The 57,671-nt window shown below is 37.4% G+C and carries 65 protein-coding genes, 1 rRNA gene and 1 pseudogene (1 of these 67 running past the window's edge); 15 read left to right on the top strand and 52 right to left on the bottom strand.

Annotated elements, in window-relative coordinates; all coding sequences use genetic code 11:
- The 20 genes from J7W16_RS17205 to J7W16_RS17110 all read right to left on the bottom strand — a co-directional run.
- Window positions 1-509, bottom strand: the 5' portion of a protein-coding gene (locus J7W16_RS17205) for an MFS transporter (protein WP_210598717.1). The gene continues 691 nt to the left of window position 1, outside the view; only the first 509 of its 1,200 coding nucleotides appear in the window; its start codon is at window positions 507-509; the stop codon falls past the left edge of the window.
- A 39-nt stretch (window positions 510-548) separates the two neighbouring features.
- Window positions 549-1,658, bottom strand: coding sequence for a prenyltransferase/squalene oxidase repeat-containing protein (locus J7W16_RS17200; RefSeq protein ID WP_210598716.1), 1,110 nt, complete (start codon window positions 1,656-1,658; stop codon window positions 549-551).
- A 28-nt stretch (window positions 1,659-1,686) separates the two neighbouring features.
- Complete coding sequence (locus J7W16_RS17195) at window positions 1,687-2,562, bottom strand: carbohydrate ABC transporter permease (RefSeq protein ID WP_210598715.1); 876 nt, start codon at window positions 2,560-2,562, stop codon at window positions 1,687-1,689.
- Between the two features lie 33 nt (window positions 2,563-2,595).
- On the bottom strand, window positions 2,596-3,558 hold the full coding sequence (locus tag J7W16_RS17190; RefSeq protein WP_210598714.1) for an ABC transporter permease: 963 nt from the start codon (window positions 3,556-3,558) through the stop codon (window positions 2,596-2,598).
- A gap of 323 nt (window positions 3,559-3,881) precedes the next feature.
- Window positions 3,882-5,435 carry an extracellular solute-binding protein gene (locus J7W16_RS17185; RefSeq protein ID WP_210598713.1) on the bottom strand — a complete coding sequence of 518 codons (1,554 nt, stop codon included), beginning with the start codon at window positions 5,433-5,435 and terminating at the stop codon, window positions 3,882-3,884.
- 314 nt (window positions 5,436-5,749) lie between these two features.
- Window positions 5,750-8,041: a helix-turn-helix domain-containing protein gene (locus tag J7W16_RS17180; protein WP_210598712.1), complete on the bottom strand. Its 2,292-nt coding sequence runs from the start codon at window positions 8,039-8,041 to the stop codon at window positions 5,750-5,752.
- A 199-nt stretch (window positions 8,042-8,240) separates the two neighbouring features.
- A complete protein-coding gene (locus tag J7W16_RS17175) occupies window positions 8,241-9,065 on the bottom strand; it encodes a sugar phosphate isomerase/epimerase family protein (RefSeq protein WP_210598711.1) in 825 nt (274 codons plus the stop codon).
- An 11-nt stretch (window positions 9,066-9,076) separates the two neighbouring features.
- A complete protein-coding gene (gene uxaC / locus J7W16_RS17170) occupies window positions 9,077-10,477 on the bottom strand; it encodes a glucuronate isomerase (RefSeq protein WP_210598710.1) in 1,401 nt (466 codons plus the stop codon).
- A gap of 102 nt (window positions 10,478-10,579) precedes the next feature.
- On the bottom strand, window positions 10,580-11,410 hold the full coding sequence (gene kduI, locus J7W16_RS17165) for a 5-dehydro-4-deoxy-D-glucuronate isomerase (RefSeq protein ID WP_210598709.1): 831 nt from the start codon (window positions 11,408-11,410) through the stop codon (window positions 10,580-10,582).
- 29 nt (window positions 11,411-11,439) lie between these two features.
- The gene (gene kduD, locus J7W16_RS17160) at window positions 11,440-12,198 is read right to left on the bottom strand and encodes a 2-dehydro-3-deoxy-D-gluconate 5-dehydrogenase KduD (protein ID WP_210598708.1); all 759 of its coding nucleotides are present in this window, start codon (window positions 12,196-12,198) and stop codon (window positions 11,440-11,442) included.
- A gap of 119 nt (window positions 12,199-12,317) precedes the next feature.
- Complete coding sequence (locus J7W16_RS17155; RefSeq protein WP_210598707.1) at window positions 12,318-13,079, bottom strand: DeoR/GlpR family DNA-binding transcription regulator; 762 nt, start codon at window positions 13,077-13,079, stop codon at window positions 12,318-12,320.
- Window positions 13,080-13,221: 142 nt separating this feature from the next.
- On the bottom strand, window positions 13,222-13,593 hold the full coding sequence (locus tag J7W16_RS17150) for a sensory rhodopsin transducer (protein ID WP_210598706.1): 372 nt from the start codon (window positions 13,591-13,593) through the stop codon (window positions 13,222-13,224).
- A 14-nt stretch (window positions 13,594-13,607) separates the two neighbouring features.
- The gene (locus tag J7W16_RS17145) at window positions 13,608-14,834 is read right to left on the bottom strand and encodes a response regulator transcription factor (RefSeq protein WP_210598705.1); all 1,227 of its coding nucleotides are present in this window, start codon (window positions 14,832-14,834) and stop codon (window positions 13,608-13,610) included.
- A 31-nt stretch (window positions 14,835-14,865) separates the two neighbouring features.
- Window positions 14,866-16,590 (bottom strand): sensor histidine kinase, encoded by a 1,725-nt coding sequence (locus J7W16_RS17140; protein WP_210598704.1) that lies wholly within the window; start codon window positions 16,588-16,590, stop codon window positions 14,866-14,868.
- A gap of 74 nt (window positions 16,591-16,664) precedes the next feature.
- Entirely contained in the window at window positions 16,665-17,303 is a 639-nt protein-coding gene (locus J7W16_RS17135; protein WP_210598703.1) for a YesL family protein, read from the bottom strand.
- A gap of 189 nt (window positions 17,304-17,492) precedes the next feature.
- A complete protein-coding gene (locus tag J7W16_RS17130; RefSeq protein WP_210598702.1) occupies window positions 17,493-18,521 on the bottom strand; it encodes a glycoside hydrolase family 88/105 protein in 1,029 nt (342 codons plus the stop codon).
- Between the two features lie 265 nt (window positions 18,522-18,786).
- Window positions 18,787-19,629: a carbohydrate ABC transporter permease gene (locus J7W16_RS17125; RefSeq protein ID WP_210598701.1), complete on the bottom strand. Its 843-nt coding sequence runs from the start codon at window positions 19,627-19,629 to the stop codon at window positions 18,787-18,789.
- A gap of 1 nt (window position 19,630) precedes the next feature.
- Window positions 19,631-20,596, bottom strand: a complete 966-nt coding sequence (locus J7W16_RS17120; RefSeq protein WP_210598700.1) for a carbohydrate ABC transporter permease — start codon at window positions 20,594-20,596, stop codon at window positions 19,631-19,633.
- Window positions 20,597-20,883: 287 nt separating this feature from the next.
- On the bottom strand, window positions 20,884-22,215 hold the full coding sequence (locus J7W16_RS17115; protein ID WP_246880085.1) for an ABC transporter substrate-binding protein: 1,332 nt from the start codon (window positions 22,213-22,215) through the stop codon (window positions 20,884-20,886).
- 248 nt (window positions 22,216-22,463) lie between these two features.
- Window positions 22,464-23,249 carry an SDR family oxidoreductase gene (locus tag J7W16_RS17110; protein ID WP_210598699.1) on the bottom strand — a complete coding sequence of 262 codons (786 nt, stop codon included), beginning with the start codon at window positions 23,247-23,249 and terminating at the stop codon, window positions 22,464-22,466.
- Between the two features lie 242 nt (window positions 23,250-23,491).
- Here J7W16_RS17110 and J7W16_RS17105 point away from each other — a divergent pair, with 242 nt between their 5' ends.
- From J7W16_RS17105 to J7W16_RS17095, 3 genes are all read left to right on the top strand, one after another.
- The gene (locus tag J7W16_RS17105) at window positions 23,492-23,638 is read left to right on the top strand and encodes a lmo0937 family membrane protein (protein ID WP_210598698.1); all 147 of its coding nucleotides are present in this window, start codon (window positions 23,492-23,494) and stop codon (window positions 23,636-23,638) included.
- Window positions 23,639-23,840: 202 nt separating this feature from the next.
- Entirely contained in the window at window positions 23,841-24,038 is a 198-nt protein-coding gene (locus tag J7W16_RS17100; protein WP_210598697.1) for a hypothetical protein, read from the top strand.
- Between the two features lie 114 nt (window positions 24,039-24,152).
- Window positions 24,153-24,698, top strand: a complete 546-nt coding sequence (locus tag J7W16_RS17095; protein ID WP_210598696.1) for a DUF3231 family protein — start codon at window positions 24,153-24,155, stop codon at window positions 24,696-24,698.
- Here the strand turns inward: J7W16_RS17095 and J7W16_RS17090 are convergent, their stop codons facing one another.
- From J7W16_RS17090 to J7W16_RS17080, 3 genes are all read right to left on the bottom strand, one after another.
- Window positions 24,699-25,337 carry an SGNH/GDSL hydrolase family protein gene (locus J7W16_RS17090; protein ID WP_210598695.1) on the bottom strand — a complete coding sequence of 213 codons (639 nt, stop codon included), beginning with the start codon at window positions 25,335-25,337 and terminating at the stop codon, window positions 24,699-24,701. It lies immediately after the preceding gene.
- Between the two features lie 174 nt (window positions 25,338-25,511).
- Complete coding sequence (locus tag J7W16_RS17085) at window positions 25,512-25,928, bottom strand: universal stress protein (protein ID WP_210598694.1); 417 nt, start codon at window positions 25,926-25,928, stop codon at window positions 25,512-25,514.
- Between the two features lie 17 nt (window positions 25,929-25,945).
- Window positions 25,946-26,362, bottom strand: a complete 417-nt coding sequence (locus J7W16_RS17080; RefSeq protein WP_210598693.1) for a universal stress protein — start codon at window positions 26,360-26,362, stop codon at window positions 25,946-25,948.
- Between the two features lie 330 nt (window positions 26,363-26,692).
- Here J7W16_RS17080 and J7W16_RS17075 point away from each other — a divergent pair, with 330 nt between their 5' ends.
- Window positions 26,693-27,967 (top strand): MFS transporter, encoded by a 1,275-nt coding sequence (locus J7W16_RS17075; RefSeq protein ID WP_210598692.1) that lies wholly within the window; start codon window positions 26,693-26,695, stop codon window positions 27,965-27,967.
- 47 nt (window positions 27,968-28,014) lie between these two features.
- Here J7W16_RS17075 and J7W16_RS17070 read toward each other — a convergent pair whose 3' ends face one another.
- Together J7W16_RS17070 and J7W16_RS17065 are read right to left on the bottom strand one after the other, a co-directional pair.
- Window positions 28,015-28,917, bottom strand: coding sequence for an AEC family transporter (locus J7W16_RS17070; RefSeq protein ID WP_210598691.1), 903 nt, complete (start codon window positions 28,915-28,917; stop codon window positions 28,015-28,017).
- A gap of 444 nt (window positions 28,918-29,361) precedes the next feature.
- Window positions 29,362-30,105: a YqcI/YcgG family protein gene (locus tag J7W16_RS17065; protein ID WP_210598690.1), complete on the bottom strand. Its 744-nt coding sequence runs from the start codon at window positions 30,103-30,105 to the stop codon at window positions 29,362-29,364.
- Window positions 30,106-30,329: 224 nt separating this feature from the next.
- Here J7W16_RS17065 and J7W16_RS17060 point away from each other — a divergent pair, with 224 nt between their 5' ends.
- The gene (locus J7W16_RS17060; RefSeq protein WP_210598689.1) at window positions 30,330-30,419 is read left to right on the top strand and encodes a YjcZ family sporulation protein; all 90 of its coding nucleotides are present in this window, start codon (window positions 30,330-30,332) and stop codon (window positions 30,417-30,419) included.
- Window positions 30,420-30,516: 97 nt separating this feature from the next.
- Window positions 30,517-30,603 carry a YjcZ family sporulation protein gene (locus tag J7W16_RS17055; RefSeq protein WP_210598828.1) on the top strand — a complete coding sequence of 29 codons (87 nt, stop codon included), beginning with the start codon at window positions 30,517-30,519 and terminating at the stop codon, window positions 30,601-30,603.
- A gap of 51 nt (window positions 30,604-30,654) precedes the next feature.
- Here the strand turns inward: J7W16_RS17055 and J7W16_RS17050 are convergent, their stop codons facing one another.
- From J7W16_RS17050 to J7W16_RS17040, 3 genes are all read right to left on the bottom strand, one after another.
- A complete protein-coding gene (locus J7W16_RS17050) occupies window positions 30,655-30,849 on the bottom strand; it encodes a hypothetical protein (protein WP_210598688.1) in 195 nt (64 codons plus the stop codon).
- Between the two features lie 119 nt (window positions 30,850-30,968).
- A complete protein-coding gene (gene ald / locus J7W16_RS17045) occupies window positions 30,969-32,090 on the bottom strand; it encodes an alanine dehydrogenase (RefSeq protein WP_210598687.1) in 1,122 nt (373 codons plus the stop codon).
- A 115-nt stretch (window positions 32,091-32,205) separates the two neighbouring features.
- Entirely contained in the window at window positions 32,206-32,625 is a 420-nt protein-coding gene (locus tag J7W16_RS17040; protein ID WP_210598686.1) for a hypothetical protein, read from the bottom strand.
- Window positions 32,626-32,739: 114 nt separating this feature from the next.
- On the opposite strand from J7W16_RS17040, the gene J7W16_RS17035 reads away from it, so the two are divergent.
- Entirely contained in the window at window positions 32,740-33,174 is a 435-nt protein-coding gene (locus J7W16_RS17035) for a DUF2621 domain-containing protein (protein ID WP_210598685.1), read from the top strand.
- 55 nt (window positions 33,175-33,229) lie between these two features.
- Here J7W16_RS17035 and J7W16_RS17030 read toward each other — a convergent pair whose 3' ends face one another.
- Window positions 33,230-33,736: a CcdC family protein gene (locus tag J7W16_RS17030; protein WP_210598684.1), complete on the bottom strand. Its 507-nt coding sequence runs from the start codon at window positions 33,734-33,736 to the stop codon at window positions 33,230-33,232.
- Window positions 33,737-33,920: 184 nt separating this feature from the next.
- On the opposite strand from J7W16_RS17030, the gene J7W16_RS17025 reads away from it, so the two are divergent.
- Window positions 33,921-34,082 (top strand): aspartyl-phosphate phosphatase Spo0E family protein, encoded by a 162-nt coding sequence (locus J7W16_RS17025; RefSeq protein WP_210598683.1) that lies wholly within the window; start codon window positions 33,921-33,923, stop codon window positions 34,080-34,082.
- Here the strand turns inward: J7W16_RS17025 and J7W16_RS17020 are convergent, their stop codons facing one another.
- The 9 genes from J7W16_RS17020 to J7W16_RS16980 all read right to left on the bottom strand — a co-directional run bounded on the left by J7W16_RS17020 (window position 34,083) and on the right by J7W16_RS16980 (window position 43,109).
- Window positions 34,083-35,867, bottom strand: a complete 1,785-nt coding sequence (locus J7W16_RS17020) for an ABC transporter ATP-binding protein (protein WP_210598682.1) — start codon at window positions 35,865-35,867, stop codon at window positions 34,083-34,085.
- Complete coding sequence (locus J7W16_RS17015; protein ID WP_210598681.1) at window positions 35,857-37,620, bottom strand: ABC transporter transmembrane domain-containing protein; 1,764 nt, start codon at window positions 37,618-37,620, stop codon at window positions 35,857-35,859. Before J7W16_RS17015 ends, J7W16_RS17020 begins: the two co-directional genes overlap by 11 nt.
- A 12-nt stretch (window positions 37,621-37,632) precedes the next feature.
- Window positions 37,633-38,682: a tRNA 2-selenouridine(34) synthase MnmH gene (gene mnmH, locus J7W16_RS17010; protein WP_210598680.1), complete on the bottom strand. Its 1,050-nt coding sequence runs from the start codon at window positions 38,680-38,682 to the stop codon at window positions 37,633-37,635.
- A 160-nt stretch (window positions 38,683-38,842) separates the two neighbouring features.
- Window positions 38,843-39,058: a YneF family protein gene (locus tag J7W16_RS17005; protein ID WP_210598679.1), complete on the bottom strand. Its 216-nt coding sequence runs from the start codon at window positions 39,056-39,058 to the stop codon at window positions 38,843-38,845.
- Between the two features lie 138 nt (window positions 39,059-39,196).
- Window positions 39,197-39,643: a sporulation inhibitor of replication protein SirA gene (gene sirA / locus J7W16_RS17000; protein WP_210598678.1), complete on the bottom strand. Its 447-nt coding sequence runs from the start codon at window positions 39,641-39,643 to the stop codon at window positions 39,197-39,199.
- Window positions 39,644-39,841: 198 nt separating this feature from the next.
- A complete protein-coding gene (tkt, locus tag J7W16_RS16995) occupies window positions 39,842-41,839 on the bottom strand; it encodes a transketolase (protein WP_210598827.1) in 1,998 nt (665 codons plus the stop codon).
- Between the two features lie 132 nt (window positions 41,840-41,971).
- Window positions 41,972-42,211 carry a DUF896 domain-containing protein gene (locus J7W16_RS16990; RefSeq protein ID WP_210598677.1) on the bottom strand — a complete coding sequence of 80 codons (240 nt, stop codon included), beginning with the start codon at window positions 42,209-42,211 and terminating at the stop codon, window positions 41,972-41,974.
- Between the two features lie 67 nt (window positions 42,212-42,278).
- Window positions 42,279-42,926 carry a YneB family resolvase-like protein gene (locus J7W16_RS16985; RefSeq protein ID WP_210598676.1) on the bottom strand — a complete coding sequence of 216 codons (648 nt, stop codon included), beginning with the start codon at window positions 42,924-42,926 and terminating at the stop codon, window positions 42,279-42,281.
- Complete coding sequence (locus J7W16_RS16980) at window positions 42,927-43,109, bottom strand: hypothetical protein (protein ID WP_210598675.1); 183 nt, start codon at window positions 43,107-43,109, stop codon at window positions 42,927-42,929.
- Between the two features lie 151 nt (window positions 43,110-43,260).
- Between J7W16_RS16980 and lexA the strand changes: the two genes are divergently transcribed.
- Together lexA and J7W16_RS16970 are read left to right on the top strand one after the other, a co-directional pair.
- Window positions 43,261-43,884, top strand: coding sequence for a transcriptional repressor LexA (lexA, locus tag J7W16_RS16975; protein ID WP_210598674.1), 624 nt, complete (start codon window positions 43,261-43,263; stop codon window positions 43,882-43,884).
- Between the two features lie 168 nt (window positions 43,885-44,052).
- Window positions 44,053-44,199: a YjcZ family sporulation protein gene (locus J7W16_RS16970; protein WP_210598673.1), complete on the top strand. Its 147-nt coding sequence runs from the start codon at window positions 44,053-44,055 to the stop codon at window positions 44,197-44,199.
- Between the two features lie 57 nt (window positions 44,200-44,256).
- Here J7W16_RS16970 and J7W16_RS16965 read toward each other — a convergent pair whose 3' ends face one another.
- Window positions 44,257-44,448, bottom strand: coding sequence for a hypothetical protein (locus tag J7W16_RS16965; RefSeq protein WP_210598672.1), 192 nt, complete (start codon window positions 44,446-44,448; stop codon window positions 44,257-44,259).
- Window positions 44,449-44,613: 165 nt separating this feature from the next.
- Between J7W16_RS16965 and J7W16_RS16960 the strand changes: the two genes are divergently transcribed.
- On the top strand, window positions 44,614-44,820 hold the full coding sequence (locus J7W16_RS16960) for an alpha/beta-type small acid-soluble spore protein (protein ID WP_210598671.1): 207 nt from the start codon (window positions 44,614-44,616) through the stop codon (window positions 44,818-44,820).
- A 93-nt stretch (window positions 44,821-44,913) separates the two neighbouring features.
- Window positions 44,914-45,195 (top strand): hypothetical protein, encoded by a 282-nt coding sequence (locus J7W16_RS16955; protein WP_210598670.1) that lies wholly within the window; start codon window positions 44,914-44,916, stop codon window positions 45,193-45,195.
- Between the two features lie 15 nt (window positions 45,196-45,210).
- Here J7W16_RS16955 and J7W16_RS16950 read toward each other — a convergent pair whose 3' ends face one another.
- The 5 genes from J7W16_RS16950 to J7W16_RS16930 form a co-directional block, all read right to left on the bottom strand.
- Window positions 45,211-45,645 (bottom strand): hypothetical protein, encoded by a 435-nt coding sequence (locus J7W16_RS16950; protein WP_210598669.1) that lies wholly within the window; start codon window positions 45,643-45,645, stop codon window positions 45,211-45,213.
- Window positions 45,646-45,922: 277 nt separating this feature from the next.
- Window positions 45,923-46,387 carry a hypothetical protein gene (locus J7W16_RS16945; protein WP_210598668.1) on the bottom strand — a complete coding sequence of 155 codons (465 nt, stop codon included), beginning with the start codon at window positions 46,385-46,387 and terminating at the stop codon, window positions 45,923-45,925.
- Window positions 46,388-46,389: 2 nt separating this feature from the next.
- Window positions 46,390-46,911 (bottom strand): hypothetical protein, encoded by a 522-nt coding sequence (locus tag J7W16_RS16940; protein ID WP_210598667.1) that lies wholly within the window; start codon window positions 46,909-46,911, stop codon window positions 46,390-46,392.
- Window positions 46,912-47,010: 99 nt separating this feature from the next.
- Window positions 47,011-47,454, bottom strand: a complete 444-nt coding sequence (locus tag J7W16_RS16935) for an ArpU family phage packaging/lysis transcriptional regulator (protein WP_210598666.1) — start codon at window positions 47,452-47,454, stop codon at window positions 47,011-47,013.
- 59 nt (window positions 47,455-47,513) lie between these two features.
- Window positions 47,514-47,738 carry a hypothetical protein gene (locus J7W16_RS16930; RefSeq protein ID WP_210598665.1) on the bottom strand — a complete coding sequence of 75 codons (225 nt, stop codon included), beginning with the start codon at window positions 47,736-47,738 and terminating at the stop codon, window positions 47,514-47,516.
- Between J7W16_RS16930 and J7W16_RS16925 the strand changes: the two genes are divergently transcribed.
- Complete coding sequence (locus J7W16_RS16925) at window positions 47,728-48,093, top strand: hypothetical protein (protein ID WP_210598664.1); 366 nt, start codon at window positions 47,728-47,730, stop codon at window positions 48,091-48,093. The genes J7W16_RS16930 and J7W16_RS16925 overlap by 11 nt on opposite strands.
- Window positions 48,026-48,259 (top strand): annotated as a pseudogene (locus J7W16_RS16920) (tyrosine-type recombinase/integrase); the annotation flags it as partial. The gene J7W16_RS16925 and the pseudogene J7W16_RS16920, both read left to right, overlap by 68 nt.
- Before the next feature lie 69 nt (window positions 48,260-48,328).
- Here J7W16_RS16920 and glnA read toward each other — a convergent pair.
- The 6 genes from glnA to J7W16_RS16890 form a co-directional block, all read right to left on the bottom strand.
- Window positions 48,329-49,678 carry a type I glutamate--ammonia ligase gene (gene glnA, locus J7W16_RS16915; RefSeq protein ID WP_210598662.1) on the bottom strand — a complete coding sequence of 450 codons (1,350 nt, stop codon included), beginning with the start codon at window positions 49,676-49,678 and terminating at the stop codon, window positions 48,329-48,331.
- Window positions 49,679-49,829: 151 nt separating this feature from the next.
- Window positions 49,830-51,080, bottom strand: a complete 1,251-nt coding sequence (locus tag J7W16_RS16910; RefSeq protein WP_210598661.1) for a methionine gamma-lyase family protein — start codon at window positions 51,078-51,080, stop codon at window positions 49,830-49,832.
- Window positions 51,080-52,354, bottom strand: coding sequence for a GTPase HflX (hflX, locus tag J7W16_RS16905; protein WP_210598660.1), 1,275 nt, complete (start codon window positions 52,352-52,354; stop codon window positions 51,080-51,082). The genes J7W16_RS16910 and hflX overlap by 1 nt, the downstream gene beginning before the upstream one ends.
- 90 nt (window positions 52,355-52,444) lie before the next feature.
- Window positions 52,445-53,398, bottom strand: coding sequence for a stage V sporulation protein K (spoVK, locus tag J7W16_RS16900; RefSeq protein ID WP_210598659.1), 954 nt, complete (start codon window positions 53,396-53,398; stop codon window positions 52,445-52,447).
- Window positions 53,399-53,666: 268 nt separating this feature from the next.
- On the bottom strand, window positions 53,667-54,029 hold the full coding sequence (locus J7W16_RS16895) for a hypothetical protein (RefSeq protein WP_246880082.1): 363 nt from the start codon (window positions 54,027-54,029) through the stop codon (window positions 53,667-53,669).
- Entirely contained in the window at window positions 54,029-54,847 is an 819-nt protein-coding gene (locus J7W16_RS16890; RefSeq protein WP_210598658.1) for a histidinol-phosphatase, read from the bottom strand. The genes J7W16_RS16895 and J7W16_RS16890 overlap by 1 nt, the downstream gene beginning before the upstream one ends.
- 150 nt (window positions 54,848-54,997) lie before the next feature.
- On the opposite strand from J7W16_RS16890, the gene J7W16_RS16885 reads away from it, so the two are divergent.
- Window positions 54,998-55,510, top strand: a complete 513-nt coding sequence (locus J7W16_RS16885) for an acyl-CoA thioesterase (RefSeq protein ID WP_210598657.1) — start codon at window positions 54,998-55,000, stop codon at window positions 55,508-55,510.
- 96 nt (window positions 55,511-55,606) lie between these two features.
- Here the strand turns inward: J7W16_RS16885 and J7W16_RS16880 are convergent, their stop codons facing one another.
- Together J7W16_RS16880 and rrf are read right to left on the bottom strand one after the other, a co-directional pair.
- The gene (locus tag J7W16_RS16880; RefSeq protein ID WP_246880081.1) at window positions 55,607-56,938 is read right to left on the bottom strand and encodes an MATE family efflux transporter; all 1,332 of its coding nucleotides are present in this window, start codon (window positions 56,936-56,938) and stop codon (window positions 55,607-55,609) included.
- A gap of 607 nt (window positions 56,939-57,545) precedes the next feature.
- A 5S ribosomal RNA gene (rrf, locus tag J7W16_RS16875) occupies window positions 57,546-57,661 on the bottom strand.
- Window positions 57,662-57,671: the final 10 nt, after the last annotated feature.

Below are 57,671 nucleotides of genomic sequence, written 5' to 3'. Positions count from 1 at the left end.
AGTCCCGAGTTCAGACTAATAACAATACCTGCAACTGCAGGCCCAACTAAATTTGCTAATCCCATTAGTATTTGATTCCATCCCAAGTACCGATGACGGTTCGTATTACTTGAGACCTCATGTGCTAATGTGAAATAACTTAGCCAGTATGCAGCTTGTGCAACTCCAATGAGTAATGCAAACCAGACGAAATAGTGAATCATCTGTTCTTGCATAATGATAATACATAAATAAAAACAGGCTGTTAAAAAAATTCCATAACGATAAATAATCAAGTGACCTTTTCGCTTAGTGATTCTCCCAATTAAGATTGAGGACAGTCCCTGAGCTAAAATTGCAATTAGGTTATACAACCCATTGATATATAAGCTCTCTGTTAAACGCCATAAATAGAGATTAATAAAAAGGGAAGATAGTGAATTTCCAAGTTGGAAAATAAAATGGTTAACAAGAGTAGTAACAGCCTGATCTGACAGGCTTTTCTTTTGCTGTCTATTTAGTAGTTTCATGTTCTAAGACACTTCTCTCTACCCTAATTAGTAAAGGGTTTAAAAATAAGAAAAAAATTCACTCGAACCCTTGATTGGTTCAGCCTTCATTCCAGCCAATCGATAACATTGCAACCTGATCAATGTTGCCTGAGTACTGGCATTCATATCCCCTTCATATAATCCCTTCCCTAAACAAACAGCCTCTGGCATATTCGGATAATAGTCGCCTTTTTTCACTTGAGCAACATTAGGAGCTTGCGGCGAGTGATTCATTTCTCTTGAAAACCCACCATCATCCCGTTTGAGCTTTCTAATATTATCCGAAGTAATTTCTATAATTTCCGCAAGGTCGCTAGCTGAGATGTCGATTTTCATATATGCAAGCAGATCCACAGGATTCCTAATGTAGCACATATCAACAGCCTTTTCTGTTCGAAGACATCTCAAAATGCTTTGATAGATTTTATCAGCGTTTGGTATCGGAATTTGATATCTGTTATAAAATGTATACAGTTTAAACGTTCCAGAAATTCGAACATATAAACTCCCCCCACCCCATAAGCCTGTTTCTTGATCTTGAATTGAGCTTAAGTAGTTGATTGCCGCATCCAAAAATGGTGGTTGTTTATCATCTGGTAGTTCACTAATATACACACATGAAGTTGCGATCAGATCACAGCCTCTCCAACTATTGCGTAGATCGATGCTCTTCCATTTTTCCAAATAAGTCTCTGGTGTCTTGACATAGTCGGGTGCACTTTTTGCTGCAAGTGGAAGTAGAAATAATGGTTTGTCACCAAGTAGTTTTAGAGAGTTAGCCGAGTAGTGTATAGCCCGATGCACCATCACTTCATCTTGTGCCATCAAGGGATTTTCATCATAGAAATAGCCACTTGCTTCAACTTGTTTCTTTTGAAAGAAGCGAATCATCTGTTGTTTCATTGCCTTAGGTATTTTCTCAATTAGTTGATTTCGTGAAAGGATATTCAATCCTTGTGCAGTCGATTCAATATCAGGGGAAAAACGATGATCATTAATTGAGCTTCTAGCATAATAAAAGCCACCTGTTGATTCATCGTATTGTCCTGCCAACCAATGCATAAGACCAGAGAATGGTTGATCCATTTTTTCAAGAATGGTTTGAAAGCTCTTTTCATGAAACCCCATCTTTTCACCACTTTCAGCTTGTAGATTATTAACCTTTTATCGACCCAATTAATGCCCCTTTAGCAAAATACTTTTGCAGGAAAGGATATACGAGAAGAATGGGTAGCGTTGCCACAACGATAACTGCCATCTTAACGGTAATTTCTGGGGGTGGTACACTAGTAAACTCAGCCCCGTCATAATTTAAACCACTTGCAAGAACAACTATCTGTCTTAACAATACTTGGACAGGCCACTTAGAAGAATCACTTAAATATAAGATTGCATGCATATATGTGTTCCAATATGTCACAGCATAAAACAATGAAATCGTTGCGATAGCCGGCATCGAGCATGGAATAACGATACGAAATAGAATCCCGAAATCACTACACCCATCAATTTTCGCTGACTCTTCTAATCCTTGTGGCAAGTTTTGAAAGAAACTCTTTAGAATGATCATATTAAATGCGTTAATGGCAACTGGAATGACAAGAGCAGCTAACGAATTTAATAATCCAGTTTGTTGGACAACTAGAAATGTCGGGATCATTCCGCCGTTGAACAACATCGTAAAGACGATAAAGAACATAATAAACCTTCTACCAACTAAATCCTTTCGAGATAGTCCGTATGCTGTTAACGTCGACAAAAACATACTGAAGAGCGTACCACCAACTGTGACAGCAATTGAAATTAACATTGCTTTCACGATCGTATCAGTCGAAAAAATATACTTATATGCATCCAAACTCCAAACAGTCGGGATTAAAACAAATGATTTTTGAGCTAGCTCTGCACTTGTTGTAAATGATGACGCGACAACATGGATAAATGGTAAAACACAAAGTAGGGCAATGATCGTTAGTATTGTAATGTTTGTAATGTTGAATAAACGACCGCCAAAAGACTTATCCCCAACCATAATCATTCCTCCTAAATCTATTAAAGTGACAAATTAATAAATTCCTTCTTCTCCTGCTTTTTTTGCTAGCCAATTCGCACAGATCACTAAAATCAATCCAACAATTCCTTTGAAAAACCCAACAGCTGTACTGTAGCTGAACTGTCCTTGCTTCAAACCTGCTGTATAGACATACGTATCAAAAATTTCTCCTACTTCACGGTTGGATGCGTTTAAAAGTAAATAGACATGTTCAAATCCAAGCTCTAACACATCTCCAATTTTCAGAATAAGCAAAACTACAATTACACTGCGGATCGTCGGTAAGGTGATATGCCAGGCTTGACGTAACCGATTGGCACCATCCATTTTTGCAGCTTCATATAGCTGAGGGTCTACTGCTGCAATCGCGGCTAGAAAGATAATCGTTCCCCATCCAGCTTCTCTCCACATCACTTGGAGAATATACATCGGTCTAAATGTGTCAGGATTCATTAAAAAGTTGATTTTCTCAAAACCCATTGCTTCTAATAATGAGTTAATAATCCCACCATCTAGAGTCAGCATGACAAAGCTGATAGAAACGATAACGACCCATGACATAAAATGCGGAATATAAATTAACATCTGGACACTTCTCTTGAATGCTACATTTCTAACTTCGTTTAACATTAACGCGATAATAATTGGGACTGGAAAAAACACAATGATTTGCAAGGCAAATAGCACGAGCGTATTTCTAAAAATCATCCAAAAGTCAGGACTTGTAAACAATCTCTCGAAATGCTTCAAACCTACCCATTCACTACCTGAGATTCCTAGATACGGTTTATATTCCTGAAAAGCAATAATTAGGCCATACATAGGAATGTATTTGTATATGAAAAAATACAAAATTCCTGGTGCAATCATTAGATAAATCCACTTATTCTTTTTAATTTTTTTAATTAGTTCTGTCCGTTTATTATGATGTGGTAATTGCGGATTGGCTCTTTCTAAGGCAATGTTATTCTCCATTGTTAGTTTCCTTTCTTTTGAAGTGACATGTCACAATCAACTTGTAAGCGTTTTCTAATTTAGATACTATTCTTTAGTTTTAATTACAGCCATAATCATTTCCTCATAAGAGTCAATAAATCTAGCCATTTCCTAAGAAGTCATCTAAAACTAAGCTTATGATTACTATCTACAATTGTCGTTAAATAGATAGTGTAGATACGTATGACCATTTATCCATTCAACAATTAAAGGAATCGATGTTAGAGTCGATTAATTATCATTTCGGGGTGCCACAAAAAGGTTACAAATAGTCTTTAGCAACACCCCGATTCTTTTCTCTTTTACTGGTCTTTGTAAGACGCATTGTATTCTTCGATAATGGCATCTCCGCCCTGAGACTTCCAATCTTCAACTACTTTTTCAAATCCTGCTTTGTCTGTCTGTCCAAGGATGTAGCGTACTGTTGCATCATCAATCATTTGCTTTAGACGATCTCCATCTCGGATGAATGTATCTGAATCCAACGTTACTGTCGGGTTATGAATCAAGTAATCATTGTTTTCCAGAATTAACGTATCTGCTTTCTTTCTTACTTCATAATCAGTGTAAATCTCATATCTTCCGTTCGTCGCTGGCTCACCAACCTCAAGTGTTGTATATGGTCTGACTTCTCGATCGATTTTTTGTTGATCATCAGTCAGTGGTGATGCTTTTCCGTCAACAACCTCATAATGCTCGCCTTCAATTCCCCAGTACATAATATTAGCAATTTCCGGTGTCATAAGTTGATCATAAAAACCTAGAATGTTAAGCAGTTTCTCCTCTGAATCAACTGAGGATTTAGGGAACATTACAATTTCGCTAAATCCAGGTATTGCCCAGATAGCAAATTCCCCATTTGGTCCTGTAACATGATTATGAACATCAAATTCAACATCTGGATTTTGTGCAAGTGCTTCGTTGTTTAATTTCGTAACATCTTCCATCGAACCAACATACGTTCCAGCTGTTCCATTCGTTAATAAAGCGACCTGATCCTCTTTACTTGTCACAGGGAAATCTTGATTTATATACCCATTTGAATGCATTTCTCGATAGAAATCTAATGTCTCCATAAATTCAGGGAACATAAATTCTGGAAGCAGCTCGCCATCCTTTTCTCCCCACTCATGAGGAGTGCCAAACCATGAGGCAACTGTTTTGAAACCACCGTAGACTAAATCACTCCGATCAGCTAAACCAATCGTGTCATCACGACCCGTTCCATTTGGATCATCTTCTGTGAAGGCTCTAACCATTTCCATATAATCCTCAGTCGTTTCTGGTGCTGCAAGTCCAAGTTTATCTGCCCAATCTTTTCGATAGATAACACCTTGGCGAGAGAGTGGTCTGCCTTGATACACTCCATAAATCTTGCCATCGACCGAACCGTTATTTAATATATCCTTATTTAATTTACTTAAATTTTCAAATTGATCAAGATATGGTCCGATCTCCCAAAATTGGTCACTACGGATCGCATCTTTAAATTGATTTAACTGGCCAAAGCCGACACGTACCGCCTCTGGGAAAGAACCTGTAGCAAACGCAGTATTCAATCTCTCTTCATAGTTACTATCTGGGACCCATTGAATATCTAGTGTGTAGCCAGTTTTCTCTTCCATTAATTCTTCAATTTTCTTATCAGGCGTTTCTGCTGTGTGAAGATTTGTCATGATTGAAAAGGCAATTGGTTCAATTGTTTGGTTTTCTTCAACAGATTCCGAATCGACTCCGTCAACAGCTGTTGTTTCCTTCTCTCCTGTCGAAGCCTCTTCATTACCACATGCACTAAGTAAAACGAAGGTTAATCCGATCCCACCTAGATAACTAACTAGTTTCTTTGTCTTCATCATTACTAATCCCCCACATTCTTAGTTAATTTTTTTTACGGTTAAAAAAAGAAGAAGTATTTTAACGAACAACTTTTATGTTTGTAAGCCCTTACAAAAATTCACCTCCGTTATTCGACCTACTAACAACGCTGTTACTTTTGTTGAACGTTAAGATGATCATATTCAACGTTTCGTAATCGGTATATAATCAAAAGCTCATTTTGTACGTTTTAAGCTGTTTATTTCAAGGAATCTAACATAATGATTATCTAGTTTAAGCGTAATCCCTTACATAAAAATGGTATCCAAATGTTTTTCTGGATACCATTAGGATCTTAAGAAATGTCTTTATATTTTTCACGGTATTGACCCGGAGTTAATTCCTCTTGTTTCTTAAATGACCGAATAAAGTTTTGAGAATTTTTGTATTGTAGACGATCAGCAATTTCTTTTATAGTCATATTTGTCTCAGTCAACCACATTTTGGCCATATTAAAGCGATACATTGCCAAGTATTCACTGAATGTATAACTAGTTTCTTGTTTAAAAACGCTACTCAAATAATTAGCATTATAATGAAGTTTACTAGCACATTCTTCTAACGTAATTTCCGTATCATAATTCTTTTGAATAAGATCAATCATCTTCTCTGAGAGGTTTTGAAATTGTGATTCCTTTCGATCGTTGAATACGCTGATAAGCGGTAAAATCAATCGCTTCTTAAACCAATCTTCTACTTCGTTTTTCGTCTGAAGCTTAAGTAATTCTTCATATAGAGATGCATGAAAGACGTCTATCTGTTGGAAACTCACACTACTTTCTTGCTTAACGATAAGTAAGTTATTCAACAAACGCATCATCGAAATTTGGTATTCTCTTGGTGATTGTGTATTTTTAAATGCTTTTTTCATCCAGATCGATAACTGTTCCATCGCTTTTTCCTTATCAGCTAGTTTAATTGCAACAAGCAAATCATCTTCTGTTCGACTAGGATAATCAAATATGACAGAATGCTTTCCGGAGTTGAAATTGCTAAAATGTATAATGACCCCATTGCCTAGTTTCATTCGGTGTTTTAATGCTTCAACTCCTTCTTTATAACCCCGTTTTGCTTCTTTTATTTCAGAAAAGGGCATACTTACACCAATACTCACAGAAAGAGCGAGTGCTTCTTTTATCTTGCTTTGAATCTTTTCGGTGGCCTCGTACACGATATTATCAACATTATCCGTTTCGGTACATCCGATAAGTAGAACCAATGTTTGGTCAATCCAAACGACTGGTAATCTCTTTTCAATTTCAATAAGGTCTTCTACTATATTCTTAATTGCAAAACTCATTTTCTCGTAATCACTTGCCTCATAGGTTTCTGCCTGATCTACATGTAATGTACAAACAATCATCTCATCCCACATGTCAACAAATCTTATAAGTTCAAAATACGTTAATTTGTTAATAATTTCATCGGTTTTGTAACTACCTGTAAACAATCTATTAATAAAAAGAGATTTTAATTGTTGAGTATGTTCTAATAATTCGCTCTCTAAATTGGCATTAGAAGAAAACAAATCATTTATATGTGTTTCAATAATTTCTAGTTCATTTTTCTCCTGACTTTTTTTATCCGGCCAGTTCGTCTCAATATAAGCTACAAGCTTATTTACAGGTGAATACAATCTACGACTAATTACATAGATATAGAGAACACATGTTAGAATAATAAAAGTAATCATTAAAAAAATGAACCAACCTATTTTCTTACTTTCTTCTGTAAGTAAGTCAAACGAGTTAAAGGAAATATAATACCAATCATTAAAATCTGATTTCTGATAAGTAACAGTATATGACTGGCCATTCGATTTCACATCAAATTGACCTGACTGATGAATAAAGGCTTCAGTAGAATCAATATAAGGTGTCTCAACTAATGATGTCCCAATTAGTGACGGGTCGCGATGAACAATGATTTGAAAATTTTCGTCCGTAATCATAACATCATCCGAAAGCTCATCAACATTTATCATTTCTGCTACACTACATGCTGCTATATTAGTAAATGATAATCCGTATTTGGAACTTAGCCTTGGTGGGAGTTTTTTCACTAAACTTAATGTGTAATCACAATTACGTCCTGAAATGGGAACAGTAAAATCTTCATTATCCAATAGTAACCAGGTCGTATTATGTGCCAAATCTAGAAAAGATAAGTAAATATCCTTATCAGGGTGTGCATGCAATCTCTTTATACCAGAATTATCTACAACCCAGTCTTCTTTAAAGTTTAATAGAATCATCTCGTCAACCTTCGTGTCGTAGGATTGAATATTACTAAGCTCTTGTCTTAATTCACGATAGATAGAAAAATCCTCTCCAACCAAAGGTCTTCTGATAACAGAATCAATTAATGGTGAATCTAATGTATCACTTACACTATGATGCACAGTCACAAGAACTTGCTCAACATTAGACTGTATTTGTCTAATAATTTGTACCTTTTCATAATTCACTTTTTCCTGAATTTGTTTGGATGATTGAAAATAAGAAAAGACGCCAACAATGATGACAGGAATAATGCTAGCTATGCTTGCAAAGATTATCATTTTTGTTAGTAAACTTCGATTCTTCAACTGTACACCTCCTCAAAGCTGTAATCATATACAGAAATATGTAAGCACTTACATATTTCTGTATATGATTAACTTACATTTTTTTCCTCTCGTCGAATTTATTATAACATATTCATTTTCAACTCGGCTTAATCATTTATGAATGAAAAAAAGTCTGTCGCCTGCTACTACTTGCTAGGACAACAGACTGACCATCAATTTATGAAATACTGGCTCTGAGCTTCTCAATGAATTCTCTTGTATCCGGCATATCTTCTGGCTTCGTTTCTTCAATAATTATGTCGCATTCGGGTTTGTAATGGTTTAATAATGTTAGGTATAACTCATAGTTCATCCTACCTTTTCCTGGTGTAACCGTTTGAATGTTCCCCTTTTCATCCAACATCCTGTCTTTAGCATGACAGGCCACAATTCGGTCACCCAATAGATCAAACGCTTCCTTAATCACCTCATCTTGGCGATGAAAATTTTCTGTTGTCAACAAATTACCGGGATCTAATACAACGCCAAAATGTGATGATGGGAGTTCATCCAACATTTGTCGTAATTCTTTTGCAGTGCCAATTAGGTGTCCATTTGCTGGTTCTAAACCAATTGTTACCCCCCACTTCTCCGCTTCATTCACTAACTCTGAAAGGGAAGATTTTAACCTCAACCAATCTTGCTCATGACCATCCCCATTTGGTACACCAACTTCCACAGCTACCATCGGAGTCCCAAAGATTGGTGCATAACGAAGTAATTCCTTAAATCTTGCAAGATTTTCATTTCTTTGATGATCATCTTGTTCAAAAAGATGCAGATAACAAGCAAGCACTGAGATTGAGATATTGTTCTTTTGAAACTCTTTTGCAATATTTCTTACTAATCCTGGTGTTAACTTGCCTGGCTTTGTGAAATCATAATCACCAAGTGCTTTCCAAATCGCAAGTTGTATATGATTGAATCCATAAGATCCAATTTCCTCTGCTAATTGTTGATATGGCTTTTGCCCAAATAAATGAGCTAATACACCTACAGTCATGAAAATACCTCCTAGATCTTGAAATAATGTTTCGCATTATTGTAACTAATGTCTTCGATCATACTTCCTAATAGTTTAAAATCCCTTGGTGCTTCCCCCTTCTCAACCCAACTACCGACCAAATCACATAAAATCCTTCTGAAATACTCATGCCTTGGATAGGAAAGAAAGCTTCTTGAATCTGTTAACATACCAATGAAACTACTTAAAAAACCTAGGTTCGCTAGATCTGTCATCTGTCTGATCATCCCGTCCTTTTGATCATTAAACCACCAACCAGACCCAAACTGAATCTTGCCATTTACTTCACTCGATTGAAAATTACCAATTGCGGAACCGATTACATAGTTATGAACTGGGTTTAAATGATAGAGAATCGTTTTCGGCAATTCATTTGTCTTATCAAGTTCATTTAAGAACCGATTGAGCGGTCTAGCAAGTTCTAGATCATGGATCGAGTCAAACCCTGTATCTGGTCCAAGCTCGGCAAACATTCGGTCATTATTATTACGTATTGCTCCGATATGCAGCTGCATTGCCCAACCTAAAGAGGCATACAATCTACCTAAAAATAGGTGAAGATGGGTTTTGTATTTCATTTCTTCCTTTTTTGAAATCACTTCACCATTTCTTGCTTTTTTGAAAATCAGTGAGGCTTCTTCTTTTGAGCATTGTTCAAAAGGGACTTCCTCAATTCCATGATCAGATATTTTACATCCAGCTCGATCAAAGAAACGAGCTCGATTTTCAAGTGCTGCTAGGAGTTCTTGATAATTAGCTATCTCCTCTCCAACAATCTGACCTAGTTCGTTAATATATTGATTAAATACAGGTCGTGAAATATCAATGGCCTTATCTGGTCTAAAAGCTGGCACTACTGTCGTTTGAAACGATTCGTTTTCTTTTATTTTGAGATGACTGTCTAATAGATCGATAGGATCATCGGTTGTACAAATTACATCAACATTGCTTTTCTCAATAAGAATTTGGGTTTTAAATGAATCTGTTGCTAATAAGTGATTACAATGATGCCAAATTTCCTCACTTGTTTCCTCATTAAGAAGAAGATCAATATCAAAATACCGTTTAAGTTCGAGATGTGTCCAATGATATAACGGATTGCCGATTGTACGAGGGACAACTTTAGCCCACTGTTTGAACTTTTCATAATCTGAGGCTTCACCAGTTATTAATGCTTCATCAATCCCCATTGTTCGCATTGCTCGCCATTTGTAATGGTCACCATGGAGCCAAATTTCTGCTAGATTTTTAAATTGACGATTTTCAGCAATATCTTCAGGACTTAAGTGACAATGATAATCATAAATCTTCATATTCTTCGCATAATCATGATAGAGAATTTTCGCTGCATCATTATTAAGCATAAAATCCTCATGAATAAATGGTTTCATTTCAATCCTCCTCATTAACAACGTTGTTATTACTCTTCAAAAAAAGGCTAACTTTTAGATATTAGTAATGATATCTATTAAGTCAGCCCCTCTGCTAGAACATTACTTAAGATCTTCCATTTTCACGAAGTCCATGTCCTTAAATGTATAATTTTCGCCTGCCATTGCCCATATAAATGTATAGTTCTTTGTGCCAACACCTGAATGAATGGACCATGGTGGCGAGATAATCGCGTCCTCATTTTTGACAACTAGATGTCTTGTTTCTCCTGGCTCACCCATAAAATGAAACACACGTGATTCCTCATCCATATCAAAATACAAATACACTTCCATTCGGCGATCATGAACATGGGCAGGCATTGTATTCCACATATTATTAGGTTCTAGTAAAGTCATCCCCATCATCAACTGACAGCTTTGAAGCCCTTCGTCATGGATATATTTGTAAATTGTTCGGTTATTAGACTCACTGTCTGAGCCAAGCTTTGTTGGTTGAGCTTCAGCAATAGGTAACTTTTTCGTTGGGTATTCCTTATGTGCAGGTGACGAAACAAGATAAAAACGGGCGGGATTTGCTTGATCATCACTTTCAAATAGGACTTCCTTTTTCCCTAACCCGACATACAAACAATCACGTTTGTTTAGTTCAAATGCTTCACCATCAACAACGACCTTACCCTTTGGTCCAATATTGACAATTCCAATTTCTCTTCTTTCTAAAAAGAAATCGGTTCTAAGTGCATCTCCTGCATCTAGTCGAAGTGCACTGCTTGTCGGAATCGCTCCGCCTACAATAACACGGTCATGATGAGAGTAGACCATATTAATTGCACCATTTTCAAATAATGACTCGATTAAGAATTCGTTTCTCAACTTCTCAGTTGTATATTTCTTTGTATCTTCTGGATTTGCAGCATATCTTATATCCATGTTAAAAATCCCCTTCCATTTCGTCTAATTTAAGAACTCATCCATCCACCATCTACACATAAAATATGACCATTAACATAGGAAGAAGCATCTGAAGCTAAAAAGACAACAGGTCCTTTAAGATCCTCCGGCTTCCCCCATTCGCCTTTCGGTATACGAGATGTAATATAGGCATTCCTTTCTTCATTCGCACGTAATGCTTCCGTATTATCTGTTTCCATATAACCAGGTGCGATAGCGTTTACATTAATTCCTTTACTAACCCATTCATTTGCTAATGATTTCGTAAGCCCCGCTACAGCATGCTTGCTCGCAGTATATGCTGGAACTCTTAAACCACCTTGAAAGGATAGCATTGAGGCTATATTAATAATCTTACCAGAGCCTCTTTCTAGCATATGTTGACCAACCTCACGACATAATTGAAAAACTGAGTTCAAATTAACATTAATGACCGCATTCCAATCCTCATCTGAAAAACTTTCAGCCTCTGAACGTTTGATAATACCAGCATTATTTACTAGAATATCAATCTTACCAGCCTGATTAATTGCTTCAATGACAAGCTGCTTAGCTGCCATAGCCTCAGATAAATCGGCCTTAATCTCATAAAATGTTCGACCAAGTGCTTCTACTTGTTCTCTAGTCTCGGTCATATTACTAATACCAGCACCAATGACATCTGCACCAGCCTCGGCTAGTCCAACAGCCATTCCTTGACCAAGACCTCTACTTGCTCCTGTTACTAGAGCTACTTTACCAGTCAATGAAAACGATGGTTGTACCATTATCTTCCCTCCCTCAATTATTATAATTCCTACTTTTGTTTGTTTATGTTCGTTATGGTTCGATTATAACACTACTGGGAAAGAGTAGCAATCATGACTTCCCATTTTTCTTACTTTTTTTAATTACTGATGACTAAGGGAATGGAAAGATTCTCTAGCTTAGCTTTAATGGCTTGATCTAACTGATCATCGGTTATGATTTCATCAAGATCATCTAATGTGGCAAATTGGATCAAACCCACTTTTTCAAATTTAGTTGATTCAGCTAGCAAGGTTACATGGTTTGCACAATCAATAATTTTACGCTTCCATTCAACATGGAAACTATTAAATACAGTTAATCCATGATCGATCGATACACCTGTCGTCCCAAAAAATAAGCGGTTTACACGAATACGCTTCAGTAGATCAGATGCCTGTACGCCAAATAATGAAGAAGTTGTACCAATCCTTGAACCACCGAGAACCATTAGCTGTACTTTCTCCTTGTCGATAAGTTCATTTGCTATCCTAATGTCATTGGTTATAACCGTCACTGGGAATTGACCTAACAATTTTGCAAGAGCCAATGTCGTACTACCACCGTCCATTAATATCGTTTCTTCTGGTTCGATTCGTTTCATTGCCTCTATAGCAATTTTTAACTTGTTCTCGTTATTCTTGGATTGTCTTTCATCGACTGGAAAGATTCGTACATTCTCTTCTTGCAGGATCGCACCACCATGAATTCTTTTTAATAAACCTTTATGTTCGAGAGCTTCTAAATCAAGTCTAATTGTTTTTTCTGTTACACCAATGTTTAAGCTTAACTCTGACACTTTAACCGTTTTATTCTTTTCTAATTCTTTTAATATTTTTTCGTATCTTTCGACCGAGAGCATTAAAACGCCTCCACTGTTTATTTAACCCTCTCTATTATCGAACAAATATGAACATTTGTAAACAAAAAGAGGTGTCTCAAAAGGTTTGTTATTAGCTTTTGAGACATCTCTCCATTGGCAATGTCTTAAACTGATTAAGTTTCTATTTTAGTGGATAGGCTATTGTTGACATTAGAGCTAGCTCTTTTTGAGTAGAATCTAAGCGACTGTATTGAACGATAATTGGATAGTCACTTTCAACCTCAATTGCATAAGGAACTCCTAGAGGAATTGTACGCCCTTCCTTATGCAACTCATTTGTTTTAATATGCTTAGTTCTCTTACCAGCAACTTCAACTAGTATGGATTCGATGGGATCTCGATCTTCAAAATAAATCGTGATTTCAAGCCTGGTATTTTCCTCATTACAGTTTAGTACACAGATCGCTTCATGACTTGTTAATTGACCAGCACTTGTTGGTGGAATATAACCATCAGGAATGTACCAGCAATGTTCACCTTTTCTTGTATTCATAAACTCACCCTTTCTTATTGACCTACTGATTTTCTATGAATGAGATCAGTTGGGGTATAGCCAGTATACTTTTTGAATGTTGTGGTAAAGTATGCTGGATTCACATAGCCAACTTTCTCAGAAACTTCATATATTAAATAATTGCCTTCTTGAATCATTTTCTTCGCTTTTTCCATTCTTGCTCTAGTCATATAGTTTTTAAAAGACTCTCCAACTATATTTTTAAAAATTTGTCCTAGATAGTTTCGAGAAATATATAATTCATTTGCAATATCCTGAAGAGTAATATTTTCACTTAAATTCTTATTAACATAATCAATCATTTGTTCGACTAACTGCTTATGTTTTGTATTTTCATCCCAATGATGGTGCTCGCATATTTGATTGATTTTCCCACTCAAATAATCCCTAAGATCAGGCCACTTTTTGCACGAAGAGAGGTCATTTAGTAAATCAACTTTCTCTAGGAGCACATCATTCATACGAATGCCAATATCATGTAAAGAATATGTGATCAATGTCCACATCTCAATGCCGATTCGAACTGCATTCGCTCTCGAATATGGATGTTTAACCATCTCATCAAAAAATTCATCTATCACATGACAAGCTGTTTTTCCGTCAGCATATCGAATAGCCTCAGATAATTTTTGACACGCCTCCATTGATTCAACACAAATGTCCTCTGAATCACTGAACTCTGAACCTAGCTCTTCTACTATTTCAGTAGTTAAAAATTGATTTCTAAACTGAGTAAGAGCCTCCTTTGATATATCTCCTAAATGGTCGTCAAAACTGTCGATCATTGGCTTATATGTCTCTAATTTATTTTGTAGTTCAACAACCTTTCGTTTCTCTTCATTCTCCTTCTTCAGTTGTTCAATGACATTCACTAGTACTTCTTTAATCGTATCAATTGATGCCGGTTTGGATAAATAATCAGCGATCCTTAATCTCATTGCCTGACGAGCATACTCGAAGTCATTAAAACCACTTAAGATGATCACTTTCGCAGAAGTGGTTTCTTCCTTAATTTTCTCAATCATCTCAAGACCATTCATAACAGGCATGTAAATATCAGTAATGATGATATCCGGTTTGGTCTGCTTAATAACATCCATTCCTTCTTGACCGTTATGTGCCTCTCCGACCCATTGACAATTCAGTTCACTCCAAGGTATTACTTTCTTCATTCCACGTAACACTTTATGATCATCGTCTACAATTACTACACGCCACATCGATTATCCCCCTCTTTTTTAAGCAGAATGATCAAATACCCTTTTCTTGCTCCATCACTTTCGGAATTCGTATCTTCACAATAGTTCCACCATTTTCTCGGTTCATCACTTCAACACTTGCTTCATCTCCATAATAAACATCGAGTCGTTCCTTCACGTTACGAATCCCATATCCTCCAGTTTCAAGATGATAAGAAGTTGGCGACTTTTTCTGTAATCCTATTCCGTTATCTAGTATTTTAATAACTAAATGATTTGATTCCTCATCGACCTGAATATCGACTATGCCCTTTCTACCATCTTGAAAACCATGTATGACAGCGTTTTCAACAAAAGGTTGCAATGTTAGCTTCGGAATCAAATAATTCTCATTCCCAACTAAATTAATACGATAATCAAAACGTTCTTCTAGCTGGATTTTTTGAATTTGCAAGTAGTACTCCAAATACTTCAATTCATTTTTTAGTGTAATAATACTTTCGCCTTTTGACAGACCAATTCGTAACATCTTTCCTAATAGTTCAAACATTTTACTCATATCATTGTCTCCACGTTCAATCGCAATCCAATTTAACTGATCCAATGTATTATATAAAAAATGTGGATTGATGTTCGCTTGCAATGCCTTAATCTCGGCTTCTCTCTGTCTTCTATTTTGATCGTCCAATGATTGATATAGCATCTTTGAACGACTGGTAAGATCTTGAAACCCTTTAAAAAGTTGTCCAAACTCATTTTTGTAGCCTGTAGGCAGTTCTGGACTCGGTTGATTGATATCATATGTCTTCATTACTGAAGCCAAATGTAAAATAGGCTTCGTGAAGCTTCTAGTAAGTACTAATGTTCCAATGAAGGCCAAAAATACAGCAATTGCCCCAATAATGATCAAAGCTTTCGCCATCCTCTTACTAGTTGAAATCATCTCTTCATATGGTGTAATCTCCATTAATGTCCAATCAACAGAAGGAATCGTCGTCGCAACAACAAAATCATCTTCATGTCTCACTTGAAAGGTTAATTCATCCTCAGGCTTTGAATCCCTTGCATTGATTAAATTTTCATAAAAGTGACGATCAATTTCAGTCGAACTAGTACTTGAAATTTCCTGCCCATTATTATCGAGTAAGACTAGATTTGCTTGCTCACTAAATCCAAGAAGCCAGCCTTGAAGTGTTAAAGGGTCTAAATTAATGATAATGACAGATTGTAGTTCCCCACGTGAGGTGGTGATCTTTCGTCCGTAACTAATAACAGGCTTATTACCGGCAACCGTATCGACCATGCGCTTTCCTAACCATGATGAACTTTCTTCTTCAATCTTTTGATACCATTTTTCCTCATAGACAGTAGACAACTCTGTATACCTCACTGGATATTGAATATTATCTACTGGCGGTGAAGCAAGAAAGATCTCAATTGAATGGATCGGGGGAATACTATAGACAATATTAGAAAAGTCCTGTGTTAATGAATTTACCGAACTCCCGTGAAACATTCGGTTTCCACTAATGACATCACGAAAGATTTTCTGTCTCGATAGGACAATTGAATACCCTTCAAATGTCTCGAGTTTTCCAGTTAAGTCTTCACTTATTAACTTCAATTGATCTTCTTGATAATTAGTTGAAGTATTTACAATCCCTCTAACAGAATACTGATAACTAACAAGGATGATGATACAAAGCAATACAAAAATAAAAAAGAAAAAGCTACCAAATAACAAATACCTAATTCGGTATTTCTTAAAAAGATTCATTCACTACATCCTCCAGACTGACCTTCTCCGCTGTAGCTATCATAATAGGTTATCAAAAATTGCTAATCACCTACTTAATTCACTAAGGTTAACGCATTCTCCTTCTTTTCTAATGTACGAAAAGCGTTTAATGCGATAATGATGATACATGCTGCTGGCAAACTGATCGCATAAAACAAGAGAAGGCCAGGAAATGAATGGAAGAGAATATAAGTAATAACGATACCAACTATCATTAAAAGACAATAATGCAAATGCGAGATTCCTAGTAATAACGCATAACGGAAACAATTAAGTAAGGACGTATCATAATGTGAAAATACAGGAAAGATAAACAAACATAATACTAGGAATAATAAAGAAAAAATAATAAAGATTGTTCCTAATAGGATTACTCCGTATTGATGAAGATATGGTAATGTTTGAATACTAGCATAAAGCGAAAATGCCCCAACAACTATAAATAGACCAATGAGATTTGCTTTAATAAATTCTTTTCGATAAACCGCTAAGAACAATTTAAATGCCTTTGCATCCCCTTTTGACATGAATTGATTCCGTAAAACAGCAAACAAAGCTGCCGTCGCAGGAGCCCATCCAAAAACACCTAGACCACCTATCGTAAAAAGTAACCATAATGTATTTATAAATGCTAGTTTCATCAACCATTCACATATTTCATTGATTGCACTTGTGAAACCTGTTACATTCATTTGTACCACTCCTCAACTTGTAACCGCTTACAATAATTATATCTTCTTTTAAAATTGCAGTGAAGATAAAAAATGTTAAAATTGTATAAAAAAGCAACAAAGCTGATACTTTGCTGCTTGGATTAATTTATTTAATTGTTGATTGTCTAAATACATACAGCCACAACTGAGGTCGACTTCACTTTAACACTATCCTATATTTCTATTCTTTAACAATGAAGCAAAAAAGACTAATGCTAGTCCCTGCCCCCATCCTTGTACACGTTTGTCAGGTACATCCTTATATCCTTGAATATCATTCATTACAGCCGTACCTGCTGACACTCTAGTAACCGAGCCATCTTCCTTCACATTTTCAAGCATGCCTGCGATTGAATGTTGGATACATTTATTATAGAGTTTCCCTCTAACCAATAGTGAAGCTGCAATTCCAGCTGAACCAGACACTTCTATAGGAGAAGTAGGATCAGTTAAGACAGTATGCCAAAGACCTGTTTCTCCTTGCAACCTCACTAATGCACTTTGTTGGTCTCGCAGTGATCCATCAATGATCATATAGGATGGATGCTGTACCTCGACTAATTCTAGTGCTCTAGCCATCGTAATCGCTGCCCAGCTATTGCCACGTGCCCAAAATACACTAGACATATTATTACCATTTATATTATCCCAACCATGATAATACAAATCGGTATCATCACTCTGTAAAAACTTCTCATGACCATGGTACTGCTTCAATCCAAGCTCAAAATAATCCTCCCGATCTAATAGCTTTCCTATTCTTAATAAGAAGTAGCCTGCCATAAACATTGTGTCAACCCATGCTTGTTCCGGAAAATTATATTTTTCTCCATTTACTGTATGCTGAAGTACGTCATCATCAAAACGCTCAGCATCATTTAGTAAATAATCAGCCATTTGAGTTGCAATCTCTAAGTATCTTTCTTCCTCTGTTACTTTATATAAGGTTAATAGAATATGACCAATTGAGGAGGCATTCACTGTTAACTTTGGCAGACCGTCTTCTAGCTCTGCATCAATCCATTCCTTAATCATATGAATGTATTTTTCTTCCCCAGTTACTTCATATGCTTCTGTTACACCGTAAAAGGCAACCCCCCCTGGCCAATCCCAGCTAAAATCCATTTTAAATGTTCGATCAACGATCCGGTCAATAATCTCTTTTATTTGGTTTTCGTCAAACTCTAATCTAGGCATTGTTCATCCTCCAGTATCGTTTCGTATTTTTCATATATAAAAAGACCCGGATAAAATTAAGGTGTTTAACTAAAATTCTGCACAAATCAATAACTTAGCGGATGAAATATACGTAGACTCCTGCGGGATATAAAGCCAAGGGTGAGACCCCACAGGCGTAGCCGAGGAGGCTCACCGGCTTCCCGCGGAAAGCGTAGTATATTTCAGGAGCGGTGTTTCTACACCACCTATGATTATTCGGCTTTTCATTAAATTAAAATACAATTTACTTTAATCCTGTCGTTGCGATTCCTTCTACTAAATACTTTTGAAAGAATGCGAATAAGACGAATTGAGGCACAAGCGATAATGAAGACATTGCAAGAAGTGGTCCCCATGATGTATTACCATCTGCATCCATGAAATTTCTTAAACCAATCGTAACTGTGTGTAAATTAGCATTATTTAAGTAAATTAAAGGTGCGAGGAAATCGTCCCATGTCCACATAAAAGCGAATAATGCCACAGTTACAAGTGCCGGTTTCAATAATGGTAGGATGATACGCCAAAAGACACCAAACGTTGAACAACCGTCTACAATCGCTGCTTCATCAAGCTCTCGTGGAATCCCTCTAATAAACTGAATGAGTAAGAAAACAAAGAACGGTGTTCCACCCAAGAAGGCTGGTACGATCAAAGGATAAAACGTATTCACCCAACCAATGTTGTGGAACAAGATATATTGAGGAATTAACGTAATCTGAACTGGGAGCATAATCGTCCCCATTAAGCAGGCAAATAAGAGGCCTTTGAATTTGAAATTCAATCTAGCAAACCCATATGCAACAATACTACTTGAACAAATTGCCCCGACAACAACGAGTGACGTAACAATTGCTGAGTTCTTAAAGAAGATATCAAACCCCATATTCCCAAAGCCTTCCCAGCCTTGTGGGTAATTCTCCCATACAAAAATACTCGGTATAAGTGACAACGCATTGTTGAAAATTTCTTCAGATGGCTTTAACGAACTTGCAAACATCCACAGAATTGGATAGACCATCACAAATCCAAAGACGATAACAAAGAAATAATAAATTATGTTTTTTAGTAGTGGCTTTATGTCCATGTTAACGTCCTCCTTCTGATTCGTAATAGACCCAGTATTTTGATGTTTTAAACAGGATTAATGTAATAACCCCAATGACGACGAGCAAGATCCAGGCCATCGCTGAAGCATATCCCATTCGTAAATATTCAAAGGCAACCTCATAAAGATAAACCGCATAGAAAAGTGTAGAATCCATGGGTCCCCCTTTTGTGATGAGGTATGACTGTGTAAAAGTCATAAAACCGCCTATTGTTTGCATAATTAAGTTGAAGAAAATGACTGGCGTTAGCATTGGTAGAGTGATTTTGAAAAACTTAGTAACCGCATTGGCCCCATCAACACTCGCAGCTTCATATAGATCAGCAGGAATTTGTCTCAAGCCTGCTAAGAAAATAATCATTGGCGACCCAAACTGCCATACAACTAATAAGATTAAAACGGATAACGCTGTATCAGGATTTCCAATCCAGTTCATTCCGGAAAATCCTAGTGATGTAACAAATTCATTTACAGCACCTGTTCTCCCAAACATTTGCTTCCAAACAACGGCAATAGCAACACTTCCTCCTATGATAGAAGGGATATAATAAATTGTTGTGAAAAAACTTGTTCCTTTACGACCTGTGTTAAAGAGCATCGCAAGAAAGAGAGCAAAAATTAATTTAAGTGGTGTTGATACAAAAACAAATATAAAGGTGACTTTCAATGAATTAATAAAGCGTGGATCATTTGTTAATACTTGGATATAATTTTCAATTCCAATCCAACTTGGACTCGAAAGCAAATCATAGTTTGTAAAGGATAAGTAAAACGAAACAATCATTGGTCCAATGATTAACACGATAAATCCGATTAACCATGGTGAAATGATTGCATACCCTGTTAAATTATCTTTTAATGCCTTCCGCTTCTCCTGTTTCTTTGTTTGCTCGGACGGTTGCGGCGTTGGTATTGTAGTCCGAATCACTTCTTCTGGTTTAGACATAATCGTGTCCCTCCTATTTTTTAAAAGGTAACTGAGGCTAGGATAAAAGTTATCTAACTAATAGAAAAACCGAACAATAATAGTTGGCGGACATAAGCCGCTCCTGAAATATACTACGCTTTCCGCGGGAAGCCGGTGAGCCTCCTCGTCTACGCCTGTGGAGTCTCACCTTTGGCTTTATCATTCCGCAGGAGTCTACGTATATTTCATCCGCTACGTAATTGCTTTATTCGGTGTTTCCAGTTAGACACTTTAGTTATGTCCCAGTCTCGTCACCGACAAGACAGTTATTTCAATACTCCTTCAGCCTCTTGCATAAATTGCTTCGCTGCCTCCTCTGGTGTGATTTGATCGTACTTAATTGTCTCGACTAAACGTAAGAACGAACCACGAACTTCAGATTCTCCTGGTGGTGATAGTGGATCTGCAGGACTTGTATAATCTGCTACTAGTTCTAAGAATTCAAATGTCTCTTGAACAGGACCTTCTACAAGTGGAGCTAAATGTTCACGTACTTTTGAAGAAATTGGAACACCTCGGTCTGCTTTTAACAATTCATGTGCTTCTAAACTGTTGGTGAAGAAATCAATAAATTGTGCAGCTGCTTCTTGTTGTTTTGAATGTTGAGAAATTGAGAACGACATACTTGGACGAATCCAGTTTCCATGTTCTCCGCCTTCTAGTGATGGAAGAAGGTTCAATCCTAGTTCATAATCAGTTGTTTGCGAGATTCCGATAATCTGGTTACTCGCTGCCATTTGCATTGCACCAGTGCCGTCTCCAACCATAGCGTTACCACCGTCTATATACGACATAGTAATGTCATGTGAGGGAGCCGCACCATCTTTCACCATTTTCTGAATTAGACTAAAGAAATCCACTAATACATGCTCTTCAAAGCCTAAGCCTGTTCCATCAGGGGTGAAAACAGATTGCCCGTTTTGACGTGCATATGAGAAGAACATTTCATATTCAGCATTTGCAAGATCAAAGCCGTAAAATTCACCATCTGTTCCATCTTTGATTTTGATCATTGCATCGTATAAATCTTCGTACGTATATCCAGGTTCAAGCACAATCCCATGCTCTTCAAATAAATCCTTATTGTAAACAGTTGCTAGAGCATTCGCACCTAATGAAACGGCTAGAACTCTTTCACCATCACGATTAATTTCCTGATAAACATCGTCAACATCTTCTAAATTAATTGTTCCATCATTGATGAATGGAGCCAAATCTACTAAGAGATCGCGACTGTTATATTCATTAAGTTTCGAATTATCCATATTAATAACATCTGGAAGATTGCTACCTGCTGCTTGCGTATTTAGACGCTCCCAATAGCCGTCCCAGCCTGTGTATTCCGGTTCAACTTTAATATGAGGGTATTCAGCTTCAAATAACTCAATTGCTTCGAGTGTCATATCATGACGCTCTTGGCCTCCCCACCAAGCAACACGAATGGTGACGTCCCCATCAGCTGACTCATCTGAAGTTTCGGTCGAGTCATCCGTACCATTTCCTTCGGTTTCATTGTTCGTTTCAGAACTACAAGCAACTAATCCAATGACACAGATCATCATTAAGAACATCAACCATTTCATCATTTTAACTCTCATTTTGTTCCCCCCATTAATCTTTTTGTAAGTGCTTACATTTAACATTATAAACTGTAACATATTCCCTTGATAGATAATAAAAGTTAAAAAGCTATAAAAAAGTAACAATATTATAAAATAGTTTGTTAAATAGGTCTAAATGAGCCTAGATTAATTATTTATACAAGTGTATTCTATCCTTTATATTTTACTGTTCATCATACTTACGACAGTATTGATTAATGCCATTCTTTTTGCTTCAATAATCATTATCCTCTGAGCAACGATTCTGCACCGTCTATATAAATTTCTGTCCCTGTTATATGTGAAGAAGCATCAGTCGCTAGAAATAGAACTAGCTTGGCTACTTGATCTGGAGTTCCTGGTCTATGCTCTAACGGTTTATCCCCTTCCGGAAACTTCAATGGCACCGTGACATTATCAGCATTGGAAGTTTTGGTAATGCTATCTCCTATATTTGTTTCAATCGCCCCAGGACAAATAGCGTTGACTCTTATTTTACTTTGAGCTAACTCTAATGCTGCCATTTTCATAAAGGCTATTTGCCCTGCTTTTGATGTACTGTACACAGAAAAGCCTGGCTGTGAAAAGACTCGGTTGCCACTAACAGAGCTAGTGATAATAATGCTTCCACCATTCTTTTTCAAAAAAGGGATTGTGTGCTTAACAGTTAAAAACGTGCCTTTTAAATTGATATCAATTGTTTCGTGCCACTGTTCAAGAGCCATTGTTTCAATAGAAGAAAGCGTGCCTACAATTCCAGCATTCGCACAAACAACATCAATCCTACCCCATTTCTCAACAATACTAGCAATACTTCGTTGAACTTCTAACGAATTCGCTACATTACAATGAAGAGACAGTGCCTCGACGCCCGTTGCTTCGATTTGGTGCTTCGTCTGTTCTGTTCGTTCATCATTTACATCAAGTAAGGCAACCTTTGCACCTTGTTCTGCTAATTGTATAGCAGATGCACGACCGATCCCCGAACTACCACCCGTGACAACAACCACTTTCCCTTGTAGCTTTTTCACTAATAATCACTCCTTTAATAATTAAGTCTAGAACAAATGAGTACTATGCTGAAATCAAATAAGGTCTCTCTAAATTAAGGAATATTCATTTTAGATTCAATGCAATTCGCAGATTTCTTTAGATAACAATAATCTTCATTGTTTTTTTATATCTTTCTCTTTCTAGCGATTACTAGTACCTAGGTTTGCAATTTAAGTAATCGGGAATACATCTACTAACAAAATAAAAGGAGTGAAAGCTCATGATTTGGACAATTATTGGGATAATCATATTATTATGGATTCTCGGGGTATTATTCGAAATTGCAGGAGGGCTCGTTCACCTTCTACTCGTTGTGGCCCTAGTTGTATTCATTATAAACATGATTCGTGGTAGAGGTAGGTCCTAACAAGTTCTACATAGGAGTTCGGTTGATTTAAGAGGTTTCCTTCCTCTTAGATCAACCTTTTTTATGTATTTGATTTTTTTTTGTAAAGATAATCGATAAATGCATGTTAAGTCGTTAAAACGTATATGATTATTGTATTCACATTTTTCAAATGTTTGGAATTAGATGAAATATGGTATACTTTGCTAAAGGAGCTGATCATATGCGTAAATTTCAAGTCTTTGTAGAATTTGAAAGTGGACAGCAAATCAGTTTCACGACGAAATCGGATATTCGTAAGGATATGTTTCGTCAAACAATCGATGGTAAAGATTGTATTGTTACAGATGACCATTATGTTTTAAATATCGAAAAAATTAAGGCAATTAAGTTAAGAAAGATCAACCGAAATACCGCTTGACTATTTCTTATATCATATATTTAAAAAAAAAGCGTAGTTTGATACTGCGCTTTTTTATTATGTTTAAACAAGAAATTGGGGCACACTACTTTTAAAAGGAGGTAAGGTACTACTATGCCTAATGTGTTTGAATCATTGTTTCATTCATTTAAGACAACCGTGGATAACGAACCTAAGCCTCCCCTCCATACAGGGGAAGTGTCCACACTTTGGGTTTATTACACTGCAATTAATGAATTTATTCGATATGAAGAAATCGGGCTGAACACGTCAGAAGATCAAGATCTAAAGGAAATGTTAACAGATGCGTTAAAAATGTGTGAGTCACAAGCGAAGCGCTTAGAAGCATTTCTAATAAAAGAAGGTGTACCATTACCATCATTACCTGCACAAAAACCAAAAACTGAAATTAATGCTATTCCTCTTGGTGTTAAGCTAAATGATGACGAACTTGCAAATGGTGTTTCAATGAAGCTCGTCATCGCCCTAACAAATAGTGCTGCTGGACAAGCACAAGCCGTTCGAACAGATGTTGGGGCATTATGGCTTGAGTTTTATCTAGAAATGGTCAGCTTTGGTTCAACATTAAAAGTGTTAATGAGAAAAAGAGGATGGATTCGAATTCCACCCTACTTCATTCCTCCAGGTATACCTAAATAATCATTTCCTCTGAGCTTCATGGCAACTCTCTATCCATGTCTTGGCCATTAGCAGATTTCCAATCGAGTTCATATGTACTCCATCTGTTGTTATACTCACTTTACTGTCAGCTTTCAAATAAGTGATAAATGCTTGGTGTGTTGGAACAATAATCGCTTCGAACTGTTTAGCTAAGTCATGGATAACTTGAACATACTCCTTTAATAAGAGATTGCCTTTTGCTTCAATATCTTCCTCAATGATTGTAGGCTCCATTAAGATTATTTGGGCTGAAGTCTTCTCCTTGACGATTTTTAGTAGCTCAGTATAGACCTCTTTAAATTGATCTGGATAGACTTGTTTCATTTCCGGACTATCTAATTGTCTCCATACGTCGTTGATCCCAATTGAGATCGATACGTAGTCTGGAGAATGCTTAATTACATCCTCTTGCCATCTAGATTGTAAATCAGTGACTCTGTCTCCACCTATCCCATGATTAACAATGTTCATTCTAGTATTAGGATAGGATGCTTGATAGTAATCCCTAATCATTCGAACATATCCCCAACCTAGTCGTTCATCATGATCCTCTCTTCGGTCGCTATCCGTAATACTGTCACCGATGAATAAAATGCGATCGCCTGTTTTAAATAACATACGTTCTCCTCCTTCATGATCTAAGCGTTTTCATTAAAATAGTATCATATCTACTGTAGAATAGAATACATAAACAATTAAATTAAAAAACCTGTCCAAACTACAGACTACTAAATAGAAATTGTTCACCCAATTTAGTAGACTTTTCATTTGAACAGGTCTTAGCTACTATTCTTATTTTACAATCATCACTGGACACTTTACATCCTTAGCTACTTTATGACTTACACTACCTAGAACCATAGTCTGCAATTTATTTAATCCTTTGCTCCCAAGCACGACGACATCATAGTCCCCATTATTAGCATACTCGACTATCGTAGGACCTGGCTCACCATTTAGAAATTCTGTAGTAAATGGAATACCAGCTTTCGTCATTTGTTGTACAACAGGTGCTAGCATTTCCTTACGATTAAGCTCTATTTCAACTTTACTTGTATTGTGGAGAACGTCATTTTTTGATTTTTTACTATCAACGACAAATACAACTTCAATTTCACCATCAAATAATTCAGCAAGTCCAATTGCCTTCTCTGTTGCACGTTGTGAATGCTCTGATCCATCTGTCGGTAGTAATATTTTTTTAAACAAGCTATCCCTCCTCACTTTTACTTAACGATCAGTACTGGTGACTCGACTCGCTTTGCAACCTTATGACTAACACTTCCAAGCACTAAACTTTGTACTTGATTAAGCCCACGACTTCCGATTACAACACAGTCATAGGGATTGTTATTAGCAAAATCGACAACCGTTGGACCTGGCTCTCCGTGTAAAATGTGAATATCGTATGTAGCAGCTTCTTTCTGAAGGAGTGCTTCAAGTTCAGCTAATTTTTCTTTTCGACGAATTCTTATTTCCTCCTTACTTGAATAGTGAAGAACGTCTGCTTTTGAATCAGTGCCACTTACAACATATACAATATCAATAACCCCTTGATTTTTCTTCACCAATCCAATGGCTTTTTCAGCAGCACGAAGAGAATGCTTAGACCCATCAGCAGCTAAGAGTATTTTATTATACATACAACTCACTCCCTTTAAATATATGAACGATTTGTCGTAGCCATTCAGTCAGATATTTCTTTTATTTTTATCTTCACTTTAATTGATTTTTCTAAACCTATTCAGTGATCTAAGTCACAATAATACTATCTTCTTGAGTCCGGGGAGTCTTCTGTCGGAAAAAGATAAATAAGCTAGCTGATTCACACCTAAATACAACAAATGTTTTTATAAGGATGAGAATATGCAAGTCTGAAATTAATGCATTATTGTAATTTTCGGGACTAAAAATAACTGAAATATGGTATAGTTTCTTTTATGACCTTTGAAACTACAAATGGGGTGTTCAACATGATTAAACGAATGTCACAATCCTTTTATTACGGATGGGTGATCGTCTTCATTGCAGGGTTTGGAGTCTTTTTCTCAGGGCCCGGGCAAACGTATTCAAATTCCGTCTATATTGACCAATATATTGCTGATTTTGGCTGGTCACGTTCAGAAGTTTCGGGGATCTACTCAATTGCGACCTTTTGTGCTGGTATTTTAATGTTTTTCGTCGGTCGCCTCATTGATCAATTAGGTCAACGAAAAATGATGGTGATTGTCGGGACCGTTCTTGGTTTAGCTTGCTTCTTTAACAGTTTCGTTTCAAACATTTGGATGATGGCGATTGGATTCTTTATGATACGATTATTCGGTCAAGGAAGCATGTCGCTTATTCCAGGGACACTTGTTCCACAGTGGTTTATCGTTAAGCGAGGACGCGCCTTAAGTTTTATGGCAATAGGTAGCTTTGCAAGTGCAGCTTTTTTCCCTGTAGCAAATGCATGGATGATTAGCAGATGGGACTGGCAAACATCATGGCAAGTCTGGGGCTGTCTTCTATTATTCTTATTTGTCCCCGTTGTTTTACTAGGTGTTAGGAACAAGCCAGAGGATATCGGCTTAGTCCCTGATGGCAAAGTCGAGAAACAAGATCAAACAAGTGAGACAATTGGAACAGTAATTCCTGTATCCGAGGAAAATTGGACATTGAAGGAAGCAAGGAAAACTGTAGCTTTCTGGGCCATATTAATTTGTGTTGGTATCCCAGCCTTAGTAAACACAGGTATTACCTTTCACCTCCTCTCCATTCTCGGAGAAAATGGTTTAAGTCCACAAATTGCTGCAACCGTTTTAAGTTTAATGGCGATCGTTGGTTTCCCTATTTCTTTTGCGTCAGGCTTCATTTTGGAAAAAGTGAAAACAAATCTATTAGTCTTACTGATTTTCGTAATTGAGATTATGTTATTGCTTATGCTGCTAGTAACAAAGAATTTTACTTTTGCCATTATTTTTGGGATCCTCTGGGGAACGGCAGGAGGACTTGAGCGAATTACCTTTGCTATCATTTGGCCCAATTATTTCGGCCGCAAATACATTGGAAGTATTAAAGGCGTCGCTGCAACAATTGGAGTGATTGCTTCTGCATTTGGGCCGTTACCATTTGGGGTGGGTTATGACTTGTTTCATAGTTACACGCCTGTGTTACTAATGACATTACTGTTTCCGGTAATCGGAATCATCTGTGCCTCGATTGCCAAGAAACCAGAAAAAGCAACGACAGCAAATGTCGCTGTTTAAAAAAAGGTGAATCAAGATCGTTTCTCACGGTCCTTGATTCACCTTTTTTAGCTTAAAAGCATTAGCATGAAAGGGATTGTAATAATACTTAATGCCGTGGTGACTAGAGTACTGAATGAGACAAGGTCAGGTTCAGTGTCAAATTGCACAGCAAACATCGTTGTGTTAGCAGCGGAAGGCATTGCAGATAGAATAAGAAGGATGGTTGCTAACTCCCCTTCAATCGATAGAGCTAAGATGATCACATAAGCAACAAGCGGTGAAATGATCACTCTCATTAGTATAATAAAAGACAGTTCCTTCATTTGTACTTTCTGGCGTTTGATCGTTGCTAGCTGCATACCGAGTACAATCATAATTGTTGGAATCGTCGCATCTGCAATCATATCAACCGCTTGAAATATAAAGAGTGGTGTTTCAATTGACAGTACTTGAAACATTAGACCTAGAGCTGCACCATACAGCAACGGCATTTTAGCTACCTTTAATAAGGATTCCCGAACACTATCGCCACCCCTACTTCCTCTTGCTGCATAATATAAACCAACTGTACTCATCAAAAATGATTGAATGACCATCATAATGACCGCATAATCAAACCCAATCTCTCCAAAGGAAAACAACATTATAGGAACACCATAATTGCCACTGTTCATAAATACTCCAGACAACACAAAGGCAGATGTTTTCGATTGAGACGACCTCATTAATTTACTGACAATTAACGTAATCCCAATCAACCCAAAACAAAGCAACAAACAAAAACTAACAATATACACGTAATCAACCGTGATCTCATTCATATAAAAGGTTCGAAAGGCTAGAAACGGTGACATTAAGTATATCGCAATTACAGAAGCAGATTTCGGGTCAAATCCAATTTTCTTTTGGCCAATAAACCCAACCGCAAATATAATAAATGCTGGTAGTACAATCAAAATGAAATTCATTTTTAAACTCCTATACGTTCAGTCATGTATACATATTGTTTCATTGTTTAATAGTATAGTATATTTTCAAGTTTATTTCTGCGGAAAGAGAGCTTTAATTGCAAAAATAAAAAAGTTGTATGCTCTCCTAATGAGCACACAACTGTTTCTTTAAATGTTTGATTTCAACCTATTATATCTCCCAAAACGTCCTAATTTAGTACGACTTCACGTCCAGTTCGTGATGACTCATATATCGGACTTAGGATTAAATTATTTGTATAACCAGATAGTGCGTTCGAGATTGGTTCTTTACCGTTAACGATACATTCGATGAAATGACGGCTCAGTCTCAGACGTTCTGCTTCGTCTTCATCCTCCGAGTGTAGCTGTCATCAATCGGTTGATCAAAGTTCTCTGTTAGGAGCAATGCACGTCAGACATCTATAATTATGAGGCTCTCAATTATTTATCCTTCTCCTTTGACCATAAGCTATGAAAAGGGCATTGTGATAGCGATGATTTATCATCATGTAGAAAATATTGCTTCCACTCATAATTATCTTTCTTACCATAGCTATTTAAATCAGGATGGGTAGGAATCGAATCATAGTTTTCTAACCTATGACGTATTTCTGATTTAATTTTGTTTGCTAACATTGGCGAGGAATGAAATTTGTCTAACACCCACCGTGGTGTAATACCTAGCATGAAATAAGGAAATGATCGACTTTGGCGATTGCTATGGGCAGGTGTTGCACAGAACATAAAATACCGTTCATCATGAAAGCAAAATTCCCAAAGTGAATCATGTGGATCTGCCGGAACATCTTCTGGCCAGAGACATTGATCACGTTCAGTTAAACCATTAAGCTGCTTCCAAAACAACTGCTCTAATTGAATTACATCCTGATTAGCCAAATTGTCAGACGTATCATAAAAAACAACTAGGGAAGTGTATTTTCCATAGTTCTTAGAATGCTTTGTGTACTCAGTCAATAAAGCGGCTAATTCGTCAATAGAATGATCTGTTCTAGGATCAGCAACAAAACCATATTTAAAATGCTTTAAAGCGTAACCTTGCGTTGCAGGAATACAAGGAAAAGGATTGTCCTTATCAGTCATTTTTCGATTAAATTGTTTGATCGCATCACGTTTCCACGGAGCTAATTGATATTCTTCAATTGCTTCATTATTAAATAATAGCATCTTTCCACCCCCAACCATTTCGACATTATAGTTTATTCTTGATGGGCTAAGTTGTGAAAAGATACGTTGAGCAAATGTCGAGAAAGTCCTTCAGCCGAATTCCAATGCTGCTAGTTTGATCTAGGCAGATTCACCAGTTTTACTTTTATTAGACGAACGCCCACCCAATTGTAGTCCTGCTGACATAGGAATATCTAGAATCAACCAAAAGGGAGGATTTACACATGACACATTTTACTGGCGGTAACAGCTTTGCGTTGATTGTTGTGTTGTTTATTTTACTAGTGATTGTTGGATCTGCGTATATCGCATAATTTGAGTTCATTGAAAATGAAAAAGTTAGGCATTCATCCAAACAAAATGAAATGTCTAACATAGGATAAAGTGTAACAAAAAAAGGAGGAATGTATGATGAGTCACTATGCTGGCGGCGGTTTCGCGTTGATTGTTGTATTGTTCATTTTACTAGTGATCGTTGGATCTGCTTACGTTCTTTAATGATTAAAAAAAGGGTATCAAAAGGTCATTCTTCCTTTTGGTACCCTTTGCTTATTTCGTCCAATTAGGTTCGTAGGTATAGATCGTTTCTCCACCGTGTTGGGCGTTTCCTCTAAAATCAATCATATCTGCTTGTTTAATAAACACATCACGAAATGATAGAAAATCTTCTTTCTTTACGCGGTAAAAGGTTAGCTCACCACTGCGAAGCTGATCCAAAATAACCTCTACTTCTTCTTTTTCCATTTCCGTTCCCCTCATCCTCTTCACATTATCAGTAGTTATATCTTACCATAACTCATACAAAAATAGGACACTGAACAAGGAACACGTTCCCTTACTCAATGCCCTGCTTTTCGTAGTTATTATAGCTTTTCGATTGCTTGTAATGCTGGAAAATATGTTAAAGATAAGTCTCTTGCGACTGCTTCATACGTAATTGCACCTGTAGCTGCATTTAATCCTAAGAGCAATGCAGGGTTTTCTGATAATGCTCTCTGTACACCCTTTGTGGCGATTTGTAAGGCATAAGGAATCGTCACATTCGTTAGTGCAATCGTTGAAGTGCGCGGAACCGCACCTGGCATATTGGCTACAGCATAATGAACAACATCGTGCTTCACATAAGTTGGTTGATCATGGGTTGTAATACGGTCAACGGTTTCAAATATTCCCCCTTGGTCAATTGCTACATCGACCACAACAGCACCTGGCTTCATCTGCTTAATCATTTCTTCCGTCACTAATTTTGGAGCTTTAGCACCAGGAATTAAAACCGCACCAATAACCAAATCAGAGGTCGCCACTTCTTCAGCAATATTTAATGGATTTGACATCATGGTTTGAAGATCATTCCCGTATAAATCATCAAGCTCACGAAGACGCTCTGGACTTAAATCCATGATTGTTACATTAGCACCTAAACCCATTGCTATTTTGGCTGCGTTCGTCCCTACAACCCCTCCACCAATAATAGTTACTTTACCGCGGCTAACTCCCGGCACACCGGATAGGAGTACACCCATACCACCATGTGGCTTCTCAAGAAATTGAGCACCAATCTGTGAAGCCATTCTTCCTGCTACTTCACTCATTGGAGTAAGTAATGGCAATGTTCGACCAACCTGAACAGTCTCATATGCAACTGCTGTAACTTCATGTTCAATAAGTGCTTTTGCAAGCTCAGGTTCTGCAGCAAGATGAAGATACGTAAAGAGAATTAAACCTTTACGGAAGTACTTATACTCTGAGGAAAGCGGTTCTTTAACTTTCATAACCATATCCACTGTTTTCCATAATTGTGCTGGGTCAGCGATTATCTCTGCTCCTGCTAAACGGTAAGCTTCATCTTCAAAGCCACTCCCAATTCCAGCATTTTCTTCAATAAATACCTGATGACCTGCTTGTACAAGTGTCATTACACTGGCCGGTGTCATCGCGACACGATTTTCATTATTTTTGATTTCTCTAGGTACACCAATTAACATTCTATACGCCTCCTGATCAAATGGTTGATACGATTAGTATAGACGTTTCCTAGTTATTTAGCATTGTGCATTGTAGCAAAATATTCCACGATTCATTTGTGGATTTTACACAAATCTAAAAATAACGAAGCACCTTCAAAGCAAACATTATTATAATTGTGACCATTAATAATAAGCTTGATTGCTTACAGGCAGTAATCGTTTCTTGGGTCATTTTGGTTCCTGCCTCGATCTGTTCTGATAAGATTCTCATTTGTTTAGCTGTTATTCCTAAAAAGGCACTGATCGCTAACCAAATGATAGTAACAGCAGCAAACCAAATGCTTAACCAACTCTCAGCAAGGAAGATACCGGTAGCCAGTGAAACGATTACACCGATATGAGCTCCAGCTATAATTGGTTTGTATATTTTCAACAACAACTGAAATCGTTCTATTTCGTCCAGACTCCCTTTGATTAAATAAGGCAAAGGAATTAATAGAAAGAAAAAGACCGAAAATAATAAATGCACTCCATATGAAATTATATATGTCATTTTTTCACCTCAGTTATCTATCATACCAAATGTAACATTGATATAACATCACTAATAGCAGAATTCAACATTTTGTGGTAGGATATTAAAGAAGATAAGCTGAGGTGAAAAGTGATGCCTAATCAATGGTTTATGTGGTTTATTGTTTTTTGGACGGTTTTCTTAATTACGATGATGTTTATTGGTGGGTACTTCATGTTCCGCAAATTCCTAAAACGGTTGCCGAAGGAAGACGGAAAGTCAATTCTAGATTGGCAAGATTACTATATCGAACAAACTCTCCACCTATGGAACGACGAACAAAAACAGTTACTAAATGATCTTGTAGAGCCAGTACCTGAACTATTTCGAGATGTAGCAAAAGGTAAAATTGCTGGGAAAATCGGTGAATTAGCACTGAAAGATAAAGTCAATGTACTGACACAGGACGATATTATTAAAGGTTATATTCTTGCTACACCTAAGCGTGATCATAAATTTCTTATTAAGAAACTTAAAGAGAAGAATATTGATATGAGTCCATATCATGAATTGCTAGAATCGTCTTAGAGCCTAAAAAAAGGATGTTTCAAAAAATCATTACGATCTTTTGAGACATCCTTTTTTATGTTTCAGCTGGAACATAGCTATTTTGTTTAGTCTTACTTAATTCCTTTTCGATTTTACGGTATTTCATATACATTGATACACGCCAAGGGAAAATCATTCCAAAAGCAAGTAAGAAAAACATTCCTGCAAGTTCTTCTATATTAATAGCGTCTCCTATTAACACTTTGAAGACAATGCGAATTAATAATAACCCCACTAGGATAAAAGCAAACGCCTTTGAACGCTTTAGATAGATTTGTTCATCTCTAATCTCAAAAGCAGATGTTTTAATAAGTAAAATTGAAAAAATCATGCCCACTCCAATTGCTTCGATTACTTGCAGAGTTGCCGGTCTAGCTGGTTCATATAAAAACATCATGAATCCAGTTGACATAAATAATGGTGGCAAAATAATTTTCTTAACAGATGCAGGACGCTTTACCGATTTGAGGCGAATGACCATTGCTAGCGATCCCATTATAATTGCCCCAACAGTTGTTAAATAAATATAGATATCATCCAAAGGTTTTCACCCCTTTCTACCTTTCCGTGTACAAACCATACTATTTAAAGATACAGTAAAGAATGAATTGTTTCAAATGAATTTAGACAATATGCTAGGAAATAAGACAATCCAAAGAAAACCATTGTAAATGAATACTTAAATTTGTATAATTATGACAAATGAAAGTAGAAAGGACACCCTCATGAACATTAATTGTTTACTAGAGCTAATCGAACGTAAAAGAACTGAATTAATCAAAACAGCACAAGAAGAGGGGATGTCTTCAAACGCTGTTCTCATTTTAAGCCAAGAGTTAGATGATTTACTTAATTCTTATACTACAAATAATAAGAACTATAATTAACTAGTCTGAACTTATTTCTTTTCCCCTTTGCAATTTATACATCTTTTGATAGAGTCCTGCTTTTTGGATTAATTCAGAGTGAATACCCCTTTCCACAATTTCTCCTTTATGAAGCACCAATATTTGATCTGCATCCTTTATCGTTGATAATCGATGTGCGATGGCAATCGTTGTTCGTCCTTCCTGCATTCGTTTCAACGCTATTTGTATAGCTTCTTCTGTTTCAGTATCAACACTCGCGGTTGCTTCGTCTAAAATGAGTATATTTGGATTTGCTGCAATTGTCCTCGCAAAAGAAATAAGCTGACGCTGACCACTTGAAAAGGTCGAACCACGTTCAGTTACTTCAGCTTCATACTGCTCCGGCAACTTTTCAATAAATTCATTTGCTTTGACAAATGTTGCTGCATTCACAATATCTTCCTCGCTTATTTCTTTACGGCTTAAGCGAATATTGCTAGCAATCGTCCCACTATACAAAAATGGATCCTGGAGTACCAACCCGATCTTTTTTCTCAACTCTTCATTCTTAAATTGATTAAGTGCGAAACCATCAATCAATATTTCGCCTCGTTCGACAGGATAGAAATGCATAAATAAATTAATAATTGAGCTTTTCCCACTCCCCGTATGACCAACTAATGCAATCGTCTCACCTTGCTTTGCCTTAAAAGAAATATTCTTCAAAACATCCGTTTCTCCGTCGTAGGAAAAAGATACATTACGGAATTCAATTTCCCCTTCTGTGATCAAAGCTTGTTCCGATTTTCTTTGCTCAGGTGCATACTCCTTATGATCCATTAACTTAAATACGCGCCCGGCTGAAATAATCGCTTGTTGAAACATTGACAGTCGCATCATCATTTGATTGACCGGCTCGAAAAAGCGATCTAAATAATTTACAAATGCATATAAGACCCCTACTTCTACCGGACTAACGAAAGACAACCAACCAAAATACGATAAAATCAGAATTAAAGCGAGAATTGAAATTAAATCAACCAGAGGTCGCAGCAAAAGTCCATCAAGCTTCATACTTTTCATCCCTGCATTCATATGCTCATCATTGACCTCACTAAATTCTTTTCTTAAGCGTTGTTCTTGTCTAAACATCTGAACAATCGTCATACCTTGTATGGTTTCATTCATTTTAGAATTAAGAATGCTAAGTTTTTCACTCATATCTTCATAAAAGCGAGCACTTAATTTCCGATACAGCTGCATTAATAAAAAGATTATTGGTAACAGTACTAGACAAAACAAAGCTAGTTTTGCATGCAAATAAAACATTGCGGCAAAAATTCCAATCAGAAACATAATGTTTTGCACGAAGGTCGCGAGTACGGTTACATATAAATCTTTAATTGATTCAGTATCGTTCGTCATTCTTGAGATGAGAGCACCTGCAGGGGTTCGATCGAAGAAAGACAAACCTTGACGTTCAACGTTAGAAAACACATCGATCCTGAGCTGTTGAATAATCTTAAGGGCAATATGCTGAAACATAAACGATTGAATATAAGTAATAAAAACTGACGATACATGTAAGATAATATAAATGACCGCTAGCCATAGGAGAGGCTCAAAAGGAAACTCCCTTGGCGTCAAGTAGTCATCAATGAAGATTTTGACAAGAATTGGACCGATTAGTTCAGCAGCCGTTCCAAGCAATAGCAAAAGAAATGCCAAAGATAGTGCCACTCGATGCTTCTTAGCATAGCCAAGAAGCCGTTTTAGCACCGCTTGCTGATCTTTACTCGTTAATACTTGATCCTTATGTTGCATCAGCACGCCCTCCTTGTTCAACGATCTCCTCTAATTGCTGCTGTTCATACATACGACGATACCAGCCGGCTTCTTTCATTAGGTTGGTATGAGTTCCACGTTCAATCACTTTCCCTTGATCTAGTACCAATATTAAATCAGCATGTTTGATCGCACTGAGCCGATGTGCGGTAATAATTGTTGTTTTGTCTTGCCGATTCTCCCTTAATCCAGAAAGAATTTGCTCTTCTGTCTTTGCATCTACTGCTGATAGGGAGTCATCTAAAATGAGTATCTCTGGATTAGGCAATACTGCTCTCGCAATTGAAATCCGCTGCTTTTGTCCCCCAGATAACGTTACACCCCGTTCGCCAACAATCGTTTCATACCCTTGAGGAAACCTGACAATATCTTCATGGATCTGTGCTAATTGACAGCTATTTATAATCTCACGAATCGATGCAGTTGGTTTAGCAAAGGCAACATTATCAGCAATTGTTGCCGAAAACAAAAAATGATCCTGTGGCACATGACCGAAGCCCTGCTTGAGACGATCAAGTGAGTACGTTTGAAGTGAATGTTCACCAATTGTTATCGTCCCATCATCGAGATCATATTCCCTTTGCAATAAACGAATTAACGTCGACTTTCCACTACCTGTTTTGCCAACAATGCCAAGCGTTTGACCTTCTTTCAGTGAAAAATTGATATTACTAAGTGAAATCTTTTCACTTCCTTGATAGGAAAAGGATTTAATATCTACTGATATATCACCTTCCAACCGCTCATAGACTTCTGCTCGCTCATCAGTAATCTCTTGTTTTTCAGATAGAATAGCTAGTATACGATCATACGAAGCTCTTCCACGCTCTACAATATTAAACAACCATCCAAATGCGAGCATTGGCCAAATTAATAGCCCTAAATAAATTGAAAAACTTGTTAACTGACCTATCGTTAGTTCTTCTGCAATTACATACCTAGCTCCAAAAACAACAGCTAGAAAATAAGAAATTCCAACGATAAATGAAATTGTAGGATCAAATAATGCATCGACCCTTGCAACAGATACATTCTTTTTTACGACATCCTCTGACTTAGCTCGGAATTGATCTATTTCACTTTTTTCTTGACCAAAGGCTTTCGCTACCCTTACTCCAGTCACACTTTCTTGTACAGTATCATTCAAATCAGAAAATGCTGACTGTGCTAGATGAAAGCGTTTATGTAAAAGAGAACCATAATAGCTAGTGAGCCAGGCCATAAAAGGCATCGGCAATAAACAGATAAGCGTTAATTTCCAACTAATAGTGAAAGCCATCGTTAATACAACAAACCCACCCATTGTAATTGAATCGACTAATGTCAAGACACCTTGGCCAGCAGTCATCTGAACCGCACGAATGTCATTTGTAGCATGTGCCATCAAATCACCAGTACGATGCCGCTGATAAAACCGTTGAGACATTTTTGTGAAGTGTTCGTACAACTGATTTCGTAAGAGGCGTGCTAACCGAATGGATGCACCGAAAATAAGGATTCGCCAAAGATATCGAAATAAATAAGAAAAAACACCGACACCTACTAAAACACTAATCCAAATAACTAGAGTTCGAACATCCAGTGTCTGTCTTAGAATATGATCAACAACAACACCTATCACATAGGGAGGTAGCAAAGAAAGCAACGAAACAATTGCTAAAGCGATAATTCCAAAACCATATGCTACCTTTTCCTTTTTAAAAAACCACCATAATTCTTTAAATACAAGCATTTCATCGTCCCCTTACAAATAACGCAGAATCATCATTTTTAATTTTTCAACGGCTTCATCTATTGACTCAAATGATAGATGTATGGCATCTGATTGATACGTATGAGATGAATGAGAGTATCTTGGATCGTAGTAATACTCCAATAGTCTAGCAAAGACTATCCTGTACTCTTTTTCTTCAATAAGCTTATCCAACTCTTGCTTCAGCTCATATGAAAGAAATTTATTCATTTTCGTAATTGCTTCATTTATGGCTTCTTCATTTTTTTCAGGTTTATATGTCTTGTATATATGCTCTACTCGAGACCAAAATGGATAATCGAGTTCAATTCTAATTCCATTTTCTTTCCCTGCTAATATAAATTCTGGAATGATAATATGACCAATCCGCTTACTTTCAGCCTCGATGATCAACGTATCTGCATCCTTTAATTCTTCTAATCTCTTCGTTAAATTGTACTCAAATTGCTTCTGACTGTTTGGTGTAAGACCAATATGCCCAAAAATGGATCCTCTGTGTGCTGCAAGCCCTTCCAGATCTAGCACAGGAAAACCCTCTCCTTGAAGCCTTTCCAAGATTTCTGTCTTTCTTGTTCCAGTATGACCTGCAATGACAATGTACTTTCTCTCTCTTTTACTCTCAGCATCCAAACGATCTTGGGTCAATTTTCTAAATGAGCGAATTCCACCAACAAGTTGAAAACAATCGATGCCAACAAGACCTAGTGTTCCTGCCACCGTTTTGCTTCTCATCCCTCCACGCCAGCAATAAATCACGATACGTGATTCACCTTTTTTCTGTTTCAGGCTCTTCACTTTTTGATACAATATTGGAAGCTTTGGTCCATATAAAGAAACTCCCAACTCAATTGCCTCTGCTTGGCTTTTCTGTTTATAAACTGTACCGATTTTGGCTCGTTCTTCATTTGAAAATAGTGGAATGTTCACTGCATTCGGAATATGATACTCAGCAAATTCTGCTGGAGAACGAACATCAATAATCAGATCATCTTGAAATAGTACCTCATTAAGTGTAATTGTCTTAACATCTACGGTTGACATTCCATTTTACTCCTCTTTCCTTAATAACTAAGGCATAGTATATAACGGTGAGCAATCCCTACTGAAAATACTTGTTCGCTTCATTAAGCGAGGATTAGTCAGAAAAATAGATTGTTCAAGCAGAAAAACACCTCATATATGAGGTGCTTGTCCAACCGTACTATTTAGATTGTTGCTTCTGCATCGCTTTCATCATTTGATTGATTTTCTTTTGCGACGGATTTTGACCCATTTGCATCATCATTACACGAAGCATTTGCTCATTAAATGGTGGATTTTTCTTTAAATAAGACATCATTGTCTTACGTGCAATAAAGAATCCAATTGCAATACCAGCAACAACAGCTACTGTATAACCCAGAATATGCCAAATCATAAGTCCAACGTCCTCCTTCTTGCTAAATACCTTACCTATTATATCTTAATGGTAAGCGATTTAAAAGGAGATAATCGAAAAACACAAAAGTTGCCCGTTTAAACATTTCATTTCTCCCTCTCGCTAAATCATAAGTCTCTATAGGTGATTTGATTGAACAAGCGGTGTGATCGGTTTAAGCCAGCCATAGCGATGCCCATCAAAACTATAAGCAAAAAATGTCGGTTCACATTTACGCAAAATTTCAAAAAACATTGTTTCAACTTCCTGAGAGCCATCAGCGGTTAAATAAAGGGCATTGGCCCCAATGACAAGTTCTGCTTTTGTTCCATTTTGTAATTGAAGAAGATGTGTATTCTTTTTTTGAGAATAACCACTATAGGAAGACAAGGCCTGCTTGACTTTTTGTTGTAATAGTAGTGTTGGAATGGGTTTGGTAATAAAATCAATTTGCTTTCGAATAAGTTCTTTTTGCGGTTCATTCGCTTTTTCAAAATCATAAAATAAATAAAATAATTTCGATTCCTGACCGTAATAATGACGAACGACATCTTCTTCAAATATATACAATTCATAATGTCTCAAGTTGGACACCCTCTCGTATCTATTTTCTCTAGTATACGAGAGATCTAGTAAAATACTTGTCTGAGTGCGGAGCAGAGTTACACTAGTTTTGTCGAAACAGAAATCGATTAATGATTGTACAACATTCAATTTGTGACATTGAATAATATCAAATAAAAAAACGATTCAGAAGAGAACTTCTGAATCGTTTTTCGAGTATTATTTTTGTAGTAATGCTTTTACTTTCGCTACAACATTACCAACTGTGAAGCCATACTCATCGATAATTTTGTCATAAGGAGCCGAAGCACCAAATGTATCGATTGCAAGTACATCACCTTGATCACCAACATACTTAGCCCATCCAAGAGAAGAACCCATTTCAATACCAAGACGTGCTTTCACGTTTGGAGAAATAACTTCGTCTTTGTAAGCCTTAGGTTGCTTCTCAAAGCGATCCCAGCTTGGCATACTAATAACATCAGCATGTATACCGTCTTTTTCAAGGGCTTCCTGTGCTTCAACTGCAAGAGGAACCTCTGAACCAGATGCAAGAAGTAACACATCTGTTGTTCCAGATGATTTTGAAACAACATATGCACCCTTCTTCACGCCTTCGTAAGCTGATTCTTTTGTTGAATCAAGAGTCTTAAGATTTTGGCGAGTTAATACAAGAGCGGTTGGAGTATCTGTGCTCTCAAGGGCAAGCTTCCAAGCAGCAACTGTCTCGTTACTATCACCAGGGCGAATAACAGAAAGACCTGGCATTGCACGAAGAGCAGCAAGCTGTTCAACAGGCTCATGCGTTGGACCATCTTCACCAACAGCGATACTATCATGTGTGAACACATAGATTACCGGTAGATTCATTAGAGCCGCTAGGCGAATTGCTGGACGTAGGTAGTCAGAGAAAACAAAGAATGTTGCTCCGAATACTTTCAAACCTCCATGAAGAGCCATACCGTTAACAGCTGCACCCATAGCGAATTCACGAACACCGAACCAAATGTTACGGCCTTCATAATTCTCTCTAGAATAATCACCTAAATCTTTCATGTATGTCTTATTTGAACCAGCAAGGTCAGCAGAGCCACCAAATACTTGTGGAACGGTTTTTGCAAATGCATTTAAAGCAGCACCTGATGAATTACGAGTCGCTTCGTTTGAACCTGGCTCATAAACAGGAGCTTCTGCATCCCAACCTTCAGGAAGTTCACCACGATGTGCTAATTCGAACTGAGCTGCAAGTTCTGGATTTGCTTCTTTATAAGCCGCAAATAATTCATTCCATTCTTGCTCTTTCTTCGCTCCTTCTTCTTTAACAGCAGTGAAGAATTCCTTTACTTCAGCAGGAATATAGAATTCCTCTTCTGCTTCCCACTTATAAGCAGACTTCGTTAATGCAACTTCTTCTTTACCAAGTGGTGCACCATGAGATGCAGACTTACCAGATTTATTTGGCGAACCATAACCGATGACAGTTTTCACTTCAATTAATGTTGGACGCTCGTCTGCTTTCGCTTCTGCAATCGCTTTATTAATTGCTTCTAAGTCATTACCATCTTCGACACGGATCACTTGCCAGCCGTATGCTTTATAACGATCTTCTACGCTTTCAGAAAATGATAAATTAAGATCTCCATCAAGTGAGATATCATTTGAATCGTACATGACAATTAAACGACCTAGCTTAAGGTGACCAGCTAATGAAGCAGCTTCAGCAGAAACACCTTCCATTAAATCGCCATCACCACAAATAGAATATGTAAAGTGGTCTACAACATTAAAATCATTCGTATTGTATGTAGCAGCTAAATGACGCTCTGCCATTGCCATACCAACAGCCATAGCAACACCTTGTCCAAGTGGACCTGTAGTTGCTTCAACACCAGGAGTATGACCAAACTCAGGATGTCCTGGAGTTTTACTTCCCCATTGACGGAAATTTTGAAGTTCTTCTAGAGAAAGATCATATCCCGTTAAGTGTAAAAGGCTATAAAGAAGCATTGAACCATGACCAGCAGATAAAACAAAACGATCACGGTTGGCCCATGATGGATTAGCTGGGTTATGGTTCATAAATTTAGTCCAAAGACTAAGAGCCATAGGTGCTGCACCCATTGGTAAACCTGGATGACCTGAATTTGCTTTTTCAATACTGTCGATTGATAACGTTCTAATCGTATTTACTGCAAGTAATTCTGTTTGTACTGACATAATTTTCATTCACTACCTTCCTAAATTAACTGAAAACTTCGCTCTCCCTACCATCATATACCTTATTCGCCATTTTCACAAGTATTGTGAGGAGATTGTCGAATCAAAAAATGCCTCCTGTTATAGGAGACATTAATGAAATCTTTCATTTTTTCGTTTTTTACTTTCTTTTAAAGAATCTGGTGTTACATCATTTCCATTCTCATCAACAACTGTTACTTGGTGTAATTGATTAGTAAAGGATTTTCGAAATGTTTGCAAATAAGCTTCACGTAATTCTTTCTGTTCTTTCGCTTCTTCAGCAGTTAAACCCGTTGTTTTAGCTAATTTAGCCAACTCGTTAATTCTTGCCAACTCTTGTTTTGATAGCATTGTTACACCCCTCTTTTTTCCTTCTCCTACTTTACACGATCTAGGGGCGTTATTTCAAGAAATAAGCTTATTCTGCTTGCTCCTGCTGCCATTCACGATATCTACGATGAACAGTTGCTTTAGAAACATCATATCCAAATCCTCTTAAGGTTGCTGCAATATCATAAAAGGTTAACTCCATTTTTCTTAAACGGATAATTTCTTCAATTGGCAGTTCTTTTTTAATACGTCCACCCTGATCACGATTTTTTAGATTGTTTTCAGGCTTATATCCGTTTTTCACGGCTTCCTTCATTCCGCGTTTGATCTTACTATTATGTAATTTCCGTTGGTATTCTTCAACAACGGATAGAATTTCTAGCACCATTTCATCTGCATCAGATAATTTTAATGTCCCTTTGTCCTCAAGTGTAAGCACGGTTACACCGAGTTTTCTAAGATGATGAAGCAATGCCATTTTCGCATGACCTCTTCCAAGCCTTGTATCATCTTGAATTAATAGGGTTCTTACATTTAGGTGTTCTATTGTTTCGAGTACCTGTAGCATTCCTTCTCTATCAATCTCATAACCACTAGCTTGTTCTGAAATGACCTCAACGATAGTTAGATTATAGCTAGTAGCTAGACTTTGTAATTCTGTTACTTGACGTTTGAGCGAAGATTCCTGTTCTTGTTTCTGGGTACTGACACGACTATAAATGATCGCACGTTCCAATTATCTATCCTTACCAAGCACAACAAGTTCTTGATCTTCTTCTTGTTCTTGATTTATTTGCTCTATATCTGACTCAACAACCTCTGATGAAGAAGGTACGATAATCGATGCATACATAAATAGTAGGGCTGCAATTGCACATATAATTATAAATCTTTCTTGTCCAGTTAGTTTCTTAATCATTATTATCACCTCAATAGGAATGTTTGTTCGTCTTTTATATTATACGAACGTATGTTTCTTGTCAACTACTTTTCAGAACTAATGTTTGCGTTACATATGTTCGCATGGTATAATTTAGCTAATTAATAGAGATGAAGTGAGGTGTTGTAAGATGACTAAACTATCAAAACGTCAAATAGAAATACTAGAATTCATAAAGGTAGAAGTTAAGAAAAAAGGGTATCCACCTTCTGTTCGTGAAATTGGCGAGGCTGTCGGGCTTGCATCAAGCTCCACCGTTCATGGTCATTTATCTCGTCTTGAGAAAAAAGGCTATATTCGAAGAGATCCAACAAAGCCTAGGGCCATTGAAGTTCTTGATCTTGATGCGGACATCATGCCTAGTCCTGATCGCAAGGCAAATTACGTACCCGTTATTGGTAAGGTCACTGCTGGTATACCTATTACCGCAGTAGAAAATATTGAAGATTACTTACCCCTACCTGAACATCTTGCAACAAGTGACAATACTTATGTTCTTGTCATTGAAGGTGATAGTATGATCGAAGCAGGCATCTTCGACGGCGATATGGTTATTGTTCGTCAACAGCAAACGGCTAATAACGGCGATATTATTGTTGCAATGACTGAAGAAGATGAAGCAACGGTAAAACGATTTTTTAAAGAACAGGATTACATTAGACTACAGCCCGAAAACTCCACAATGGAACCAATTATTTTGAAAGATTGTAAAGTCCTTGGTAAGGTTATCGGACTATTTAGAACCATTCACTAAGAATATTGAGTTTGTCCTTGGACAAGCTCTTTTTTTTATTCTTATTCTTATTCAAATTGTTTATGACATCTTTTTTTCAAAAGATGTAGTAGTATCCGCGAATACCTAGTCCCTTTTAGACATTTACACATAGGTTATAGTAAATCTTCAACGAAAGGTGGTGTCATTATGGGCTATTACGGACCATGGTATGGCGGTTACTGTTGTCCTCCACCTGTACCAGCACCACGCCGAGGCGGATCGGGATTTGGATTCGCACTTATCGTCGTGTTGATTATCCTGTTAATCATCATTGGAGCGAGTTGGTATAAGTAGAAATAAAAAAGGTACCTGAAAGTCGATTGCGACTTTCAGGCACCTTTTTTCTGTTGATTAGACGGTCTGATTTGCTCCCTTTGCTCGCTCTTTCAAATACAAACGGAGAAGAAAGGTCATAACCAAAGCACTAACGATGATCATCCCATACCCTCCCGTTCCTTCAAGAAAAATTTGATAATAAATACTTCTCAAAAAGAACATTGTCGTTAATGCATAAGCAATTAGAATAACTGTTTTTTTACTCAATTGTGATCACCTCACTAGGTTAACTTGTATGTCTCATTTTACATGAGCTTTCAAATGATTTATATAGCTGTAAAAAAAAGAAATTCAAAAAAATTTCTTTTTTTATGAATAAGCTTTGAAATACGAAACATACTAGAACTACATTACGCAAAGGAGTGATACATCATGGCAAACAACAACAGCAATAACTCAAACCAATTATTAGTACCTGGAGTACAACAAGCATTAGACCAAATGAAATATGAAATTGCGTCTGAATTCGGGGTAAACCTTGGAGCAGATACAACTTCACGAGCTAATGGTTCTGTAGGTGGAGAAATCACAAAGCGTTTAGTTCAAGTTGCACAGCAACAAATGCAAGGCAGAGCTTAATCTATAATTAAATAAGTAATGGATTAAAGGGTGTTCTAGGTCAGCGACCTTTAGAACACCCTTTTTACAAATGAAAAAAGTGAGGATATTTTTATGGATAAGCAAAAAAGAAAGAAAGAGAAACAAGAGAAAACAGAAGAGTTTTCAGCAAAGCAGCTTATACTGATTTCATTAGGACTCCTGACTAGTGTAAGTGGATTTATTGTTTTTGCTTCTGTATGGAGAATCCCTTTTTTAGCCATTTTTTCGCTTGCTTTTGGCCTTTACGTCATCTCATATATTATAACCAATCGCAGAGTTCTACCGACAGTCATACTTGGTTCTGTATTTCCGATGACAATATCATTTATTTATTATGTATTCTTTATTCGCTAGTTCATTCCTAGTCGCTTATTGATACTTCGTAAATGCTTCTAATATCGCTTCTTTATAAGGATGATCTTCATAGCGTAAAAGTACGATCACCCCATTAACAATCGCTGGTGATTCCACTCCGTTCAATGCATACGAACCAGATGTATGTATTTCTTCAAGGTCAACCGATTTCTCATCGTATAAGTAGAGCTCTACTTCCTGTCCATTTAATTGTACTCCGACACCTTTTGCTGCTCCAAGAAGTTCCGCTACCTTGTTGCTTCGTTCCCCAATCTCAAAGCCCATATGTCCAAAGTAATTAATGACATCATCCAAGGAACGTTCAAATGTCACCGTTTCTGTTGATGTAGGAACATTTTTCTCTATTACGGGGTTGATATTATTTGTTTGTTCTTGGCATCCAATTAAGGTGAGTGTAGCGATTAGAATTGTCACTAAACTTTTTTTCATATTGTTGTCCTCTCCTGATCTTAAAATTGTAACGTTAATACTATCATGAATAGTTTATTTATTTGTTGGTTTTTCATACATCAAAGAAAAAACCCTCAACACCAGCAGTGTCAAGGGCCCCTCTTCTTAATATGTTTCTAAGTATTGGTCACGTTCCCACGGATGAACTTGTGTACGGAACATGTTTCTTCCTATAATACTTTAATGTGAGATTCTCGTAAATATTACATTGATCTCAATAAACTATAAAGAATGCTAAACTCACTATGGATTCCATTTACTTTAATGAGGTCACGATTACAATTTCTGGGTTATAGTCACTAATGACTTCTATAAAACCACCAACGATACGGAATATATGGACTTCCATCTCTGGAACTGAGTTAATAGAACTTTCTATTTCTTTACTAAAACCCTTAATATATTCTGAATCCTGTGATTTATAAAACCAGAAAGCATCCTTTTCAAATTTCATTCCGTTCTGTATAACTCTTTTTTCCGCTTCATCTAAAACGTCTACCATAAACTGCATACAAATTTCATTGGTAAAGCGATAAGACCAAACATAATTCCCTATATGTTTAGATAGTTCATTATAAGTAATATTAACTTTTGAACCAAATTGGTCAGTTAATGAGATGATTAAACCATTTTCATTATCAATAATTTGGTGATGATAAATTCCATCTCCCTTTAGAATATTCTCATCCGGTTGCCAGACAGAGAATTTTGGTTCTCTCATATTTAATATTCCTCACTTGGTAGATACATCGGAAAGGTTGCGTTTGAGTCATAATATCTGATTTTATCAATTTGATTAGTTGTTCGTGGACGTGGACTATACTGTACAGTCCATGGTCTGCCAGTGGTACCTGTAGCCTGGTATAAAGTTACATTATGACCATCAGGTGTTCTTTTTGTCATTGGACTAGTTTTGGTTACGGTCCCTGGTAATGAATCGAAGTTTGATTTAGCTCGTTGATAACCACCTGTTGTGTTATAATTGTGGTATTGGTTATTTCCCCCACCGTAATTGGCAGCTGATCTAATACTGATCCATAGATTCACGCCACCGCATTGTATTGTAACAAAATCATCACTTACTAAACTAGTTTCATTTACATCCATTATCTCGGTATCACCTAGGCCCTTACAACTAATTGGGCCAGCACTTACTTCACTCGGCTCACTTGTTAGAGAAAATGGAAATACTAGCAAAAACAACACAACAAAACCTAAAAAGCTAAAGACCTTTTTCTTACCCATAATTATTTAGAACACTCCTTTTTTTCAATTATAGTAAATTAATTGGATTAATTTACCATATTTTAAATTATATTACATTTTAATAGTGTCTGTCTACACCTACTCTTTGTTAATAGCTAAATTCAAATTAAGGGAAAGCTTGTAAAAAGCTTTCCAACGAATAATCCGGTATTTCCCTTCGCTTATAGGAGGCTGGAACTTAAATGAATACACGTTGTAATCAGTGATATATTCGGCATCATCTGCGAGGTATCTTTGTTCAATTAAGAACCGCTCCATCGGAGGTAGTCGCTTAACCGCTCGTTCAATACGTTCACAATATTCCTTTTGTTTTCTTCTTTGATCCACATTCTCTATGGCTACCTGCGCTGTTTGATCACTTGTTGTGTTGGTTGGACCGTGAAGCCTTTCCTGGTAAGAAGCTGTTGTCGTGGCTTCTCTATCGTCAAAAGCAACATACTTGGAAATTCGATACTTAGAAAGTGCCTTCTCTACTGCAGCTTGAGTCTGTCTTCTGTCCAATTCAGGTAATTCAAAGCTCACTGACAACACCTCGCAATTGATTAAAAGGAAAGCCCGGACTTATGCCAGGGCTCGTTATACTAGTTTGGTAGATCGTCATCATCCCACATGGATTCGTCATCCATTTCTTCATCCGTTTCACGAGCAGCTGCTAGCATGTCCTCTGTTTCAGGATCTGCCGTTTCTTCTTTCTTCTTCACTTCTACTCCGCTAGTAACGTCAACAGTGTATTCAATGCCTTCATGATTATCCTTAGGTTTTTCTTCAAGTAAACTAGATTGAGAAGGTTCAATGATGAGTTTCACTGAACCAATAATTGGGACTCACAGTCTTAGAGTAGATGGTATAGATGTGAGAATGACAGAGATAAGTTTGTCTAACTACACACCTCTCCTTGAACAGATGGAGAGACTAAAGCGTATAACCGAATTAAAAGAACTCCATCGATTAAGAGACCTTTTTCATGATATAGTTATTGATTATGATGGTGACAAAAAAAGAATTGTTAGATTGACACCTGACGATGATTCTGCTGGTGACGAAGTAGTTGTAGCTATTGGGAAAATTGAAGCTATGAAAGAAATGGTAGGTGCTACCTCCCCTCCCAATACACTCACTAAGACACACACATGCTGTTCTAATGTTGGAGTCGAAAGCTGAAATGAAATACATTCAGGAGGCATTGGGGCATAGCTCAATGCAAATTACATCTGATGTGTATGCTCATGTTAGTAAGAAGATCGAATCGGATGCCATTAGTCACTTCGAAAAACATACTGAAGAAATTTTTAAACAGGGGGCAAATCGGGAGCAATCCTCCAATTAATTACCTTGATTAAAGTGTGCCCCCAAAAGAAAAAACCCTCAACACCAATTGTGTCAAGGGTCTTACTTCTTAGTATGTTTCTAGGTATTGATCGCGTTCCCACGGGTGAACTTGCGTACGGAACATATCCCATTCGATTTCTTTTGCTTCAACAAAGTTCTCAACAATGTGCTCACCAAGTGCACGAACAAGAACATCGTCAGAAATTAGCTTATCTATTGCTTCTTTTAATGTTGCAGGTAGATCAGCAATTCCTTCTTCGATACGCTCTTCTTTGCTCATCACGTAGATATTACGATCTGTCGCAGTCGGTGGCGTCTTCTTCTTTTTAATTCCATCAAGACCTGCAGCTAACATTGCAGCCATCGCTAGGTATGGATTTGCAGCTGGGTCTGGGCTACGTACTTCAACACGTGTACTTACTCCACGTGATGACGGGATACGGATAAGCGGACTACGGTTACGCATAGACCATGCAACATAGACAGGTGCCTCGTAGCCTGGAACTAGACGCTTATATGAATTTACAATTGGGTTCGTAATTGCAGTGAATCCTTCAGCATGGTCCAAGATACCTGCTAGGAATTGCATTGCTGTTTCACTAAGTTGTGATTCTGTTGATTCATCAAAAAAAGCATTTCCTTCTTTTGTGAATAATGACATGTTGCAGTGCATACCTGATCCGTTTACACCAAATAACGGCTTTGGCATAAATGTCGCATGTAAACCATGCTTACGAGCAATTGTTTTAACAACTAGCTTGAACGTTTGAATGTTATCACAAGCTGTAATAGCATCTGCATATTTGAAATCAATTTCGTGTTGACCTGGAGCAACCTCATGGTGGGATGCTTCGATATCAAAGCCCATGTCTTCAAGCTCAAGCACGATATCACGGCGGCAGTTCTCACCTAAATCAGTTGGTGCAAGGTCGAAGTATCCACCTTTATCATTTAATTCTAATGTTGGTTCACCATTCTCATCGTTCTTGAACAAGAAAAATTCTGGCTCAGGTCCAATGTTAAATGCTGTAAAACCAAGTTTTTCTGCTTGCTTAAGAACTCTTTTAAGGGCACCGCGTGGATCACCAGCAAATGGAGTTGGCTCTTCTCCTGGCTTACCTGGTTGGTATACGTCACAAATCAAACGTGCAACTCTTCCCTTTTCAGGTGTCCATGTGAAGATCACCCATGTATCTAAATCAGGATATAGGTACATATCTGATTCTTCAATTCGTACAAACCCTTCAATCGATGAACCGTCAAACATCATTTTGTTATCAAGTGCTTTTGTTAGTTGGTCTACTGGAATTTCAACATTCTTAATCGTTCCAAGCAAATCTGTGAACTGAAGACGAATAAAGCGAACGTTATCTTCCTTTGCGATACGCAAAATATCTTCCTTTGTGTACTTTGCCATCCTTATGTAGTCCCCTTTCAAATCTCATTTTATTAGAAAAACAAGTCAAAGCTTGTTTAACTTATGAATTATGTACTAAAAAACTATTGCTTCTTATACTTCACCAATTATCATGTTACTAGATGTAATCAATAGTGTCAATGAATTCGGTCTATTCGAGAATAGAATCAAGTGCTTGCAATACGGCAATTTTTACGTGTTCATAGGTGAGCCCACCTTGGACATACGCGATATATGGCTCACGTATCGGGCCATCAGCAGTAAGTTCAATGCTTGCCCCTTGAATAAACGTACCCGCAGCCATAATAACCGGATCGTCATATCCTGGCATTGCACTAGGATGTGGCTTAACATGGGCATTAATTGGTGATGCCGACTGTATCGCCTGACAAAACGTTATCATCTTTTCAGCGGATGTAAATCGTACTGATTGAATCAAATCGGTTCTCGGTTCATCCCATTTTGGCACTGAGTCCATGCCAACCCTTTCTAATATTGCTGCAGTAAAGATCGCTCCTTTTAAAGCTTGTGATACAACGTGCGGGGCAAGAAAGAAACCCTGATACATCTCTAGTAAACTATAAAGACTTGCTCCACCTTCTGCACCAATTCCAGGTGCAGCTAATCGATATGAAGCTAGTTCTACAAGCTTTTCCTTACCGACAATATAGCCACCTGTTTTCACAATGCCCCCACCTGGGTTCTTAATTAGAGAACCCGCCATTAAATCGGCACCAACATCACAAGGTTCCTGTAGTTCAACAAATTCCCCATAACAGTTATCGACAAACACAATAACATCTTTTTTTATTCCTCGGACAAATTGAATCATCTTCTCGATTTGCTCAATCGTAAACGAAGAACGATCACTGTAGCCCTTTGAGCGTTGGATACCAATCATCTTTGTCTTTTCTGATATCGCTTCTTTAATTCTTGCTTCATCGATCCAGCCAGATTCAAGTAATGGAATAGCATCATACTCAATATTAAATTCTTTTAGTGAACCATTCCCGTTTCCTCTAATTCCTACGATCTCTTCAAGTGTGTCGTAGGGCTTTCCAGTGATGTATAACAATTCGTCTCCTGGTCTTAATACCCCAAAAAGGGATGTTGCAATCGCATGTGTTCCTGAAATAATTTGCGGGCGGACAAGTGCCGCCTCGCCGCCAAAGACATCTGCATATATTTGCTCAAGTGTATCACGACCTGCATCATCATAACCGTACCCTGTCGATGGAGTGAAATGAAAATCTGAAACTTGATGCTTTCTGAATGAATCCATCACTTTAGCTTGATTGGTAAGGGCTACTTGCTCAATCTTTTCATGGTGCGTGCGTATTTGCTGTTCTATTTCTTTTGTCATTTGTTCAAGTGTTTCTTTATGTCTGAATTGACTAAACATTACAGTCCCTCTACCTTCATTCTATTCAATAATTCTTGTCCAATCGCTGTTCGCTCTAATACGTAACCGTAAACATCATACCATTCTTTATCTTCGTTCCATTCTTGACTCTGAACAAGCGTGGTTTCTTTGCATCTCGATAACAACTTCCCTTCATTTGATTGAATATGAACATGATATTCACTCATTTGCTCCATTAGCTTTTCTTCCATTGCACGTTTTAACTCAGCAATATCGTCATCATCTAGAGCACTCATTTCAATCGAGTCATCCTCATTTGAAGGGACAAATGGAACAACCTGCTGGTCACTTTTATTATAAACAATTAACTGTGGGATTCCCTGTGCATCGAGTTCGTGGATCAATTTATTAACTGTCTGCTCATGCTGAACATAATCAGCATTCGAACTATCAACAACATGAAGCAACAGGTCAGCTCCTTGCAGCTCTTCAAGGGTTGAACGGAAGGCTGCAACAAGTGTTGTCGGTAAGTCTTGAATAAAGCCAACCGTGTCTGAGAGCAACACCTTCATTCCGCTCTCAAGTGAGCATTGTCTCGTAGTCGGATCAAGTGTCGCAAAAAGCTGATTCTCTTCAAGTGTATCAGCTTTCGCTAGTCGATTTAGTAGTGTTGATTTTCCTGCATTTGTGTAGCCAACAATAGCCACTTGCAGTTCTTCATTACGCTTGCGACGTTCACGATAACGCTGACGGTGACCAACGACTGCCTCAAGCTGGTGTTTAATTTCATCCATTCTTCTACGGATATGCCGACGATCGGATTCTAACTGTGTTTCCCCTGGCCCTTTTGAACCAATTCCTCCACCTTGTCTTGATAGAGCTAACCCTTGTCCAGCTAAGCGTGGCAATAAGTACGATAACTGTGCCAATTCCACTTGTAATTTCCCTTCACGAGACTGGGCTCTTGACGCAAAAATATCTAAAATTAATTGAGTACGATCAATCACTGTTTTCCCTGTGCGTGTGTGTACATTCCGAATTTGGCTTGGAGAAAGCTCATCGTTGAATACAACAAGCTCAGCACTCGTTTCTTCAAGCAATGCTATTAATTCATCTACCTTCCCACGTCCAATGTACGTTGAAGGCTCAACTTTCTGTCTCTTTTGCGTAATTGTTCCAACAACAACTCCTTGTGCTGTTTCAACTAGGCTCTTTAGCTCCTCAAGTGAATAGTCAAATCGCTCATCATCTGTATCAAATTGACAACCAACGAGAACGACAAACTCTTGTTCTCTTTCAATAATTTCTTCCATTTACGCCACATCCTTCATTTATGCTCATACGCATCATCATACCATGAAGATGCATAAAAAAGAAAAGCTGAGTTTTTCTCAGCTTTCCCCTTAGTTTACCTTTACATGTGATGAATGAAACTGGAAATCATTTCGCTTAATTGTTAGAAGGGCCTCCCGATCGTAGCTACCTTCTCGAAGCAAACGGACGGCCTGCATCCGAATCGCCTCTTCGATAATATTGCGAATATAGCGTCCATTACTGAATGTTCGTTCTTCCTCATAGCGAATCCGTTTAAGGTGCTCCTTGACATGGAGGGTTGCTTCTTTTGTCAGCTCGTATTGACGCTCTGTTAACATTCTTCTAACCATCTCCATCAATTGGTCAGTTGTATAATTAGGGAAATCAATCGCAATTGGAAAGCGTGAAGGTAGGCCTGGATTTAACGACAAGAAATAGTCCATTTCTCGTGAATAGCCTGCCAGAATTAACACAAAATCATGCTGGCGATCCTCCATTGCCTTCACTAACGTATCAATCGCCTCTTTCCCAAAATCCTTTTCCCCACCTCGTGCGAGCGAATACGCTTCATCAATAAACAAGACACCGCCATTAGCCTTTTTCAAAACCTCTCTTGTTTTTTGGGCGGTATGACCAATGTACTCACCAACTAAATCAGCACGTTCGACTTCATTCATATGACCTTTTGAAAGAACACCCATCTCATGTAAGAAATTAGCGATGATTCGGGCGACCGTCGTTTTACCTGTTCCAGGATTTCCTTTAAAGATCATATGAAGAACTTGTTTACTAACTTTTAGACCTTGCTCTTCTCGGCATCTGTTAATATAAAGCCATGCATAAATTTCTTTGACGAGTCTTTTGACTTCTTCTAAGCCAACATACTCTTCCAACTCATCTTCAAATCGTTTTAAAATATCATGCTCTTCATTATCGTGATCTGTAAATGAATGAGAATCACCGTGTCCTGTTTGGTCGACTGGCTTATTCGTCAACACAACATTAATTCGTCCTTTTTTTCTTGCTTCGACTGGGTTCTTCATGAGGCACACCCCTTTGCTGTACAATTCCAGTTGACGATCTTTTTATACTATACGTTAATCAATGCATTCTTGTGACAAATGCCTATTTTTGAATAGTGTACTATTGCTTATATGTACCATCATACTCAGCAATACTGCAATGAATGCCTATTTTTAGGACATTAACTAAACAGAAATTGCAATCAATGAAGTGATTTCATTCTTCTAGTGTCATTTATGAAATAGAAACAAGTGCGGCTAACACTAAGCCACACTTGTTTGGATGAAATTAAGGGGCAAACGGAACAAAATACCTAAACATAATGACCACAAAAGCAAACAGGGAAATTGTACAAATGAAGACAAGATGGACTAGTATATAGACAATTTTAATCTTTTCATTTATAAAAAACGAATAGATGAATCCAAGCAGAGGATTTAATACTAAAAATGGTAAACCAACCGCGTAAACCGTTCTGCCAATTACGTGAACGAACCTCGCTTCATAACCAGCTAAATAAGGAAGGGTTAACAAAACGAATGTAACGACGATTGTGAGTATAAGAGAAAGACGCGATACCTTCGAAGCATTTCTAAAAAAACCTTTTATGTTAGTCTCACCCTCACTTGTAACGGTTTGTAGCTTTGTCATTACAAGTGAATAGCCTGTTTTTGCTTATTAACAAAGTAATTCCACTCTGTAAATCCTATTTCTTTTAATCGTCGCTTTACTTCATCAAATTCATCACCAACACGTTCTGGAATATGAGCATCAGAGCCAAAGGTGACCCCTACATTATGAAACAATGCTCTTTCCAAAATATCATCAGCAGGATACCAGCCTCCAGAATCCTTTGTTTTACCAGATGTATTGATCTCAATAACTAAATCAGATTCACCAATGACCCGTAATGTATGATCAATCGCATCAACTTCAATCGTCGAAAATTCAGGATAATAGCCCTTCATTGCATCGATATGTCCAAGAATCTGGAACGTTCCACAACGAGCTGATTGTTCAATGAGACGATAGTAATTTTCTTTTGTTGTCACTTTCTCAGCCGACGTTAACCCTTCCCAACGACCTCTCTTAAAAATACTAACCTCGTCTACAAAATGAACCGAACCAATAATATAGTCAAAAGGCTCTTTTTCTAAATATTGTTTGTACACATGATTCAGTTCAGGGAAAAAGTCACTTTCGATCCCAAGTAGAACCTCAATTTGATTTGCATATTTCTCCTTCAAACGTAGAACCTCTTCAATATAGTTAGAAAAACCTGACCGAGCCATTGTAATACGAGGAAATGGATGGTCCTCCTCACTATGAAAATAGGGGGTGTGATCCGAAATCCCAATCACGTTCAATCCATTTTTGACTGCGGCCTGAACATAATCCTCAATTGTACCAGTTGCATGTCCACACAATTCATTATGAGTATGTAGATCAAATTTAAAGCTCGTTGTCATATAGATCTCCCTTCAAAACTGAGTGTATCGTTTTCTGAAAATATGTAGCATACTTAAAGTATAAAACATCGATATGCATCCTCACAACATTTATTGAAAAATGTGGAAATTGTAAAAGGTTTGTAAATACATATTGAATGGAGCAAACAAATGGAGAAAAAAACAGCAAGCGAATCAAGAGTGGTTAGAACTAGTAGAGTATTTCCTAATGATGTCAATAATCATAACACCTTATTTGGAGGGAAATTGATGAGTGATGTTGATATGATTGCATCGATTTCTGCGACAAGACATTCTAGAAGAGAATGTGTGACTGCATCAACGGATTCTGTTGACTTCCTCTCTCCAATCACCCCTGAAGATAGTGTTAACTTTATTTCCTTTGTTACATATACAGGTACGAGCTCGATGGAAATTTTCGTGAAGATCATTGCAGAAAACTTATTAACCGGTGAACGGAAAATTGCCGCTACTGCATTTTTAACATTCGTTGCCTTGGACGAGAGCGGTAAACCCACACAAGTTCCACAAGTTGTCCCTGAAACAGCTGAAGAAATTAAGCTATTCGAAACCGGAAAAGAAAGAGCGGCTAAACGGAAAGAACATAGGGCACGAAGTAAAGAACTAGCCAACTTTATTACAACAGCTAAGCCTTGGAACTAACTATATCTTTGAAAAGAAATAGACACCTGGTATTTAATACGATCAACCAGGTGTTCTATTTTTCATGACCAAGCTCATTCGCAACAGTTTTCTTCTTTATGAAAATAACTGTTTCTTTCTCCAGTTCCCCCATTTGAAATAGGCGAACGCGAAAATACTACTACAAACAAAACCAATTCCCATTCCAATCGCTATTCCATTTTGACCAAACAGGCTAGAGCAAATATAGGTTAGTGGATAACGTAAAACCCAGAATGAAAGAATGTTTAATACTAATACTTGATACATCGCACCTGAGGCTCTAACGATGCCATTTAATATAAAATTGACACCAATGAACATATAGAAAAAAGCAACAATCCGTAAGTAATTAGTCCCAAACCTAACTGCATCTTCTTCTTGGATAAATAACCGAATAGCCGGTTCCGCTAATAGAAAGACAATGATGGCAATAACAAGCATAATTGCAAAGTTGTAAAGAGTTCCATAAACTGCGATGTCCCGAACACGTCCCCAACGATTTGCCCCAATGTTCTGACCAGCCATACTATTTACGGCTGTTCCCAATGCCATAGCAGGTAATGTAATCAAACTATCAATTCGCTGAGACGCTCCAAATCCAGCAACAACTGATCCACCAAACGAATTAACAACGGTCATAATGGCGGTAACCCCAGCAAAAATAACTGTCATCTGTAGACCAGAAGGAATGCCTAGCTTAAATATCAGAAACGCTTCCTCTCTTTTTGGTAAAACCGGAAATGAAAATGGAACGAGCTTTCTTCGCATCATATATAAGATCCCAAGTAAGAAGGCAATCCCTTGTGACAATACCGTCGCAACTGCCGCACCACCAATTCCCCAATCCAAAACAGAAATAAAGAGAGGATCTAATCCGATATTTAATAGAGCAGCAATTGCTACAAATGTCATAGGTGTTCTACTATCCCCTACAGCCCTTAAAACAGTTCCAATAAAATTATAACCAACAAGAAACAGAATTCCGACGAAATTTATTTGTAAATACGTCGTTGCATCAGCAAGCATCTCACTCGGCGTATTAAGCATCACTAAAATAGGACGCGAAAAAAACAACCCAAAAAGCCCAATTAAAAGAGATAAGATGGTCAGTAGCACAACAAAAGCATTTAAATAACTTTTTAGACCTGTATCATCATCCCTTCCTTTTTGTTGAGATAATATTGTCAATGTCGCATTATTGATTCCAATAATAAACGCAAGAACTGTAACAACAACTGTAGAAGAAATCGTCACAGCTCCTAATGCTTTCGCCCCCAAAAGATTCCCAACCCACAAGCTGTCAATGAATTGATATGAGACTTGTAATAAATTCGTGAGGATAATTGGACCAGCGAACATAAAAAGTTGTTTACTAATCGCACCCTCGGTAAAATCGTGTTGAGGCAAACCAAGCTCCCCCCTTTCCTAATGAACACACCGCCTAATGTTATACCATTAGTAATATAATGTTCAAACGAGTTGCTCAGTCGATTTGGTAAAAAAAACAAAGCCCAAGTCGTATTTATGCTACTTGGCTCTTTATTGTTAGCATTGACTTAGGCTTCCTTCTATCATCCATCAAAGTTCATAGGTTCATTTAAGGGGTAATCTGGATCATAATGCTGTTAGTTCCGCTCATATCTCGTCAGATTTGGCTCATAATCTTGCTTATCTCGCTCATATAACTGGTAGTTTGGTAATTTCGCTTCTTTTCCGATCTATTATCAAGGTCATAGGTTCATTCAAGGGGGATCTGGATCATAATGCATGCTGTTAGTTCCGCTCATATAACTGGTAATTTGTTAATTTAATTTCTTTTTCGATCACATACCCGTGATGTATGGCTTGTTATAATCTGAATCATAATTTATATTGTTTTAATTTATCGATACCATTCTTATGATGAGAAACAGCTTGACTTACTCAGAAAAGAGACCAAACTCCACAGTTTTACAGTTCGCTTCCTCGTTTTATGCATTAAAAAAAGCACTCCTCAAAGGAATGCTTTTTAAGTGCCCGGCAACGTCCTACTCTCACAGGGGGAAGCCCCCAACTACCATCGGCGCAAAAGAGCTTAACGACCGTGTTCGGCATGGGAACGGGTGTGACCTCTTCGCTATCGCCACCAGACTCGAACGTC

This window comes from Halalkalibacter suaedae (assembly GCF_017939705.1).
Classification (GTDB): Bacteria; Bacillota; Bacilli; order Bacillales; family Bacillaceae_D; genus Halalkalibacter; species Halalkalibacter suaedae.
Note: the sequence above shows the minus strand (reverse complement) of the source record. Positions and strands in the feature narration are given on the sequence as shown.

Bases quoted from the DNA above. Each gene is read 5' to 3' on its own strand.
- J7W16_RS17200 (WP_210598716.1), bottom strand. From the start codon at position 1,658: ATGGGGTTTCATGAAAAGAGCTTTCAAACCATTCTTGAAAAAATGGAT.
- J7W16_RS17195 (WP_210598715.1), bottom strand. From the start codon at position 2,562: ATGGTTGGGGATAAGTCTTTTGGCGGTCGTTTATTCAACATTACAAAC.
- J7W16_RS17190 (WP_210598714.1), bottom strand. From the start codon at position 3,558: ATGGAGAATAACATTGCCTTAGAAAGAGCCAATCCGCAATTACCACAT.
- J7W16_RS17185 (WP_210598713.1), bottom strand. From the start codon at position 5,435: ATGATGAAGACAAAGAAACTAGTTAGTTATCTAGGTGGGATCGGATTA.
- J7W16_RS17175 (WP_210598711.1), bottom strand. From the start codon at position 9,065: ATGACTGTAGGTGTATTAGCTCATTTATTTGGGCAAAAGCCATATCAA.
- uxaC (WP_210598710.1), bottom strand. From the start codon at position 10,477: ATGAAACCATTTATTCATGAGGATTTTATGCTTAATAATGATGCAGCG.
- kduI (WP_210598709.1), bottom strand. From the start codon at position 11,410: ATGGATATAAGATATGCTGCAAATCCAGAAGATACAAAGAAATATACA.
- kduD (WP_210598708.1), bottom strand. From the start codon at position 12,198: ATGGTACAACCATCGTTTTCATTGACTGGTAAAGTAGCTCTAGTAACA.
- J7W16_RS17155 (WP_210598707.1), bottom strand. From the start codon at position 13,079: ATGCTCTCGGTCGAAAGATACGAAAAAATATTAAAAGAATTAGAAAAG.
- J7W16_RS17150 (WP_210598706.1), bottom strand. From the start codon at position 13,593: ATGAATACAAGAAAAGGTGAACATTGCTGGTACATTCCTGATGGTTAT.
- J7W16_RS17145 (WP_210598705.1), bottom strand. From the start codon at position 14,834: ATGTGGCGTGTAGTAATTGTAGACGATGATCATAAAGTGTTACGTGGA.
- J7W16_RS17140 (WP_210598704.1), bottom strand. From the start codon at position 16,590: ATGAATCTTTTTAAGAAATACCGAATTAGGTATTTGTTATTTGGTAGC.
- J7W16_RS17135 (WP_210598703.1), bottom strand. From the start codon at position 17,303: ATGAATGTAACAGGTTTCACAAGTGCAATCAATGAAATATGTGAATGG.
- J7W16_RS17130 (WP_210598702.1), bottom strand. From the start codon at position 18,521: ATGCCTAGATTAGAGTTTGACGAAAACCAAATAAAAGAGATTATTGAC.
- J7W16_RS17125 (WP_210598701.1), bottom strand. From the start codon at position 19,629: ATGGACATAAAGCCACTACTAAAAAACATAATTTATTATTTCTTTGTT.
- J7W16_RS17120 (WP_210598700.1), bottom strand. From the start codon at position 20,596: ATGTCTAAACCAGAAGAAGTGATTCGGACTACAATACCAACGCCGCAA.
- J7W16_RS17115 (WP_246880085.1), bottom strand. From the start codon at position 22,215: ATGAGAGTTAAAATGATGAAATGGTTGATGTTCTTAATGATGATCTGT.
- J7W16_RS17105 (WP_210598698.1), top strand. From the start codon at position 23,492: ATGATTTGGACAATTATTGGGATAATCATATTATTATGGATTCTCGGG.
- J7W16_RS17100 (WP_210598697.1), top strand. From the start codon at position 23,841: ATGCGTAAATTTCAAGTCTTTGTAGAATTTGAAAGTGGACAGCAAATC.
- J7W16_RS17095 (WP_210598696.1), top strand. From the start codon at position 24,153: ATGCCTAATGTGTTTGAATCATTGTTTCATTCATTTAAGACAACCGTG.
- J7W16_RS17090 (WP_210598695.1), bottom strand. From the start codon at position 25,337: ATGTTATTTAAAACAGGCGATCGCATTTTATTCATCGGTGACAGTATT.
- J7W16_RS17080 (WP_210598693.1), bottom strand. From the start codon at position 26,362: ATGTATAATAAAATACTCTTAGCTGCTGATGGGTCTAAGCATTCTCTT.
- J7W16_RS17075 (WP_210598692.1), top strand. From the start codon at position 26,693: ATGATTAAACGAATGTCACAATCCTTTTATTACGGATGGGTGATCGTC.
- J7W16_RS17070 (WP_210598691.1), bottom strand. From the start codon at position 28,917: ATGAATTTCATTTTGATTGTACTACCAGCATTTATTATATTTGCGGTT.
- J7W16_RS17065 (WP_210598690.1), bottom strand. From the start codon at position 30,105: ATGCTATTATTTAATAATGAAGCAATTGAAGAATATCAATTAGCTCCG.
- J7W16_RS17060 (WP_210598689.1), top strand. From the start codon at position 30,330: ATGACACATTTTACTGGCGGTAACAGCTTTGCGTTGATTGTTGTGTTG.
- J7W16_RS17055 (WP_210598828.1), top strand. From the start codon at position 30,517: ATGAGTCACTATGCTGGCGGCGGTTTCGCGTTGATTGTTGTATTGTTC.
- J7W16_RS17050 (WP_210598688.1), bottom strand. From the start codon at position 30,849: ATGGAAAAAGAAGAAGTAGAGGTTATTTTGGATCAGCTTCGCAGTGGT.
- ald (WP_210598687.1), bottom strand. From the start codon at position 32,090: ATGTTAATTGGTGTACCTAGAGAAATCAAAAATAATGAAAATCGTGTC.
- J7W16_RS17040 (WP_210598686.1), bottom strand. From the start codon at position 32,625: ATGACATATATAATTTCATATGGAGTGCATTTATTATTTTCGGTCTTT.
- J7W16_RS17035 (WP_210598685.1), top strand. From the start codon at position 32,740: ATGCCTAATCAATGGTTTATGTGGTTTATTGTTTTTTGGACGGTTTTC.
- J7W16_RS17025 (WP_210598683.1), top strand. From the start codon at position 33,921: ATGAACATTAATTGTTTACTAGAGCTAATCGAACGTAAAAGAACTGAA.
- J7W16_RS17020 (WP_210598682.1), bottom strand. From the start codon at position 35,867: ATGCAACATAAGGATCAAGTATTAACGAGTAAAGATCAGCAAGCGGTG.
- J7W16_RS17015 (WP_210598681.1), bottom strand. From the start codon at position 37,620: ATGCTTGTATTTAAAGAATTATGGTGGTTTTTTAAAAAGGAAAAGGTA.
- mnmH (WP_210598680.1), bottom strand. From the start codon at position 38,682: ATGTCAACCGTAGATGTTAAGACAATTACACTTAATGAGGTACTATTT.
- J7W16_RS17005 (WP_210598679.1), bottom strand. From the start codon at position 39,058: ATGATTTGGCATATTCTGGGTTATACAGTAGCTGTTGTTGCTGGTATT.
- tkt (WP_210598827.1), bottom strand. From the start codon at position 41,839: ATGTCAGTACAAACAGAATTACTTGCAGTAAATACGATTAGAACGTTA.
- J7W16_RS16990 (WP_210598677.1), bottom strand. From the start codon at position 42,211: ATGCTATCAAAACAAGAGTTGGCAAGAATTAACGAGTTGGCTAAATTA.
- J7W16_RS16980 (WP_210598675.1), bottom strand. From the start codon at position 43,109: ATGATTAAGAAACTAACTGGACAAGAAAGATTTATAATTATATGTGCA.
- lexA (WP_210598674.1), top strand. From the start codon at position 43,261: ATGACTAAACTATCAAAACGTCAAATAGAAATACTAGAATTCATAAAG.
- J7W16_RS16970 (WP_210598673.1), top strand. From the start codon at position 44,053: ATGGGCTATTACGGACCATGGTATGGCGGTTACTGTTGTCCTCCACCT.
- J7W16_RS16960 (WP_210598671.1), top strand. From the start codon at position 44,614: ATGGCAAACAACAACAGCAATAACTCAAACCAATTATTAGTACCTGGA.
- J7W16_RS16955 (WP_210598670.1), top strand. From the start codon at position 44,914: ATGGATAAGCAAAAAAGAAAGAAAGAGAAACAAGAGAAAACAGAAGAG.
- J7W16_RS16950 (WP_210598669.1), bottom strand. From the start codon at position 45,645: ATGAAAAAAAGTTTAGTGACAATTCTAATCGCTACACTCACCTTAATT.
- J7W16_RS16945 (WP_210598668.1), bottom strand. From the start codon at position 46,387: ATGAGAGAACCAAAATTCTCTGTCTGGCAACCGGATGAGAATATTCTA.
- J7W16_RS16940 (WP_210598667.1), bottom strand. From the start codon at position 46,911: ATGGGTAAGAAAAAGGTCTTTAGCTTTTTAGGTTTTGTTGTGTTGTTT.
- J7W16_RS16925 (WP_210598664.1), top strand. From the start codon at position 47,728: ATGAGTTTCACTGAACCAATAATTGGGACTCACAGTCTTAGAGTAGAT.
- glnA (WP_210598662.1), bottom strand. From the start codon at position 49,678: ATGGCAAAGTACACAAAGGAAGATATTTTGCGTATCGCAAAGGAAGAT.
- J7W16_RS16910 (WP_210598661.1), bottom strand. From the start codon at position 51,080: ATGTTTAGTCAATTCAGACATAAAGAAACACTTGAACAAATGACAAAA.
- hflX (WP_210598660.1), bottom strand. From the start codon at position 52,354: ATGGAAGAAATTATTGAAAGAGAACAAGAGTTTGTCGTTCTCGTTGGT.
- spoVK (WP_210598659.1), bottom strand. From the start codon at position 53,398: ATGAAGAACCCAGTCGAAGCAAGAAAAAAAGGACGAATTAATGTTGTG.
- J7W16_RS16895 (WP_246880082.1), bottom strand. From the start codon at position 54,029: ATGACAAAGCTACAAACCGTTACAAGTGAGGGTGAGACTAACATAAAA.
- J7W16_RS16890 (WP_210598658.1), bottom strand. From the start codon at position 54,847: ATGACAACGAGCTTTAAATTTGATCTACATACTCATAATGAATTGTGT.
- J7W16_RS16885 (WP_210598657.1), top strand. From the start codon at position 54,998: ATGGAGAAAAAAACAGCAAGCGAATCAAGAGTGGTTAGAACTAGTAGA.